The organism is Xanthomonas sp. 10-10, from assembly GCF_040182365.1.
GTDB lineage: Bacteria > Pseudomonadota > Gammaproteobacteria > Xanthomonadales > Xanthomonadaceae > Xanthomonas > Xanthomonas arboricola_F.
The window spans coordinates 4,258,487-4,316,157 of record NZ_CP144460.1 but is presented as its reverse complement, the minus strand read 5'-3'; the positions used below and the strand labels follow the sequence as shown (position 1 = coordinate 4,316,157).

Below are 57,671 nucleotides of genomic sequence, written 5' to 3'. Positions count from 1 at the left end.
GCGTGCGCGGACGCTGCATCCTGCCGGCCGTGCGATTTTTTCCGCGGCAATGGTTGGCGCTGCGGCCCGTGGCCGGCCACAATAGGGGTTTCCCCATCTGTTGCCGGAGTTCCCCGTATGGCCGAAATCAAGGAAGCACTTGTCCCCGATATCGGTGACTACAGCGATGTCCCGGTAATCGAGGTGCTGGTGTCGGTCGGCGATACGGTCAGCAAGGACCAGAGCCTGGTCACGCTGGAATCGGACAAGGCCACGATGGAAGTGCCCTCGTCGGTGTCCGGCGTGGTCAAGGAGATCAAGGTCAAGGTCGGCGACGCGCTGTCGCAGGGCGCGCTGGTGGCGCTGATCGAAGTGGCCGATGCCGGCGCCGACACTGCGTCCAAGCCGGCCGCTGCCGCGCCTGCTGCCCCGGCCAAGGCCGCTCCCGCTGCTGCCCCGGCACCTGCTGCCAAGGCAGCCCCGGCTGCATCCGCTGCCGCCGAAGGCGGTCTGGTCGAGGCGCGCGTGCCGGATATCGGCGATTACACCGACATCCCGGTGATCGAGGTGCTGGTCGCCGTCGGCGATACCGTCGCCAAGGACCAGAGCCTGGTCACGCTGGAATCGGACAAGGCCACGATGGAAGTGCCGTCCTCGGCCGCCGGCGTGGTCAAGGAACTCAAGGTCAAGGTGGGCGATACGCTCTCGCAGGGCAACGTGGTGGCGATCATCGCTGCCAGCGATGGCGGCGGCGGTGCGGCGCAGTCCCCGGCCAAGCCCAGCACCGACACCGCCGAAACCGCCGGCAAGGTCGAGCCGGTCGCGGTGTCGGCCGAGCCGGACAAGCTGGCCCAGCGCGAGATCGCGCAGGTGCAGGGCGCGCGCTCCAGCGAGGCCGCGCAGCCTGCGCAGGGCGGCCAGCCGTCGGCCGGGCAGCCATCCAGCCCGCCGGTGACCTTCGACGCCGACAGCGTGCTGCCGTCCAAGGTGGCCTACGCCAGCCCGGTGGTGCGCGTGTTCGCGCGCGAGCTGGGCGTGGACCTGAACCAGCTCAAGGGCAGCGAAAAGGGCGGCCGTATCACCCGTGAAGACGTGCAGCGCTTCGTCAAGGCCGCACTCAGCGGTGGCGCGCCTGCCGCAGCCGGTGCCGCACCGGCCGGTGGCGGCAACGGCCTGAACCTGCTGGCCTGGCCGAAGGTGGACTTCAGCAAGTTCGGCGAGACCGAAACCCAGCCGCTGTCGCGCATCAAGAAGATTTCCGGTGCCAACCTGGCGCGCAACTGGGCGATGATTCCGCACGTCACCCAGTTCGAATCGGCCGACATCACCGATCTGGAAGCCCTGCGCGTGGCGCTGAACAAGGAAAACGAGAAGGCCGGCATCAAGCTGACCATGCTCGCCTTCCTGGTCAAGGCCAGTGCCGCGGCGCTGAAGAAGTTCCCCGAGTTCAACGCCTCGCTCGATGCAGCCGGCGAAAACCTCACGCTGAAGAAGTACATCAACATCGGTTTTGCCGCCGATACGCCGAACGGCCTGGTGGTTCCGGTGATCCGCGACGTGGACAAGAAGGGCGTGCTGCAGATCGCGCAGGAAAGCGGCGAGCTGGCCAAGAAGGCGCGCGACGGCAAGCTCGGCCCGGGCGACATGAGCGGGGGCTGCTTCTCGATCAGCTCGCTCGGCGGCATCGGCGGCACCGCGTTCACGCCGATCATCAATGCACCGGAAGTGGCGATCCTGGGCGTGTCCAAGTCGGCGATGCAGCCGGTCTGGAACGGCAAGGAGTTCGCGCCGAAGTTGATGCTGCCGTTGTCGCTGAGCTACGACCACCGCGTCATCGACGGCGCGCTGGCGGCCCGCTTCACCACCTACCTCAGCCAGGTGCTGGCCGACATGCGTCGCGTCCTGCTGTGAGGACTGCGCTGCTGACGATCGCCTTGCTCGGCGTGTTGCCGTGCAGCGGTGCGGTGGCACGCGAGTGCGACAGCACGCTGGGGCGCGGCTGGCCGCCGGCGGTGGGCAACTACGGCACCGCAGTGAGCACGCTGCTCGACGGCGCCAGCAAGCCGGCCTTGTCGTTGCTGACCCTGCCCGCGCGTGGCGTGGAAAGCGGCGTGTCGCTGGTGCCGGGCAAGGACGGCGCCGACTGGACCTTGCGCCATAGTCGCGCCGACGAGCGCGTCTACAGCTGGGTCAGTCAGGCCGATCGCGGCAGTGTGCAGTTCCGCACCGAGCAGACCCCGGAAACGGTCGAGATCCCGATTCCGGCGGCGCTGGCCAAGCGTCTGGTCAGCAACTGGACCGCGGCCCTGACCCAGCTGGCACCGAGCGGCCGCACCGCGCCGGTGACCGAGGGCGAAGTGCTGTCGTTCCAGGTCGACGGAGTGCGCTACAGCGGTACGCGCCCGAGCTGCGGCGCCGGCGAGCTGCTGCTGCAGCAGGCCGCGTTGCTGATCGAGGCCAGCGACGGCAAGGAAAAGAAGCGCGACAAGCGCTGGACCCAAATCGAATCGTCGCTGGATGAACTCCAGCAGACGCTTGCCGGCACGGCCGGTTGAGCCACAGGAGAAGCAAATGGCGGTCATTGAAATCAAGGTTCCCGACATCGGCGATTACAGCGATGTCCCCGTCATCGAAGTGCTGGTCGCCGTGGGCGACAGCGTGGCCAAGGACCAGGGCCTGGTGACGCTGGAGTCGGACAAGGCCACGCTGGAAGTGCCGTCCTCGGCCGCCGGTGTGGTCAAGGAACTCAAGGTCAAGGTCGGCGACAGCCTGTCCGAAGGCGCAGTGGTGCTGCTGCTGGAAACCGCAGGCGAGGCCGCTGCGCCTGCGCCCGCCAAGGCCGACACCAAGGCCGCTGCGCCTGCTGCGGCCCCTGCGGCCGCCGCACCCGGCAGCAAGCCGCCGGTGACGCCGTCGCATCGCGCCCCGGCCGAACCGGCGCCGTCCAAGCCGGCGCTGGCCAGTGGCAAGCCGGCCGATATCGAATGCAAGATGGTGGTGCTCGGCGCCGGCCCCGGCGGCTACACCGCCGCGTTCCGCGCCGCCGACCTGGGCCTGGACACGGTGCTGATCGAGCGCTATGCCAGCCTGGGCGGGGTCTGCCTCAATGTCGGCTGCATCCCGTCCAAGGCGCTGCTGCATGCCGCCGCGGTGATCGACGAAGTGGCGCATGCCGGCGATTTCGGCGTGGACTTCGGCCAGCCCAAGATCACCCTGGACAAGCTGCGCGAGTACAAGGAAAAAGTGGTTGGCAAGCTCACCGGCGGCCTGGCCAGCATGGCCAAGCAGCGCAAGGTGCGTACCGTCACCGGCGTGGCGTCGTTCGTGTCGCCCAACGAGCTGGAGATCGTCGGCGACGACGGCAAGACCCAGCTGCTGCGCTTCGAGCATTGCATCATCGCCGCTGGTTCGCAGGCGGTGAAGCTGCCCAACTTCCCGTGGGACGACAAGCGCGTGATGGACTCCACCGACGCGCTGGAGCTGCACGACATCCCCAAGACCCTGCTGGTGGTCGGCGGCGGCATCATCGGCCTGGAAATGGCCACGGTGTACAGCGCGCTCGGCAGCAAGGTCACCGTGGTCGAGTTCATGGACCAGCTGATGCCGGGCGCCGACAAGGACCTGGTCAAGCCGCTGGCCGACCGCCTGAAGAAGCAGGGCGTCGAGGTCCATCTCAAGACCAAGGCCACCGACGTCACCGCCGACAAGGTCGGCATCAACGTGTCCTTCGAGGCGGCTGTGGAGGGCGAGAAGCCCGGCCTGCAGGCGACCGCCTATGACCGCGTGCTGGTGGCGGTGGGCCGTTCGCCCAACGGCAAGAAGATCGGCGCAGAGAAGGCGGGCGTCACCGTTACCGAGCGCGGCTTCATTCCGGTGGACCGGCAGATGCGCACCAACGTGCCGCACATCTTCGCCATCGGCGACATCGTCGGTAACCCGATGCTGGCGCACAAGGCCACCCACGAAGGCAAGCTGGCCGCCGAAGTGGCTGCCGGCGAGAAAAAGGAATGGGTGGCGCGGGTGATCCCGTCGGTGGCGTACACCAATCCGGAAATCGCCTGGGTCGGCGTCACCGAGACCGAAGCCAAGGCCAAGGGCCTGAAGGTCGGCGTGGCCAAGTTCCCGTGGGCCGCCAGCGGCCGTGCGATCGGCATCGGCCGCACCGAGGGCTTCACCAAGCTGATCTTCGACGAAGAGACCCACCGCGTCATCGGTGGCGCCATCGTCGGCGTGCATGCCGGTGACCTGCTGGCCGAGATCGGGCTGGCGATCGAGATGGGCGCCGAGGCCGAAGACATCGGCCACACCATCCACGCCCATCCGACCCTGAGCGAATCGGTCGGCATGGCGGCCGAGGTCTACGACGGCACCATCACCGACCTGTACATCCCCAAGAAGAAGTAACCGCGCGCGTCCGCAGCGGTCAACAACGCCCCGCCTTGTGCGGGGCGTTGTCGTCAGGGGCACGGGTAAGCGCGATCGCCGTTGGCACGATCGCTGCGGCGCGGCGCTGCGCTGCGCCGTATCGTGTAGGACGCGTTAGTGCATGCGATGCGACTGCGCACGCGCAGAGTTTTGCGGCATTTTCGATGTGCGACGCAGCCGCATGTGGCGACCGGACTTGGCCGTTGCGCTTGATCACCGGGTTCGACAGGGCCGGGCCTTCAAGCCGATTGCGCAGGTCCCCGGGGCATGGCGCGCGGCGACGGCGCATCGCCCGCGCGCCAGACACGGCTGACGAGGCCACGCATTGCAGGTGCGACATCCATGCGCAGGCGCTTGCGCAGCCCGCAGTACGCTTGCACCATCGGGGCGCGGACACGCCGTTCGCAGCTCAGGGACGACCCCGATGTCGAAGATGCATTTGCCGGTGCTGCTCGCCGCTGCCGGCTGCCTGTGTGCCTCGCTGGGTGCGCACGCACAGACCACCGTGATCACCGCCGCGCGCCTGCTGGACGTGCAGGCCGGCCACTATGTGGACAAGCCGCAGATCGAAGTGGTTGCCGGCCGTATCACCCGCGTCGGTCGGCAGGGCGATCCGCTGCCGGCCGAGGTGCAGCGCATCGATCTGGGCGAGCGCACGCTGTTGCCGGGGCTGATCGACATGCATGTGCATCTCACCGTGGACCCCACCCTGGGCGGCTACAAGGCCCTGGAGTACACCGACAATTTCTGGACCGTGGTCGGTGTGGCCAATGCCGCAAAAACGCTGCGCGCAGGCTTCACCACGGTGCGCAATGTCGGCTCGCTCAACTACGACGATGTCGCGCTCAAGCAGGCGATCGAGCGCGGCACCGTGCCCGGCCCGCGTATCGTGCCGGCCACCTATGGCATCGGCGCGACCGGCGGCCATTGCGATGCCACCGAATTTCCGCCCTCGGTCAAGGTCAGCGGCCCCGGTGTCGCCGATGGCCCGGACGCGATCCGCGCGGCAGTGCGCACGCTGCGCAAATATGGCGCAGAAGTGATCAAGTTCTGCGGCACCGGCGGCGTGCTGTCCAAGACCGACAGCGTCGGCGGGCAGCAATACAGCCTGGAGGAAATGCGCGCGCTGGTGGACGAGGCGCACCGGTTGGGCCTGAAGGTCGCCGTGCATGCGCATGGCACCGCCGGCATCAACGATGCGATCCGTGCAGGCGCCGACACCATCGAGCACGCCAGCCTGGCCGATGCGGAATCCTTCAAGCTGGCCAAGGCGCATGGCACCTGGTTTTCGATGGACATCTACAACGACGACTACATCCTGGCCGAAGGCGAAAGGAATGGCCTGTTCGCCGAATCGCTGGAAAAGGAGCGCCAGATCGGGCGCAAGCAGCGCGAGACCTTTCGTGCCGCGCACGCGGCCGGGGTCAAGTTGGTGTTCGGCAGCGACGGCGGTGTGTATCCCAACGGCGACAACGCGCGCCAGTTCGCCAAGATGGTGGAGTGGGGCATGACGCCGCTGGAAGCGATCCGTGCCGCCACCGTGGACGCAGCCCTGGCCCTGGGGCGCAGCAACGACGTCGGCGCCATCGCCCCGGGCCGCTACGCCGATCTGATCGCGGTCAGCGGCGATCCGCTGCAGGACGTCACCGTGTTGCGGCAGGTAGAAGGCGTGATCAAGGGCGGCGAACGCGTCGCCGAGTGAGCACGCCGGCGCCTGGCTGCAGCGTGCGGACGTTTGACGATGCTGGCGGTTGCCGCCGAGCATCTGCCGCAGATTCGCCACGGCGTCGCCCGGCACCAGGGCTTGCCGAGCGCGATCCAGGCCGGACGCGACGGCGTCGCCGCCGGCTGCCGGCTGCCGGCTGCCGGTGCAGCATGCCCGCGCCGATCCTGCCTTGCAGGAGCGCGTGCTGGACACCTTGACCAGGAAGGGCGCTCGCAGTGGCGAGGTCGGCGCATCAGCAGGTCCTGCTGACCGATCGCGTGTTCATGGCAGACGACAGACCGCAGCGTTACGGCAGCCAGCTGATCGCTGGGCGGGGCCGTTGGATAACCAGGCCGATCGCCGATGCGGCGCAGGTGGGCGTGTTGTGCGCCGGTATGGACGCGATGCCGCTGGCCGGCCCGTGTGCGTGGCTACGCAGCCGTTCCTGGCGCCGTCGACGCCGCCGGGCAGCTGAAACGCGAACGGCCCGCACAGGGCGGGCCGTTCGCTTGCAACGGTGGTGCAGATCAGAACGCGAACGTCACGCCTGCCACCGGGCCCTTGAACTCCTGCTTCAGGCCGATCAGGCCATCGCTGCCGCGCTGGTCGACGTCGAGCTTGAACCAGTCGTAGCCGGCGAAGATGCCGAAGTTCTTGGTGAAGCGGTATTCGGCCATCGCGTTGGCGCGGCTCAGGTCGCCTTCGTAATCGCCGAAATCGCCCCAGCTGGTGTTGAGGTACTGGCCCTGCACGTTGAACAGCCAGTGCTCGCTCGGACGGGCGGTGAAACGGATGCCCACGACCGGCGCAGCGCCGTCTTCGCTTTCATCCACGACATCGCCGCTGAACACGCTGCCCAAATCCGCATAGGCATTGGCCTCCACCTTGGCGTATTCGGCGCCGATCTGCAGGCCCAGGCTGAATTCCGGCGAATCGATCACCGAGTAGTCGTACACCAGGGTCGCGACCTGATACTTCAGCTCGCCCTTGATGAAGCTGCCGGTGGGCACGGTCACGCCGCCGGCGCTCAGATCCTGGCTCAGGGTCTCGCGGCGATCCTTGTCGTACTTGAAGTAATCGAAGATCAGGCGCTGGCGGGTGCTGATGCGGAACACGCCATCCACGCGCGGCTCCCATTCCTTGCCGCCCAGCTTGAAATCTTCATTGACCGACACGTTGTTGCCCGCCAGCAGCGTGTTGCCGCGGATGGTGTTGTCGTTGTCCACATTCATCGCACCGAGGCGAATCTGGAAGCGGTCATCGGTATCTTCAGCGTGTGCGGGCGCGACATAGGCGACGGCCAGAACGCACGGGATCGCCAGTGCGAGGAGGTGTTTCATGGGAGCTCCGAATTCTTGGAATGGTCAGGCCGGTGGGCCAGTGGCGCGCACTATCGATAAGATGACGTCTTCCAAAAGTGAAGGACCTGTCGCACACCCGTGAAGACGGAGATAGCAATCGGACAAAACGGTCCGCATGTCCAATAGGCATGGGGGCCGCGCGGCGGACACGGCAAATTCGGCGCTGAAAACGACGCGCAAAAAGTGTGGTGTAGTGCATACCTTCAGGTACGGTCGCCGCTGCCAACTGCGCAACCGGTGCCGCACCAGGCGGCAAGGTGGCGGCCATTGCGGCGCTGCATGGATCGAAACGCGCGTGCGATGCAGCGGATTGGACCGCCGATGGGAAGGTGGCTGCGGCGCGCGACATTGCGTAATAAGCAGGAGCCCCGGTCTCCCAGGGCTCCCATAGGCGGCCTGCGGCGGTACCTTTCGACGAGGATGTGCAGGCCTCGCAAGTTCCGACCGCCAGTTTGTGGCAAAGTTCCCACCCGCCGCCGCGGCGCGCGCTTGGTGCGTTGCAGCAGCGAATGACCTTTGCCGGTTGTCTCGCAATTTGTCCCATTGCTATACTTTCGCGGCTCGACGAGGCGCAACTGCGCTTCCCCCTCATTCACACGTAAGGTAACCGTAGTGCTGAACTCCGTTGACGCGGGTCGGCGGTTGATGCTGCGCGCTGCGGTATATCCGCTTGCCGCTGTAGCTATAACCAGTCTGGGGTTGCTGTTGGTCGGTCCCCGTTACTCTGCCGGTCTGGCGTTGACCGGGTTTGCGACGGTACTGGGCGGTTGGGTTGCGGCACGTACCGCGCTTGGTGGCGGCATCCAGGCAGCAGGCATCGCGATGGTGCGGTTGGTGCTGGCGATGGTGCTGAAGTGGGTGCTGGTATTTGCGGCGTTGTCGCTGGGCTTTGCCCTGTGGCGGCTGCCTCCTCTGGCTCTGTTGGCGGGTATCGCCATCGGGTTGATTTTTCAGGTTCTGGCTCTGGCCAGACGTTGATTCGAACTTAAAGGGCTCCAGACACATGGCGGGCGAGGCAGCAACACCTACCTCCTATATCCAGCATCACCTGCAGAACCTGATCTATCCGGTTCGCGAGGGTGGCGGCACGTTTTGGACCATCCACGTCGACACCCTGGTCATGGCGGTGTTGATGGGCCTGGTCATGGTGCTGGCGTTCTGGACGGCGACCCGCAATGCCACGGCCGGCGTGCCGGGCAAGTGGCAGGCATTCGTGGAAATCTGCCTGGAATTCGTCGATCGGCAGGCCAAGGACACCTACCACGGCAGCAGCAAGCTGGTGACGCCGATCGCGATCACCATCTTCTTCTGGATCCTGTTGATGAACCTCATCAAGATGATCCCGGCCGATTTCATCGCCATTCCGCTGGGCTGGGCCGGCATCCACGCCTGGAAGCCGGTGCCCACCGCCGACGTCAATGCCACCTTGGGCATGTCGATCAGCGTGTTCTTCCTGATGATCGTGTTCTCGCTGCGCTCCAAGGGCGTGGGCGGCATGACCAAGGAATTCCTCACGGCGCCGTTCGGCAAGTGGATGATGCCGTTCAACCTGCTCTTGAACATCGTCGAGTGGCTGAGTAAGCCGATTTCGCTGGCGATGCGACTGTTCGGCAACATGTTCGGCGGCGAGATCGTCTTCCTGCTGATCTGGGTGCTGGGCGGTGCGGGCATCGCCGGCATGGTCGCTGGCGGCGTATTCGGCCTCGGCTGGATGCTGTTCCACCTGTTGGTGATTCCGCTGCAGGCCTTCATCTTCATGATGCTGTCGATCGTGTATCTGAGCCTGGCCGAAGACAGTCACTGAGTTTGCTGCACCCTTCATCCGCTTCATCCCGATTCATCCATCACCCTTAGAAACTTTCGTTCGGAGATCACCATGTACCTCGCCGTCCTGACCAACCTTGCTCAAGTCCAGAGCTCCACCGTCCTCGCCGTCGGCATCATGATCGGCCTGGCCGCGCTGGGTGCCGGCCTCGGTCTGGCCATCATGGCTGGCAAGTTCCTGGAATCTGCCGCACGCCAGCCGGAACTGATCCCGGTGCTGCAGGTCCGCATGTTCATCACCGCCGGCCTGATCGACGCCGCGTTCATCATCAGCGTCGCTGTCGGCCTGCTGTTCGCCTTCGCCAACCCGCTGGCCCAGGTGTTCATCGAGCGTCTGTCGCAGGCTGCCGGCTGATCCAGCGGTAGCAGGATGTGGAGGCAGCCAGTGCGGCTGCCCCCGCGGATGAAGGTCGGAAAGCGTCGCCCTGCGGCGGCGCTTTCACCCCTAAACAGCGATTGAGCGACCCATGGATATCACCCTTACCATCTTTGCCCAGGCGCTGGCCTTCGCCGGTCTGATCTGGATCGTCGCGACCAAAATCTGGCCGCCGCTGCTGCAGGCGATCGAAGAGCGTCAGCAAAAGATCGCTGAAGGTCTGGCCGCGGCCGATCGCAGTCAGAAGGATCTGGCGCAGGCGCAGGAAAAGGTCAACGAAGCACTGAAGGACGCACGCACCAAGGCCAACGAGATCATCGATCAGGCCCATGCGCGCGCCAACCAGATCATCGAGGCGGCCAAGCTCGAGGCGATTGCCGAAGCCAACCGTCAGAAGGATCTGGCCCAGACCGAAATCGACGCATCTGCAACCCGTGCCCGTGAGGAGCTGCGCAAGCAGGTCTCTGTGCTGGCGGTCAGTGGCGCCGAGAAGCTGCTCAAGCGCGAAATCGACGCCAACGCCCACAAGGCGCTGCTCGACGAGCTGGCGGCGGAGATTTAATCGATGAGTCAGGCCCTCACACTTGCCCGTCCGTACGGCCGCGCCGCGTTTGCGATCGCGCGTGAGGGCGGCAACTTCGCGCCCTGGTCCGATGCGCTGGCGTTTTCGGCGCAGGTGGCCGGCGACCCGCGTGTGGCCGCGCTGCTGCTCAACCCGGCCCTGCGCCAGGATCAGGCAGTGACGTTGCTGGCACCGCCGCAGGCGAGCGAAGACTATCTGCGTTTCCTCGGCCTGCTGGCCGACGCGCAGCGGCTGTCGCTGCTGCCGGAAGTGGCAGGACTGTACGAACAACTGCGAGCTGAAGCCGAACACGTCGTCAAGGCGACGGTGACCTCGGCGGCTGCAATGAGCCAGGCGGAACTGGACACGATCGCTGCTGCGCTGAAGAAGCGTTTCGGCCGCGAGGTGGACATCACCACCGCGGTGGACGCCTCGTTGATCGGCGGCGCGGTGATCGACACCGGCGACGTGGTCATCGACGGCTCGCTGAAGGGCAAGCTTGCGCGTCTGCAAAGCTCGCTCGCCCACTGAATTCACATAAACGCATGGCCCTCGCGGCCGGCACCTAGGACTGAACGATGGCAACCACGCTCAACCCCTCCGAAATCAGCGACCTGATCAAGACCCGCATCGAGGCGGTCAAGCTGTCCGCAGAGTCGCGCAACGAAGGCTCCGTGACCAGCGTGTCCGACGGCATCGTGCGCATCTTCGGCCTGGCCGACGTGATGCAGGGCGAAATGATCGAACTGCCGAACAACACCTTCGCGCTCGCACTGAACCTGGAGCGCGATTCGGTCGGCGCCGTGGTGCTGGGCGATTACGAGAACCTGCGCGAAGGCGACGTGGCCAAGACCACCGGCCGCATCCTGGAAGTGCCGGTCGGTCCGGAGCTGCTCGGTCGCGTGGTCAACGCGCTGGGCGAGCCGATCGACGGCAAGGGCCCGCTGGGCGCCACCCAGACCGCACCGGTGGAGCGCGTCGCGCCCGGCGTGATCTGGCGCAAGTCGGTCGACCAGCCGGTGCAGACCGGTTACAAGTCGGTCGATGCGATGATTCCGATCGGCCGCGGCCAGCGCGAGCTGGTCATCGGTGACCGTCAGACCGGCAAGACCGCGCTGGCGATCGATGCGGTGATCAACCAGAAGGGCACCGGCATCAAGTGCGTGTACGTGGCGATCGGCCAGAAGGCCTCGACCGTTGCCAACATCGTGCGCAAGCTCGAAGAGAACGGCGCGCTGGCGCACACCGTGGTGGTGGCTGCGACCGCGTCCGAATCGGCCGCGATGCAGTACATCAGCCCGTATGCCGGCTGCACCATGGGCGAGTACTTCATGGACCGCGGCGAAGACGCGCTGATCGTCTACGACGACCTGTCCAAGCAGGCCGTGGCCTACCGCCAGATCTCGCTGCTGCTCAAGCGCCCGCCGGGCCGCGAAGCCTATCCGGGCGACGTGTTCTATCTGCATAGCCGCCTGCTCGAGCGCGCCGCGCGCGTGTCCGAGGAATACGTGGAGAAGTTCACCAACGGTGCGGTGACCGGCAAGACCGGTTCGCTGACCGCGCTGCCGATCATCGAAACGCAGGCCGGCGACGTGTCCGCGTTCGTGCCGACCAACGTGATCTCGATCACCGATGGCCAGATCTTCCTGGAAACCGACCTGTTCAACGCCGGCATCCGCCCGGCCGTGAACGCCGGTATTTCGGTGTCGCGCGTCGGTGGTGCGGCCCAGACCAAGATCATCAAGAAGCTGTCCGGCGGCATCCGTATCTCGCTGGCGCAGTACCGCGAGCTGGCGGCGTTCGCGCAGTTCGCCTCGGACCTGGACGAAGCCACCCGCAAGCAGCTCGAGCGCGGTCAGCGCGTCACCGAGCTGATGAAGCAGAAGCAGTACGCGCCGATGTCCATCGCCAACCAGGCGCTGTCGATCTACGCCGTCAACGAGGGTTACCTCGATGAAGTGCCGGTCAACAAGCTGCTGGCGTTCGAAGAAGGCCTGCACGCGCACTTCGCCAACACCCAGGGTGAGCTGATCTCCAAGATCAACACCACCGGCGGCTGGGACAACGACATCGAAGCCGCGTTCAAGAAGGGCATCGAAGAGTTCAAGACCACGGGCAGCTGGTAAATCCGGCTGCGGGAATCGGGAATCGAGAATAGGGAATCGTCAAAGCGGGTTGGCTGTGCCAATTCCCGATTCACGATTCCCCATTCCCACTAAGCGAGCGAAGCGAGCGAGTATGGCAGGCGGACGCGAAATCAAAACCAAGATCAAGAGCGTGCAGAACACCCGCAAGGTGACGCGCGCGCTCGAAATGGTCTCGGCCTCCAAGATCCGCAAGGCGCAGGAGCGCATGAAGACCTCGCGTCCGTATGCGCAGGCGATGAAGCAGGTGATCGGGCATCTGGCGCAGGCCAGCACCGACTACCAGCATCCGTTCCTGGTCGAGCGCGAGCAGGTCAAGCGGGTCGGTTACATCGTGATCTCCTCCGACCGTGGGCTGGCCGGCGGCCTGAACAACAACCTGTTCCGCAAGATGCTGGGCGAAGTGCGTCCATGGCAGGACAAAGGCGCCGAGATCGACGTGGTGACCATTGGCCAGAAGGCGTCCGCCTTCTTCCGCCGCATCAAGGTCAACATGGTCGGCAGCGTGACCCACCTGGGCGACAGCCCGCAGGTGGAGCAGCTGATCGGCGTGATCAAGGTGATGATCGATGCCTACATCGAGGGCAAGGTGGACCGCGTCTATCTGGTCTACAACCGCTTTGTGAACACCATGACGCAGAAGGCCAGCTTCGATCAGCTGCTGCCGCTGCCCGCCGCCGAGCACAAGGTGGCGCATCACGATTGGGACTACCTGTACGAACCCGATGCCGCGACCGTGCTGGAGCACGTGATGACGCGTTACATCGAGTCGCTGGTGTACCAGGCCGTGCTGGAAAACGTGGCCTCCGAACATGCCGCGCGCATGGTGGCGATGAAGGCCGCCAGCGATAACGCGAACAAGATGATCGGCACCTTGCAACTGGTCTACAACAAGGCGCGTCAGGCGGCGATCACCCAGGAAATTTCGGAAATCGTCAGCGGCGCGGCCGCCGTATAGCCGGGAATAGGGAATGGAGAATCGGGAATGGTCGAGGCAGCGGCACTTGATCTTCCCAATCCCGAATCCCGTTTCCCTAATCCCGACACAAGAATCGAACAGACATTAGTGGAGTTATCCAAATGAGTCAGGGCAAGATCGTTCAGATCATCGGCGCGGTCGTCGACGTCGAATTCCAGCGCAATGAAGTGCCGAAGGTCTATCACGCGTTGAAGGTCGAAGGCACCGAAATCACCCTGGAAGTGCAGCAGCAGCTCGGCGATGGCGTGGTGCGCACGATTGCGCTCGGCTCCACCGACGGCCTGAAGCGCAACCTGCTGGCCACCAACACCGAGCGCGCGATCTCGGTGCCGGTCGGTGCCGGCACGCTGGGCCGCATCATGGACGTGCTGGGTCGCCCCATCGACGAAGCCGGCGACGTGCAGGCGTCGGACCATTGGGAAATCCATCGCGCTGCGCCGTCGTACGAAGACCAGTCCTCCAGCACCGAGCTGCTGGAGACCGGCATCAAGGTCATCGACCTGATGTGCCCGTTCGCCAAGGGCGGCAAGGTCGGCCTGTTCGGCGGCGCCGGCGTCGGCAAGACCGTCAACATGATGGAGCTGATCAACAACATCGCCAAGGCGCACTCGGGTCTGTCCGTGTTTGCCGGCGTGGGCGAGCGTACCCGCGAGGGCAACGACTTCTACCACGAGATGAAAGACTCCAACGTGCTGGACAAGGTCGCGATGGTGTACGGCCAGATGAACGAGCCGCCGGGCAACCGTCTGCGCGTTGCGCTGACCGGCCTGACCATGGCCGAGTACTTCCGTGACGAGAAGGACGCCAGCGGCAAGGGCAAGGACGTGCTGCTGTTCGTGGACAACATCTACCGCTACACGCTGGCCGGTACCGAAGTGTCCGCGCTGCTCGGCCGTATGCCGTCGGCAGTGGGTTACCAGCCGACTTTGGCTGAAGAAATGGGCGTGCTGCAGGAACGCATCACCTCGACCAAGAGCGGTTCGATCACCTCGATCCAGGCCGTGTACGTGCCCGCGGACGACCTGACCGACCCGTCGCCGGCGACCACCTTCGCTCACTTGGACTCGACGGTGACGCTGAGCCGTAACATCGCCTCGCTGGGTATCTACCCGGCCGTGGATCCGCTGGATTCCACCAGCCGCCAGATGGACCCGCTGGTGATCGGCCACGAGCACTATGACACCGCCCAGCGCGTCCAGCAGACCTTGCAGAAGTACAAGGAACTGAAGGACATCATCGCGATCCTGGGCATGGACGAGCTGAGTGAAGAAGACAAGCAGTCGGTGTCGCGCGCACGCAAGATCGAGCGCTTCTTCAGCCAGCCCTTCCACGTGGCCGAAGTGTTCACCGGCTCGCCGGGCAAGTACGTGTCGCTGAAGGACACCATCCGCGGCTTCAAGGCGATCTGCGATGGCGAGTACGACCACCTGCCGGAGCAGGCGTTCTACATGGTCGGCAGCATCGAAGAAGCCGTCGAGAAAGCCAACAAGATGAGCGCCAAGGCCTGATGGATCCCAGCCGCCATGCGGCTGGAATCGGGAATCGGGAATCGGGAATCGTAAAGGCGGGTCATCGGTAGGTCGGAATCGACAGGAAGAGGAAAAGCGTGCAGCCAGCTGCTCTTCCCATTCCCGATTCCCGCCTCCCGATTCCCCGCCTCACTACAGTGAGGCACCATGAGCACTATCCGTTGCGACATCGTCAGCGCCGAGAAGGAAATCTTCCACGGTGAGGCGACGCTGGTCGTGGCCACCGGCGAGCTGGGTGAGCTGGGCATCGCGCCCAAGCACGCGCCGCTGATCACGCGCCTGAAGCCGGGCAAGGTGGTGGTCACCACCGCCAGTGGCGAACAGCTGGACTTCGCCATTTCCGGCGGCATCCTGGAAGTGCAGCCGCAGGTGGTGACCGTGCTGGTCGACACCGCGGTGCGTGCACAGGACATCGACGAAGCCGCCGTGCGCAAGGTCAAGGAAGAAGCCGAGCGTCTGCTGGCCAACCGTGGCGACACGGTGGATGTGGCCCAGGCGCAGCGTCAGCTGGCCGAGGCGACGGTGCAGCTGCAGGCACTGGAGCGTCTGCGTCGCAACCTCAAGCACTGATCGATCGCCTGGCCCACGGTCTGTGGGCCAGCGATACGCCTCAGCTGCAATGCCGCCTGCAGATGTGGACCGGAACGCCGACCTTCGTGTCGGCGTTTTCGTTTTTGGAGATGCGCGTGCGCGGCGGAAACCCGCGTGTGGCGGCCAGCGCGCACACTGCGTGGCTGGTTGCCATGCAGCGCTTCACTGCGCCATGGCATGGTTACATCCGACGTTGAGGACACTCCCATGACCCGCTCGATCGATGGCTTCCGCGGTTATGCACTGACGTGCACGCTTGCTGTCGCACTGCTGGGCTGCGCGTTGCCGGCGCGCAGCCAGCCGCCGCTGGATCCGCTGCTGGATCGCCTCGTGCAGCGCAATGCGATCGGCGATGCGGTGGCGCTGAGCAAGTGGGATAGCGGAAAGCCGGTGCTGGACCAGGCGCGCGAAGCGGCGGTGCTGCAGAGCGTACGTGACCAGGCACCGGCGCATGGACTGGACGCCGAGGATGCGGCCCGTTTTTTTGCCGCGCAGATCGAGGCCAACAAATCGGTGCAGTACGCGCTGTTGAACCACTGGCACGAACGTGGACGCGCGCCGGATACCGCTCGCCCGGATCTGGCCGCACTGCGCGCACGTCTGGATCAGCTGCAGGGCGAGTTGCTCGATGCGCTGGCCGATGCTGCTGCGGCGCGTTCGGCGGCGCAATGCACGACCAACACGGCACGGGCTGCGGCGCACTACGCGGCGCAATGGCAGCTGGATGCCTTGCACCGCGCGGCACTGGTGCGTGGCCTGGGCGACTTCTGTCAGCAGGCACCCGGCAAGACCTAGTCCGGCGTTGCCGGCATAGGGCCGGTGGCGCGACGCGACTGCAGTGATGAGGGGGCTGCGCAGGCCAGCGGAGCGCCGTGCAGCGCTTGCAAGGCCGCCGGTGTGCCGGACCAGTGCCGGTGCGCGGTTGCCGTCGCAGGCAAGGGCGGTGCGTCGGCAGATGCCGCGCTTGCGCCTGGATCACGCCGGACTGGTGGTTGCGCTAGCGGCGTGGTGAGCGCTTGCAGTGCGCGCGCTGCTGGCGATGAGACGGGCAGCGGCCAGCTGGTTTGGTTGAAACGCTGCATGCTAGCGCGCGCTCCAGCCTCGCTAACCGCATCGCGTTCAGCGATACACCACGTGCCGGCCAAGAAAGAACGACACGATCGCCAGCCCGCCTTCGACCAGCGGCTTGGCCAGCCAGGCCTGGCGCAGGCCGACCAGATCCACCGTCGCCGACAGCAGCCAGGTGCTGATCAGCGTCAACGCCAGCCACATCACCGCAAAGCGGCGGAAGCGCTGCCAGCCCAGCCGCGCGCCGCCCTGCTGGGCGAAGGTGTAACGGCCATTGAGCCAGAAACCCAGCACCGCGCCGCTGATGCGCCCGAGCAGATTGGCCGGCACCGTCGGCATGCCGGCGGCGGTGGCGGCGATGAAGATGCCGCAGTCCACAGCCAATTGCAGGCCGCCAATCAGGGTGAACTGGCTGCCTTGGCGGAACAGGCTCATGCATACCGGGGACGAAGAAAGGGCGCCCATCCTAGCGGCCGCAGTGCTTAAAAAGTTGTCATCGCGTGTTGAGGGCATCGAGCGAGTACGCGGTTTTGCATGGCTGCGACTAGAATTTGGCGTATCTCCCGCCTTTGGAATTCTTGATGACCCTGCCCCTGCACGTCGTGATCCTGGCTGCGGGCGAGGGCAAGCGCATGCGCTCGTCCCTGCCCAAGGTGCTGCAGCCGTTGGCGGGCCAGCCGATGTTGGCGCATGTCATCGCCACCGCGCGGCAGCTGCAGCCGGCCGCGGTCCATATCGTCTACGGGCACGGCGGCGACCAGGTGCGCGCGGCATTTGCCGGACAGGCCGATCTGCAGTGGGCCGAGCAACGGCAGCAACTGGGCACCGGCCACGCCGTGCAGCAGGCGATGGATGCGATTCCGGATGCGGCCACCGTGCTGGTGCTGTACGGCGATGTGCCGCTGATCCGCAGCGAAACCCTGTTGCAGTTGCTGCATGCGCCCGGCCGGATGGCGGTGCTGGTCGCCGAACTCGCCAACCCCACCGGCTACGGACGCATCCTGCGTGATGCCGAAGGCAAGGTGGCGGCGATCATCGAGCAGAAGGACGCCAACGACGAGCAGCGGCGCATCCGCACCATCAACACCGGCATCCTCACCGCCGAATCCACCGCACTGCGGCGTTGGCTGGGCGGGTTGTCCAACAACAATGCACAGGGCGAGTTCTATCTCACCGACGTGTTTGCCAGCGCCGCCGCCGACTTCACGCCGGCCGACATGGTGCATGTGGCCGATCCGCAGGATGTGGAAGGTGCCAACGACCCCTGGCAGCTGGCCCAGCTGGAACGCGCCTGGCAGGCGCGCGCAGCGCGTGCGCTGTGCCTGCAGGGCGTGCGCATGGCCGACCCGGCGCGCGTGGAGCAGCGCGGCACGGTGCAGGTGGGACGCGATGTGCAGCTGGATATCGATGTGATTCTGGAAGGCGATGTCACGCTTGGCGACGGCGTGGTGATCGGCCCGTTCGTACGGCTGCGCGATGTGACCCTGGGTGCCGGCACGCAGGTGCGCGCGCACTGCGATCTGGAAGGCGTGGTGACCGAGGGTGCGGTGCAGATCGGCCCGTTCGCGCGTCTGCGCCCTGGCACCGTGCTCGCCGATGGCGTGCATATCGGCAATTTCGTCGAGACCAAGAAGGTCACGATGGGTGTGGGCAGCAAGGCCAATCACCTCACCTACCTGGGCGATGCGGTGATCGGCAGCAAGGTGAACATCGGCGCCGGCACCATCACCTGCAACTACGACGGCGTGAACAAGTCGCAGACCACCATTGGCGACGGCGCGTTCGTCGGCTCCAACAGCGCACTGGTGGCGCCGATCGCCGTCGGTGCCAATGCCACCATCGGTGCGGGCTCGGTGATTACGCGCGATGCGCCGGCCGGCCAGCTCAGCGTCACGCGCGCACGTCAGACCGTGGTCGAAGGCTGGGAGCGGCCGACCAAGAAGTAGCATGGAGCGGTGTCGCGATGCGGGTGAGTGACGCAGCGCAGCCGTGCTGCACGGCGATGCTTGGCCGTGCTGCGGGTGACGAAGGAAGGTGCACGATGCTGCGACGTCCACATACGGTGTTGATCCTCCTCCTTGGCGTGCCGCTGCTGCAGTCAGGCGTTGCAGCCGCGGCAAGTTATCGGCTGTATCTGGCGCCCGATGGCGATGATGCGGCGGCGGGCACCGCGCCTTCGACGGCATTGCGCAGTCTCGACGCCGCGCAGCAACGCCTGGTCGAACGACGGCCAGCAGGGGACGTGGAGGTGGTGATCGCCCCGGGCACCTATCTTCAACAGTCGGTGCAATGGACCTTTGCCAACGGCGCGCCGATCCGCTTCATCGCCGCTGCTGGCGCTGCCAGCCCGCCGCTCTTCGATGGACGCGGTGGCGCGACCTGGTTCGCCTTGAAAAGTGGTCGAAATGCGCCGACGCGGCTGACCTTCGAAGGGCTGAAGGTCAGCAACTACTGGATGGCGCTGGATCTGGGCAGCAGCAAGGCCGCCGAGGACGGCAATGGCGGCAACACGATCCGCAACATGCAGTTCGAGCGGATCGGTGGGCGCTATGGTCGGAGCACCGAGGCCGCGTACTCGTTTGCGGCGATCCGGTTGCAGCAGTCGCGCGATAACCGCATCGAACACAATCGCTTTGTGTCGATCGAAAACGACACCGACACCTCGGGCTTCATCCATGCGCTGTATCTGGCGCGGCACTCGTCCGGTAACCGGATCGAAGGCAATACGTTTGTGGATGTCAACGGCGATGCAGTGCGTACGCGCGATGCGTCCGATCGGACCTATGTCGGCGGCAACCACTTCCTCAGGGCCGGCAAGTACGCCGCGTTTTCGGACTGGTTCAAGGCCGATGGAGAGTGCCCCTCGCAGGGTGGCGAGTTCGTTGGCAATACCGTCGGCATCGGGTATTACCGCGCCATCGACGCGACCAGGACCACCGGCGCAGACGATGCGTGTGGTGCGCTGAAACAGCCGCGCATTGCAGAGCGCGGCACGCTGAAATCCGATTGACGGCGCCGTGGTGGCAGGGCGGGTGTGCGCGTGTCAGGGTGGTCTTGCCGGGTCTGGCGACCGATCAGTGAGCTGCGCTGGACGAGGCGTTGGACGGGTTGAAAATGTCTGGCTATGCAGCCGATGCCGACGGCAGCAACAAGGTCACGCACAGGCCGCCTTGCTCGCGGTTATGCAGCGAAATACGCCCGCCATGCGCTTCGGCGATCTCGCGGGTGAGCGCGAGCCCCAGCCCGGTTCCATTGCGTTTGGTCGAATAGAACGGCATCAGTGCATTGTGCAGCACCGCTTCGTTCATGCCATTGCCACGGTCGAGCACTTCGATCCGCAGCCACTGCGGTAAGCGTGTCACGCGCACTGCAACCTCGCTATTGGGCGGTTGCGCTTCGCTGCAGGCCTCGTGTGCATTCTTGAGCAGATTGAGCATGGCCTGTTCGACCTGCGCTGCATCGATGCGGCTGCTGACACTGCTGATCTCGCCCTGCAACTGGAACGGGATCTGTTGTCGCAGCCGTTCGAGAAACGGCGCCCATTCGATGGTCTGCAATTGCGGCTGCGGCAGCTTGGCAAAGCGCGCGTAGCCGCGAATGAAGCCTTCCAGATGACGCGCGCGCTCTTCGATGGTTTCGAAGACCGTGCCCAGACGGTCGGTGCGCTCGCGGCGCAGCAGCTCGGCGCCGGAATGCGCCAGCGAGGCGATCGGTGCGAGCGAGTTATTCAATTCATGGCTGATCACGCGGATGACCTTTTTCCAGGTCTGCACTTCCTGCCGTCGCAACTCGGTGGTCAGGGTGCGGATCAGCAGCAACTCGTGGCCGCGGCCATTGAGGTGGAAGCTGCGCCGCGACAGGTGATAGATCTGCTCGTCGTCCTCGTCATCACCGTCCTCGCGTACCGCGAACAGGCAGTCGCCGCCACGCGCCAGCGCATCGCGCAGTTCGCCTGGCATACGTTCGAGCACGTCGTCCAGATGCTGGCCTTCGAGCTTGCGTCCGTCATGCAATAGCTTGCGCGCGGCGTTGTTGGAAAACCCGATGCGGCGCAGGCCATCGCCGCCAGCGACCACCAGCAGCATTGCCACGGGGGTGTTCTGCAGCATGGTGTCGAGCATCAACTCGCGTTGCACCAGGTCGCGTCGCTGCGCGCGCAGCACATCGCCCAGTTCGGAATGCGCCTGCACCAGTTGCGCCAGTTCGTCGTTGCCGCGCCAGTACACGCCGAAGTTGTATTCGCCATCGCGGTAGCTGCTGGTGGTGCCGGCCAGGGCGCGGAACAGCGAGCGCATCGGCGCGGTGGCGCGGATGAGGCTGAACCACATCGCGGCCAGCACAACGACGACCGAAATCGCAGCGACCTGCCAGCCGCGATCCAGCCAGTACGCCATGAACCACGGCAGGGCGGCGGCCAGTGCAAGCACCGGCAACAGCCTTAGAAACAGGGTGAACGTGAAGGAGCGATGCCACATGCGCGCAGTCATTCCGATCTGATGCCGTAACGGTCCATACGCCGGTACAGCGCCTGTCGGCTCAGTCCCAGTTCGGCAGCGGCCTGTGCGATCACGCCTTGCGCGCGCGCCAGGGCCTGTTCGATGCGTGCGCGATCCGGCTCGCCGGCGACTGCCGCCACCGGCCGCGCTGCGGTGGCGCGCGGCATGTTCAAATCGCTGACTTCGATCCGCGCGCCTTGCGCAAGCAGCGACGCACGTTGCAGCACGTTGCGCAGCTCGCGCACATTGCCCGGCCAGGCGTGTCGCTGCAGCGCATCGCGTGCTTGCGCAGACAACGGTTTGCCGCCTGCCAGGAAGTGCTCGGCCAGTGGCGCGATGTCGCCCGGGCGCTCGGCCAGGGCGGGCAGCGCGATTTCCACCGTGTTGAGACGGTAATACAGATCCTCGCGGAAGCTGCCGTCGCGGATCATCGACGGCAGATCGGCATTGGTGGCGCTGATCACCCGCACCTTGGCGTGGCGCTCGCGGTTGGAGCCCAGCCGCTCATAGCGACCGGTTTCCAGCACGCGCAGCAATTTCATCTGGCCGGCCAGCGGCAGATTGCCGATTTCGTCCAGGAATAGCGTGCCGCCGTCGGCCGCTTCGAACTTGCCTTCGCGCGCCTTGTTGGCACCGGTGTAGGCGCCGGCTTCGGCACCGAACAATTCCGCCTCGATCAATTCGCCCGGCAGGGCGCCGCAGTTGAGCGCGATGAAGGGGCCGCGCTTGTTGACCGAATTGGCCTGGATGATCTCGGCGATCTTCTCCTTGCCGCTGCCGTTGGGGCCGGTGATCAGGACCGGCAACTCCGAACGTGCGACCTGACAGGCGAGCGCGATGGCGCGTTCGCTGGCGGGGTCGGCGAACACCGCGCCGCGCAGATCGTAGCGCTGTGTCAGTTGCTCGCGACCACGGTGCTCGCGTTCGCGGCGGCGCGCGAGCTCGCGGCGCGCTTCGGATAGCTCCAGCAGGTTGTTGACCGTGGTGAGCAGCTTGGTGTCGTCCCACGGTTTGGCGATGTAATCGGCGGCGCCCGCCTTGACCAGCCCGACCGCGCTACCCAGGTGAGTCCAGGCCGTGAGCAGGATCACCGGCAGGTCCGGGTGGCGCTGACGGATCTGGGCGAACAACGCTTCGCCTTCCTCGCCGGAGGTGGTGTCGGCGGTGAAATTCATGTCCTGGATCACCAGGTCGAACGCCTGCTCGTCCAGCAGCGCCAATCCGGCCTGCGGCGAATGCGCGTGCCGCGCCTCGATGTCGTGCAAGGAAAACAGCACCTCCAGCGCGGTGGCTACCGCGGTGTTGTCGTCGATGATCAGGATCTGCGGCATTGCGCGCTCGTAAGGCGAAAGGTGTCGGAGGAGAAAATACTCGCCACAGCATAAGGCGCAAGCCGGTGTCGATGGCAACGGACGTTGCGGCTGCAGAGTGCCCCGCCGTAGTTGGTGGTCATGCGACAGGTCAGCATGTGCCCCGGCCGCAAGCGAGAGCTACCGCACCCGTTATGGCGGCGCCGGTGGCGCAGGCGCCAGCGGCGTATACGTCGGTGCGGTCCAGGTCAGGCTCATCCGTGCCTGACCTGGACCTGCACTGGTCGGCCGGCCGCAGCGCGCAATATGTGCAGCGGATCTTCCAGACTGGCGATGCTGCGGCCATCGGCTGCGCGCAGCTGGCCGCCCTGGCGCAGCTGCAGTGCCAGCGTGTCGCTGGCCTGCATGACCAGCAGGCCGGCGGCTGTGGCGATCAGTGTCAGCGTCTGTGCGTTGTGGCGCCAGCGCAGTTGATGATCGTCGATGCGCAGCACGGTGCGCTCGGTCACCTCGCTACCGGTCTGCGTGACGGCGCGCGCGCAGGCGCTACTGCCGGCATGCAGCGCGCCGATCATCGCAGCGATGGTGAATACACCGGCGTCTCTGCAGGGTTGGACGATCGATCGCATGGGGAGACGGTCCTTGGGAGAGATGCACCGCGGTTTGTCGGCGGGTGCAGCAGACCAGCGGCCGGCAGCGCCGGACGCCAGGGCGTGGCGATGGGCTTGAGGCAGCGTCCCATGCCCTGCTCAGGCGCTGCGCGTGGCCACTGCCGGCGGCACCAACGCCGCGCGACGTGCGGGCCAGAACACCGCGATCTGGCCCAGTACCCACAGCGTGAGCGCGCCGATCGGCAGGTAGATCACCGGCAGGCGCGGCAATTCGTAGCGGGCCATCAGCCAGATATTGATCGAGTAAGCCAGCAGCATGCCCAACACGATACCGACCGAGGCGAGCAGAAAGTTCTCGATCTGGAAATAGTGCAGGATCTGGCCGCGTGTGGCGCCCAGTGCGCGGCGAATGCCGATCTGCTTGGTACGCTGCTGCACCCAGAAGCTGGCCAAGCCGACGATGCCCAGTGCGGTGACGATCAGTAGCGCGATGCACACTGCGCCAAGTAGCCAGATCATTGCGCGATCGTTCTGGAAATACTCGTTGCGAATTTCCTCGTAGGTCTGCTGCTTCAGCACCAGTCGGCTGTTGTCCAGCTTCATCAAGGCCGCAACTGCCGCCTGCAGCACTTCCTGCCGCCGCAACGGATCGGAGACGCGCAGGATGTACTGGCCCTCGTTATAAGGAGGACGGATCGGCAGCATCATCGAATAATCCTTTTGATCCAGCCCATTGACGTTGTTCGGGCGCGCCAGTGTCTGCACGATCCCAACGACCCGTAATGGGACGTCGCCGGAGTAGATGGTCTTGCCGAGCGCACTGTGGTCCGGGAACATCTTGTCTGCAGCAGCTTGCGTCAAAATGATAGCGGCGCCTTTCGTGCGGACGTTGTCGTCGTTGTCCGCCCTTTCCTGACTGATGTATTCCTCTGGGGTGAAGTCGCGCCCAGCGGTCAGTTGAAGGCCCAGCGTTTTGAGGCTGCCTTCGCTGACCAGATACTGCGCGGCGTTGAGCGTCGGGCGCTCCTGCTCTGCGGTCAAGGTCAGTCCGGTGTTGGACGAATAGTTGACGAACGGAACCTGATTGGTGATGGCCGCGCTGCGTACACCGGGAACAGCGCGCAGTGCCGCCAGGTCCTCCTGGGTACGGACGTCTGCATTTGTCTGCGTACCGATGCCGTCCAGCCTGATGCTGAGCAGTTCCTGTTCTGCGATGCCGCTGGCGCGGTGGAGGGTTTCCACACGGTTGCCGATCAGGAACAGCGAATTGCAGATGATGGCGCACGCCAGGGCGATCTCCAACACGATCAGTGCAGCTGCGGTCTTGTGGCGGCGGAGGGTGGAAACAATAGGACGGATGTCCATGGGGCTGACCTTCGATGTATGGGCGTGGCGCTCCGCATTGCGGAGGGCAAAAGGATCAGGAAGATTTGAGCTGTAACGCGGGGGCGACCTGGATGGCGCGCCACGACGGCAATATGCCGGCGATAAGGCTCGCGGCGAGCGCAATCGCGAACGTCAGCAGCAACATGCTGATGTCCAAGTGCGCCAGTGCCGCATAGTCCACCGGCTGCTGGCGTACGGCCCACAGCCCCAGCCACGCCAAAGCCAGTCCGCAGATGCCGCCGACCAGGCCGATGGTTCCCGCCTCCACCAGGCATTGCGCAAAGATCGCGCCTCGCGATGCTCCGAGTGCGCGTCGCACACCGATTTCTCCGCTGCGGCGCAGGAACTTCGCCAACAACAGCCCTACGGTGTTGAGCAGACACACCAGCAGAAAGCCCATCGCCAGCCAAAGCTGAAGGCGGACGTCGCTGGGAACGACTTTGTTGTGATCCAGCCATTCCATCACATTGCGCAGGCGCACATTGTTCGGCCGCGTAAAGCGTCCGGAGGCGCGTTGCTGATCGGAATAGTTCTCCAGGTAGGCCTTGTAGTCGCTTGCCTGCCTGGCGCTCTCAAGCTCCACCCAATATTGCACCCAGCTGCAGGGCGCGTTGAGCGCGGTGGAATCGCCGCCCTCGACCTTGCCGTAGCAGTTGGTTCCGCCGGCGTGGGTCATCTTCAAGTCCATCGCAACGCTGAAGGGGGCGTAGAGTTGTTCGTTGGAACCATAGGTGTCGGTGATGTCGTAAAAACGTGGATTGATCTTCCATGTATCCAAGACGCCGACGATCCGGAAGGTGTTCTTGTCGACGCGCAGGTCGCGCCCGACGCTGTTACCTCCGTCAAACAGCTTGTCGTTCAGCGACCTGCTGATTACCACAACGCGTTCATGTCGCTCGTCGCTGGCACTTGACCATCCCTGGCCGTAAAGAAACGGTGTGTCGAACATCGAAAAAAAATCTGCTGAAGTGAAACGCGATTCCAGCTTGAACGGGCTCAGTCCACTTCGCTGTGGTTCGATCGCCACGTTCCCGCCTGTCATCATCGCCTGGCGCACGGCGCGCTTTTCGCGCAGCAGTGTTTCAGCGTCGAAGCGAGTGGACTGGTAATCGGGTTCATCTCCAGGCTGATATCCGGATTTCGGTTCGGCGTCGACCTGCACATAGAACAACCGGTCACTCTTCTGTGGAATCGGATCGCCCGATAGCACATAGAACACCGTCAAGGTGGTCATGCTGGCGCCGATGCCGAGCGCGATCGCAAGCACCATCAGCGCGGTCAGCACCTTGTTGCGGCGGAAGCTGCGCACCGCCAGATTGAAGTAATAGCCGAACATAGAAGTGCGCCTTATTCGGCCAGGGTGGGTGCGCTGTCGCGCGAGCGCATCAGCGCGGGGTTGCGTTCCAGATCGGTGGCCTGACCGTCGACGATATGGACGTTGCGTTGCGCGCGTGCGGCCAGTTCCGGGTCGTGGGTGACCATCACGATGGTGGTGCCCTGGCTGTTGATCTCTTCCAGCAGTTCCATCACCCCGCGTGCCATCTGCGAGTCGAGGTTGCCGGTGGGTTCGTCGGCCAGCAGCAGGCGTGGGCTGCCGGCCAGTGCGCGGGCGATGGCGGCACGCTGCTGCTGGCCGCCGGACAACTCGGTGGGGTAGTGCTTCAGGCGCGAGCCCAGGCCGACCTTGGTCAGGGCCTCTTCGATGCGCTGCTTGCGCTCGGTCGCCGCCATGCCGCGGTAGCGCAGCGGTACATCGACGTTGTCGAACAGGTTGAGGTCGGGAATCAGGTTGAAGCCCTGGAAGATGAAACCGATCTTCTGGTTGCGCAGCCGCGAACGTGCGTCGTCTGACAGATGGCTGACGTCTTCGCCGTCAAGCAGGTACTGCCCACTGGTGAAGGTCTCCAGCAGCCCGGCCAGGTTGAGGAAGGTGGTCTTGCCCGAGCCGGAGGGGCCGGTGACGGCGACGAATTCGCCTTCGCGCACATGCAGGTCCAGCGAGCGCAGCGCGTGCGTTTCCACCTGTTCGGTGCGGAAGACCTTGGAGACCGATTGCATCTTGAGCATTGCCGAGTCCTTTGCGAGAGAGGTGTGCGAAAGAGATTGAGCGTGACGGCTGCGACGTGGCGCGTAGTCGCCGGGGTGTGGAGGCTGCAGGGTTAGCGTTTCTAGTGAACGGTGACGCGCGGTGCATCCCCGAAGTTGTCTGCGCCGGACACCACCACGCGGTCGCCGACCTGCAGGCCGGACAGCACCTGCACCTCGCCCAGGCTGCTGACACCCATGCGCACCGGTCGGCGCACCGCGGTGTTGCCGTCCATGACGTAGGCGTAGCTGCCGCCGGATTGTTCGACGAACGGGCCACGTTCGACCTTGAGCACGTTGCGGCGGGTATCCATCACCACCCGCGCGCTCATGCGCTGGCTCTGGCGCAGGCCCGGCGGCTGCTTGTCGGCAAAGCGGATGCGCGCGGTGACCTCGCCGTTGACCACTTCCGGCGACACCGCCGAGATGGCGCCGGGGAACGGCTCGCCGCTGCCGCTGGTGAGCTGGGCCGGCATGCCGATGGCGAGGTCGCGCGCGAAGCTTTCCGGCACCTTGATCTCGACTTCGAACTTGGACAGGTCCACCACGCCCAGGATCGGCGCGTTTGCCGCGACCTGGGTGTGCTGCACCGCCTGCACCTGGCCGACCTGGCCGTCGAACGGCGCCAGCAGGGTGAGCGCATCGACCTGGCGCTGCACTTCGGCCACCACCGCGCGCTGGCGGTCGGCCAGTAGGCGCTTGTTGCGCGAATCCAGGTCCGCACCCTGGCTCTTCAACGATGCGTCGCGCTCGGCATGCTGCAGATCGATGTCGGTCTTCTTCAGGGTGTCCTGCGCCTTGGCCAGTTCCACCTGCGGCACGGCGCCGCCATCAAAGCCGCGCTGGTAGCGCTCCAGGTCGCGTGCGGCGGCCTGCTTGTCGATCTTGGCCTGGTCGGTGAGCTTGCTGGCGGTGGCGCGGGCGAGCGTGGCATCCAGCCCGGCGCGGCTGGACTCGGCTTCCAGCCCGGCCAGCGTGGCCTGCTCCTGCGCCAGTTTGCTGCGCAGCTCCGGGCTGTCGATGCGCGCCAGTTCCTGGCCCTGCTTGACCACGTCGCCGGCCACCACGCTCAGCGTCACCGTACCGGCCGAGATTGCGTACAGCACCGGGCTGTTGGCGGCGATGACGCGGCCGTCGGCGGCGATGTCGCGCACCAGGTCGCCCTGGCTGACCGTGGCGATGCGTACCCGGCTGGCATCGAAGGAGCGGCTGCCGGCGCTCCAGGCAGTGATCGCCCAACCGATGCCGGCCAATACCGCCACGCTGGCGACGCCGGGCCACAGCCAGCGACGCCACGGCGCGTTGCCGGCGGGTGTACGAAGAACCTGGTCCTGGGCAGAGGTGTCACGAATCATGGTCGGCGTGCTCGGTGGCGTCATGCTGACAAAGCAGGCTACGTGCCAACTTCCAAGTGGCTGATATCAAAGGTGTTCTGGCCAATGCGGCGGGTGTCCGCAGTGTCCGCGGACACCTATGCGGACACGCTGTCCGGGCACGGTCATGCAGTGGACAAGAGCGGACACGCTAAAATGCCGGTCTTCTTTCCAAATGAGCTGTCCCTATGTGCGGCATTGTCGGAGCGATCGCCGGGCGCGATGTGGTCCCGGTCCTGATCGAAGGACTCAAGCGTCTGGAATATCGAGGCTATGACTCTTCCGGCATTGCGGTGCTCGACGGCGACCGGGTCCGCCGCGTGCGCCGCACCGGGCGCGTGGCCGAGATGGCGCAGGCGGCGCAGGCCGAACAGTTCGGCGCCACGCTGGGCATCGGCCACACCCGCTGGGCCACCCACGGCGGCGTCACCGAGGCCAACGCGCACCCGCATATCAGTGCGGGCGTGGCGCTGGTGCATAACGGCATCATCGAAAACCACGAGCAGCAGCGCGAGAAGCTGCGTGCACTCGGCTATACCTTCGAGTCGCAGACCGACACCGAAGTCATCGCCCATCTGATCCATCACCATCTGGCCGACGCCGGCGATCTGCTCAGTGCGCTGCAGCGCACGGTCAAGGAGCTGACCGGTGCCTACGCGCTGGCGGTGATGAGTCAGGCCGAGCCGGAACGCTTCGTCTGCGCACGCATGGGCTGCCCGTTGCTGATCGGGGTGGGGGAGGGCGAGAACTTCGTCGCCTCCGACGTGTCGGCCATCGTGCAGGCGACCCGCCAGGTGATCTTCCTGGAAGAGGGCGATACTGCCGAGCTGCGTCGCGATGGCGTGCGCATCTTCGATGCCCACGACGCCCCGGTCGAGCGCCCGCTGCATCTGTCCGATATCTCGCTGGCATCGCTGGAGCTTGGGCCGTTTCGCCATTTCATGCAGAAGGAAATCCACGAGCAGCCGCGTGCACTGGCCGACACCATCGAAGCGGCGATCGATGCGAAGGGTTTCCCGGCATCGCTGTTCGGTGCCAACGCAGAAGCGGTGTTGCGCGACATCGAAGGCGTGCAGATCCTGGCCTGCGGCACCAGCTATTACGCCGGCCTGACCGCGCGCTACTGGATCGAGGCGATCGCCGGGCTGCCGTGCAGCGTGGAGATCGCCAGCGAATACCGTTACCGCGCCGCGTATGCCAACCCGAAACATCTGATCGTCACCATCTCCCAGTCCGGCGAAACCCTGGACACGATGGAGGCGCTGAAATACGCCAAATCGCTTGGCCACCTGCATACGCTGTCGATCTGCAACGTGCCCGAAAGCGCGATCCCGCGCGCCAGCGAACTGGTCTGCTACACGCGCGCCGGTGCCGAAATCGGCGTGGCCTCGACCAAGGCATTCACCACCCAGCTGGCGGTGCTGTTCCAGCTCACCATGGTGCTGGGCAAGTTGCAGGGCCGCATCGGCGAGGCCGAAGAGGCCGACTATCTGGAGCAGCTGCGCTTCCTGCCCGGCAGCGTGCAGCACGCGCTGAATCTGGAGCCGCAGATCATGGCCTGGGCCGAGCGCTTCTCGGTCAAGGAAAACGCACTGTTCCTCGGTCGCGGCCTGCATTACCCGATCGCGCTGGAAGGTGCGCTCAAGCTCAAGGAAATCTCGTATATCCACGCCGAAGCGTATCCGGCCGGCGAGTTGAAGCACGGCCCGCTGGCACTGGTGGATGCAACGATGCCGGTGGTGGTGATCGCACCGAACGACCGGCTGCTGGAGAAGGTCAAATCCAATATGCAGGAAGTGCGCGCCCGCGGCGGCGAGCTGTTCGTGTTCGCCGACCAGGACAGCCATTTCAGCGAATCCGAGGGCGTGCACGTGATCCGCACCCCGCGTCATGCCGGCGTGCTGTCGCCGGTGATCCACACCATCCCGGTGCAGTTGCTGGCATATCACACCGCATTGGCGCGCGGCACCGACGTCGACAAGCCGCGCAACCTGGCCAAGTCGGTGACGGTGGAGTAAGCGCTGCCCACACACCCGCTGCGCCGTCGAGCGGTCGCGAACGGTGCCGGAATGCGCATGCACCACGCCTTGTACGCCGGCTGCCGTGTCCCGTGCGCACCCGCCCTGGAGCCGCTCGCCCACGTGATGTTGGCGGCTTCGTAGACCGGCGGTGGATGCCGGCGCGACACCGGACTCCCGCGCTTGCCGCGATCCTGGCGAGGCGGCCGATGTCTGTGGGCTTCAGGACGATCGGGGTGGAGACCCGTGCGACACTCCGGCCAGCCGACGCTGGCCGGTTAGCGCTCGACCATCGCCGCTGCCAACGCTTTGGCCCAGCTTATGCATAAGCTTCTTGCGAGGGTCAACACCACGCAGGAGGACGTATGCACGAGTCTTTCAAACAGGGCGCGCCGGCGGAATTGTGGCAGGCGTTGGTGCGCGAGGCGGGGCAGCGGATCGCACGTCCGCTGGACGAATCGCGCGAGCATTATCTGGTGTTCGTGTTGCTGCGCTTTCAGCGCGATGCGCATCTGTTGTCGCGCACCCAGGCGCTGGCGTGGCTGCATGCGCAGGATCAGATCGGCAGCGTGCGGGCCGATGCGTTACGCGATGTCGGCGATGGCTGCCTGCTGATTGCCGGGCTATTCCCCGGCGTGGCGCAGCGCCGTCGCCTCAGCGTTGATTACTTCATCGACCTGGGGCGCGGCGCGTATTCGGAGGTAGCCGACACGCGCTGCAGCGATGCGAGCTTGTTCGCACAGCTGGCCGACAGCTATCGCGAGTTGGTCCGCATCCTGGCTGCATTGCGCCCGCCCCGCGATTGGCAGCCTGGGGCGGGTGGGATCTTGCAGGCCTGAGAGCGGCTAAGGCGGCTGTGCAGCCGCCAGGCGCGTGCGGCCGGTGCCCGGTGCGGCATCGCCGCTCGTGTACTCAGACGATGAGCGCGCCGCGTCCGCGTCTACCTGACGGGGCGCGTGCGATGTGTTGCCAGCCGGCCTGAACAATGAGCCTTGGCAGGGGCCGTCCCGACACGCGTCGGGCCCGTCCCGACTGCCATCGCCTGCGTCTGCGCGCACACTAGCCCTGCAGGCAGATCCGCTGGGTGAGTGCCATTACCCGACGATCAGGACCTGCATTGTTGATCGTCGCAGCGTCGGTGCACTGCGACGCATCGCGCGCGCAGCATGGGGGACATGCTGCGCGTCGCAAACATCCAGAGGGACGTGGATTCATGAAGACGTGTATCGCGGCAGTGCTGTTGGCACTGCCTGGGCTTGCTGTTGCACAAGACCTGCCGCCGGGCTACGCCGGTCAGGGCGGAATGACGCTGCAGGAGATCGACCCTGCCATCTATGCGTATCACTACGACCACGGTTTCGTGGGCGAAGATGCGATGGGCTGGGATCCTGCATTGCAGTTCGCCTGGTCGCGCATCGCCGCTGCCGAGGTTTGCGCACAGCAACCGCCATCGGATGCACTGATCGCCAAGCTGGTGGAGCAGTACGGCAAGGATGCCGTGGTGCACCAGACAAACGGTATCGGATTCCATGCGGCGCAGATGCGTGCCGCCGGCACGTTCTGTACCCCGACGCGTCATGCAGAAGCAGTCGCGTTACTGCCTGCGTTTGCGGGTGGCGACTTTTCTACTGCAACCGCGTATGCCGCCGCTGCCGAGGCGGGGACGGTGGTGGTGGCAGTACAGGATCAGCCTACGGCCATCGGTGGTGGGGATGCAGAGACTGCGCCATCGCTCTCTGCGGACTGGGCGTTGATGCTGCCGCTACAGCCGCGCATGATCGTCGCAGCCAATGGTCAGCCTGCCGGCGATGAAATGTTGCACGTGATCCGGCGAGGTCATACCGGCGCGGTCATCGCGGGGCAGGTCGCTGGAAATGTAATTACCGGTGTCCTGCTGGGCAGGATGGGCGGATTCACCTTCGACAAACGCCAGTTGAAGGGCGAGGAGATCGAAAGCATCGGCAACCCGGGGTATGCGCTACAGCGCGATGCGATCAACATGCAGTTGAAGCGCTACTTCACCGCCAAGCCCGGCGCGATGCCGATCGATGCTTTTCCATTGCAGGTGCTCATGTCCGAATGGCGGCTGGTCTACCAGAGCCTGAGCGACGAAAACTCCCCGTACGAGCTGCGCTATCAGGTCAGCATAGGTGGTGAATCAAGCGGGTTCCTGAAGCGCAAGGCCAGTCCGTACAGCCTGTCGTGCCAGCCTGTCCTGCGCACCGCGTCGCTGGAAGAATGGCAAGCAAACGATTACGCGATGGTCAAAGAAGCTGCGCAGGCCTATAGCGACGAATGTGCCGCAAAGCTGGCCGAGCAGTTGCCGCAGTGGTTCCCGGACAGGGCAACGGTTACTGCCTCCAACTGATTGCCGGATCGGGCGCGGTCGGGCATCCGACCGCTTTGGCGATCTGTAAAAATCGTTATCAGCGCATCCTGAAACCAGAACGGGCACTGCTCCATCGAGCAGTGCCCGTTCCGTATTGCGGATTGGGAATGCATCAGCCGACTTGGCGTGCCTGGCTGCGTTGCAGTTCTTGCTGATCCTGGACCTGCGTTTGCGACTGCGCGTCCTGCCGTACGGCATTGCTGCTTTGCTCCAATGGGCGTTCTGCAGCGCCTGCCTTGTCCGTATAGATCCGCTGGTGCGCCGGGTCGTTTGGCTGACCCTGTACAGCGAACAATCCGGTGCCGTCCTTGCTCAGTATCACCGCGTCAATGCGCTGCAGACCGCTGACCTTTGCTTCGAACGCCAATGAAGCCGCTGCATTCTCCAACGCGCGACGGTCGGCGAACGAATTCGGGCCCAGCTGTTCCAGCTTGCTCACGGCCTGGTTGTACAGCGGATTATCGGGATTGGTTTTTTCCGACAGCAACGGCGTCTTCTCGGCTTGCTTCAGTGCCTTGAGCGTATCGCCGCCGACGACGCCATCATCCTGCAGTCCGTGCGCACGCTGAAAGGCCTTGACCGCCTCACCCGTCCGCTGGCCATAGGCGCCGTCGGAGTTGAGTTCGTTGCCCTTTGCGTCCCTGTAGCCCAACTGCTGCAAGGTCTGCTGCACCTTCAGAACTTCAGCGCCATGCGCCTTTTCGCGCAGCACGCCGGATGTTTGTACCGCATCCTGCGCATGCGCGGGTTTGTGCGCGTCGCTGTCGTGAGATTGTTGCTTGCTCTGGTTGCGGTCCTGCAGCAAGTCGCGCGCTTCGGAAAGCGGGTCGCTGGCATAGAGCTTGACGCCCTTGGCGTGCTTGCGTTCAAGGTAGGTATCCAGCGAGCTGAGCTCGACGCCCTCACCGCCCCGCGATTGGCTGATCTTGAGCTCGCCATCCTTGGGGTCGCGCACCACCATGGTGATGTGGTCGATGCCCTTGTAGCGCCCTTTGTCCCAACTCTGGGGGCCATTGTCCTCGCCGATGATCATGCCTTCTTTGAGGTTCTGGGCAGTGACGTCCTTGCCTTGGATCAGGACGCCGGAGCGCTCCTTCGCTTTTTCCACGATCATCGCCGCGCCGTCAATTGCCAGCTTGAATTCGTCATTCTTACCGAACACGGTATGCCCAGCTTTGTCGTTGATCTCCTTCATGGTTGCGTTCTGCATGGTGGCGACCCAGCCAGAACAATCAACATATCCCTGCTCCGGGTGCTTCCCATCCACACCTGCGTGCTTGCCGCTCATTGAGTATTTGACGTGATCGTACTTCTCTGTCAAATCATAGGCAGCGCTTAGCGCGATAGCACCCTTCTGCGGTACTGCCGGCTGCTGTGCTTGTGCAGGTGTGTCCCGGGGCTGCGTCGGTGCGCGTGAAGGTGCATCGTTAACCGGCTCGATTCCCTTTTCAGGGATGCGGATGCGGTCAAACTTGCTATCCCAGTACTGACTGAATGTTTGTGCCATTTCCTTGTCAGGAAGGCGTTTAAACGCGTCGTAGTCGACCCCTGTAACTTCCTTCAGGTCTTCTCTGGAGACATTGTTGATGATCTTCGCGCGAGTATCGGGACGGATGAATTCGCCGTGTGTGATCGCCGACTGGATCGAACGATAGCCGTCCGCACCCTGCTGGTGCGCCATGTACAGGTCCATTCCATCGGGTTGCTCTTTGCCCGACAGATATGGCATGCCGTTGTTGCCATGCCGGTTTACCAGGATGCGACGGTTGTCCTGATAAAGTTGTGCGGCGGCATCGGTGTTAGCGACCGCATCCAGTTCGCGGCCCCTGATGCCGTATTGCTCAGCCGTTCCGGGTACGAACTGGAATAAACCTTTGGCGCTATTGGGGCCGCGGGATGCCAGTTCATTAAACTGGCCGCCAGTTTCGATATACGCGAACCGCATGAAGTCGTCGCGCGGAATATTCCGCTGCTGTGCTTCGCGTTCGATGATGTCCAGTACTTCAGCGCGGTTGTAGTCACGTGCCATCGCGTTCTCCATGCGATCGAGGCGGCAGCATGTGCTGCCGCGTTAAGTCGACCTGAGCCAATCCTTTGGCCCTTACCGGGAGGTCGACCGGTAGGTTTTCTGAGACGCATCGTAAAGGTATTCGGTTACCGTGTCACCCTGGCTGGCTGCTCCAGGAACGCTCACCCGCAACAGCGGCATGTCGCTACCATCTTGCGGCACGATGGTAAGGGTGCCGGTGACGTCGATGCAGGGGATAGACCCTGGGGAGTCGGGTCCGCAGCTTGCGTCGTTATTGGAGCCGGCCTCGAGCGTTGCCAGATAGCGCCACACGTTTTCATCGGTTTTCGTCAGTTCGTGCGGATTGAACAGCAGTACCTCGATCGTCCGCATACGTACCCCCGAGACCAGATACCAGGTGGGTAACGCCAGTAGCATGTCGCCGGAAGGCGTGGTCCAGGTCTGGGGCTTGCGCTCGGTATCGACCTCGTTGCCTTTTTCGCTACCCCCGAATTCACCAATGTAGGGTTCTACGCCTAGTAGCTTCCACGGGGACTTGCTACCCGGCTCGCTGGTCACAAACGTTGCGTGAGCAAGTGTCACTTTGGTATCAGGGGCAGCGTAGTGGTTTTCGCGCTCTGCACCGTAGAGCTCGGGCGTTTCCCAGGCGAAGCCGGTGTAATAACGCGTGCCGCTGAGTTCGAATTGAAAGCCGTACCAGTAATTGATCCAGCTGCCATTGGCGACTTCATAGGACGTTGCGCCGTCGCCATCGATGTTGCTGATGAAGTACAGCACGCTGTCCGGGCGGGGCGGCTGGAGCTGTTGGGTTGAACCCTGGGTTGCGTCCTGCATGGGAGAAGCGTCCTTGTCTGAAGGTTTGGGGGTGGCGCTGGCCGCGGCGCTGGTTGTCTTCGGAGGTGTGGCGTCCGTTGCAGCCGGCTTGCAGGCGGCGAGCATCGCTAGCGCAAGGATCAGTGGAATCTTCCTGACGAGCATTGGGGTGCATCCGTTGCGGAGGGCGGCGAAAGTCTACTCCAGCGCGGCGATGTGTCCAGTCGTCGCGCCCAGCCTTGCGCGGCCGGGTTGCCTGCTGCGCGTGGGGCTTCCGACTCAGCGGACGGATGGGGGGGCAAAGTCTGCACCCCATCCGTTGCATCACCCCGTCCACTGAAACTTCAGGCGTGCCGGGTGGCCTGTGTGCTTACGCCAGCGGCGTATTGGAAATGATCTCCACCCAATAGCCATCCGGGTCCTTGATGAAGGCCAGGTGCTTCATGCGGCCGTCTTCCAGGCGTTTTTGGTACGCCACGCCGAGGCTGTCGAAGCGTGCGCAGGCGGCGTGGATATCCGGTACCGAGACGCAGATATGGCCGAAGCCGCGTGGGTCGCTGTTGCCGTCGTGGTAGACCGGGCCGTCCTGGGTTTCGGTGCCGTGGTTATGGGTGAGTTCCAGCACGCCGGGGATGCCGGCCATCCACAGACGGCGCGCTGCGTCGTCGTCTGGAATCGCGGTGTCTTGCGGCAGCAATGCGAGAAAGTACAGGCTGAACTCGGCCTCGGCGAAGTGACGCGCATCCAGCAGGCGGAAGCCGAGCACACGCGTGTAGAAATCCAGCGAGCGCTGCGCATCCTTGATGCGCAGCATGGTGTGGTTGAACACGAAACCGCTGGTTTCGGCAGGCGCGGTGCTGGCGCCGGGAACGTGATTGAGATCGGTCAAAGGCATGTCGGTTTCCTTGTAAAACGTCTTGGGGTGACAGGTCGGCGCTGTGGTGGATGCCGATGTTAGCCAGGCAATGGTGGTCGGCGTGTCTGCATCGCGAGCGTCGGTGCCCTGGGCGCCGCGCGCTGGGCGGTCATCGGTTCATGTCTGCGTTTGCGTGCATGTCTGCCGTGCGCATGGGGACGAGCTGCCGCACCCATGCGCAGTGCTGCGGCCAGTTCAAAACCAGATGCGCACGCCGACGACGAAGCGGCTGTCGCGCGCCGGTTCGTCGTCCATCGTGGCGCGCCGGGCACGGTCGCCGAAGCTGCGGTGATGCACCCAGCCGATATAGGGCGCAAACCGGCGCGTCATTTCGTAGCGGAGTCGCACGCCTGCTTCGAGCTGCTCCAGGCCGCTGTCGATGCCGCGTTGCCTATCCTCGCTCAGTGCGATGTCTGCTTCCACGCGTGGCTGCAGGATCAGGCGGTTGGTCAGCAGGACGTCGTATTCGCCCTCCAGTCGCAGGGCCGCGCGACCGCCGCTGCCAATGAAGAGGGTGGCCTCGGTTTCGAACTTGTACGGTGCCAGGCCTTGTACGCCGAACGCCGCCCAACTGCGATGGTCGGTGCCGATGTCCTGACGCACGCCCACCAATACATCCCACCAAGGCGAGATGGCATGGCCGTAGAACGCTTCGACCGACGCGTCTTGTGTGTGCCCCTGCTGTCGCTCGCCTTCGCTGCGTAGCCACACGCGGTCGATATCGCCACCGATCCACGCGCGCGCTTCCCATTGCCGGCCGCTGCCGCGATCGGTGTCGAAGGCTTCCAGGCGATCGAGCAGCACGTACCGGTTGACTCCCGTCCCATGCATCGCGTGACTGTGCAGCGGTGCGAAGGCTGCGGCGATGTCCTCGGCAGTCGGCTCTGGAATCGGCTCGCGTGGCAGTGCAGCGCTATGTGGGGAGGCATGCGTTTGCATCGGCATCTTGGCTGGTGCGTCGCCATGCATCCGGGAATGGTCCATGGGAGTGTGCTCCATCGGCGCCTGCTGCGCAGGACCTGCGGTCATGGATGCGTGATCCATCGCCGGGTGATCCATCGAGCCATGGTCCATGCCCGCGTGCGACATGTGGTCATGATCTGCAGACGGTCTGACTGCGGACTCCTGCGTCTGAGCACGCTGCAACACCGGTGCATCGCTGGGTGCCATAGATTCTGTGGCGTCATGATGAGAATGCTCGGTAAGCGGTGGCGTCTGGTCGGCGTGCTGCATGTGCGCGTTCGCCACCTCCATGGCAGCCATGGTGTCCTGTGCAGTGGCCGGCGCCGCATCCGACGCTGCCGCCTTTGGCAAATCGGCATCGCCAGCGTCGGACGTCATCTGCATCGCATGCGCATCGTGCGCTGCGGTGCTGCCCGCCGCATCCAGGTGCTCCTGCGCAGCTAACGACGCACTCAGCATCCACATGCTCACCAACAGTGGGCGTAGGCGTAACGCGCTCATGCCTCCACCCGCACTTCGCGCATCATGCCCGCTTCCATGTGGTACAGCAGGTGACAGTGGTAGGCCCAACGGCCGAGCGCATCCGCACGCACGCGATAGGTACGGCGCGTACCGGGCGGCATGTCGATGGTGTGCTTGCGCACCTGGAAATTGCCGTCGGCGTCTTCCAGATCGCTCCACATGCCGTGCAGATGGATGGGGTGCTGCATCATGGTGTCGTTGACCAGCACGATGCGTAGCCGCTCGCCGTAGCGCAGCCGCAGTGGGTCGGCCGAGGCGAAGGCGATGCCGTCGAAGGACCATGCAAATTTTTCCATGTGGCCGGTCAGGTGCAGCTCGATCTCGCGACCGGGCTCGCGGCCATCCGGGTCATCGAACAGGCTATGCAGATCGCCGTAGCACAGCACGCGGCGGCCGTTGTCGCGCAGGCCTACTCCGGGGTCGTCCAGACGCGGCGCGGTGGCATTGCTGCGCATGTCGATCAAGGGATTGCCATCCTCGCTGGCGGGGTGGTGCGGTGTCTTGTCCGATGCGCTGTCGTGCGCATGCTGGACTGGCATCGGCATCGGCATCGCATGCGCCGCATGCGGGTCGCTTTGCGTCGTGTCGTCACCGTGCATGGCGTGATCGGCATGCGCCATGCCATCGCCATGTCCCATGTCCTGCATGGTGAGGATTGCGCGCGGATCCAGCGCGGGAATCGGCGGCCGCAGGCCACAGCGTACGGCCAGCGTGCCGCAGGCGAATCCGGTGCGGCCCATGTCCTGCGCAAACAAGGTAAACGCATCCTGGCCGATGGGCTCGACGAGCACATCGAAGGTTTCTGCCGCGGCAATCCGTAGTTCGTCCACGCTGACCGGATGCACGTACTGGCCGTCGGCGGCGACAACGGTCATGCGCAGGCCGGGGATGCGGATGTCGAAGTAGGTCATCGACGAGCCGTTGATGAAACGCAGCAACACCTTTTCGCCGGGAGTGAACAAGCCGGTCCAGTTGCCGGCCGGCGCCACCCCGTTCAGCAGGTAGGTGTAGGTGTTGGCGTTGACGTCCGACAGGTCGGTGGGCGTCATGCGCATGCGGCCCCACATGCCACGGTCGGCCAGTGTCGCGCGCAGGCCGTCTTCGCGCGCATCGCGCAGGAAGTCGCCCACGGTGCGCTGTGCGTAGTTGTCGTGGCTGGGCATCTGTTTCAGGCGGCGGAACAGCGCCGCCGGGTCGAGATCGGTCCAGTCCGACAACAGCACCACATGTTCGCGATCGTGGCGGTACGGCGGCGGTGTCAGCGGGTCGATGACGATGGCGCCATACAGGCCGGCCTGCTCCTGTAACATCGAATGGCTGTGGTACCAGTAGGTGCCGGATTGGCGCAGCGCAAAGCGGTAGTGATACTCCTGGCCTGGCGCGATGCCATCGAAGCTCATGGCGGGCACGCCGTCCATGTTGGCCGGCAGCAGCAGGCCGTGCCAGTGCACCGAGGTGGGCTGGTCGGTCAGCGCGTTATGCACGCGCACGCTCACCGTATCGCCCTCGCGCCAGCGCAGCGTGGGCGCAGGCAGGCTCTGGTTGACGGTGATGGCAGGGCGCGTGCGCCCGGTGAAATTGACCGGCAGGCGGCCGATCTGCAGCGACTGGCTGCTGCCGCGCAGGACCGGCGTGCTCACCGCGCCGGCCGCACGCGCGTCGGCACGCCACAGCCCGGCACCGGCGGCAAGACCGCCCAGGGCCAGGCCCTGCACGAAACGGCGCCGGCTGACGGCAGGCGGGGAGGTTGGATCGAACACAGGGGAATCGGAAGACATGTCATCTCCGGCGCGTCTGCAACAGCAGGCAGACGCAGCGCATCGCTGGAAAATCCCGCGTCCAGGGACGCGGGGCGAAGCATGCATGGGAGGGGCCGATAGGCACGGCGCGTGAGCGTCAGGCCAGGCATGCGGTGCGCCTGCTGCCCGGGCGCGTGCAGTGACCGCCGATGCCGCGCATCGGCGACGCGCGTCTGGGCAAGCGCGTCGTGCCGTGTCGGCCGTTAGCCGATGGGAGGTCGAACTGGTTGCTCGTGTGTCGGGTTGCCGCGGCCTGCGTCCAGGGCGGCAGGCACCGCGGAATGACCGAGCATCCCCGCCGGAACCGCGGGCAGGGTCAGCAAGGCCAGGCTGCAGTGTTGCAGGCAGTCGCAGCTACCCAGCTTGCAGCAGTCGCTGGCATGCGCGTGTCTGGTCGTGTCGGGCAACGGCGCCGCATCGGCCGCTGGCATGGCGTCATGGCACGGCATCGCGGCCGCCACGTGCGCCTGCATGGCGTGCGTGACCGTCTGCGGCATGGCCACTTCCGGCATCGCCATGCCCACCGACGCCCACGCGCCGGTGGCCGTATTGGCGACCAGGCACAGGCACAGCAGCAGGCGGAGCAGGCAAGGCAGCACGGGCGGTCGGGGCTGATGGATGACGCTGCGAGCATACCACCGGCCCGCAACCGTCCGCCCGCTGACCGCCGGTCCCGGCTGTGCGCCTGGCAGCGGTAGAATTGACGCCTCTTTCGCTTCACGCCCGTGCCCATGTCGCAGCGCCAGTGGGTGGCCGCCGCCATCCAGAAGATCGAGGCCGATTTCAATCGTTCGGCCGACACCCATCTGATCCCGATGGATCTGCCGGGCTATCCAGGCATCGACCTGTACTTCAAGGACGAGTCCAGCCACCCCACCGGCAGCCTCAAGCACCGGCTGGCGCGCTCGCTGTTTCTCTATGCGCTGACCAACGGCTGGCTGCGTGCCGGGCGGCCGGTGATCGAGGCCTCCAGTGGCTCGACCGCCATTTCCGAGGCCTATTTCGCGCGCCTGCTGGGGGTGCCCTTCATCGCGGTGATGCCGGCTTCGACCTCGCCGGAGAAGATCGCCGCGATTCAATTCCAGGGCGGCCGCTGCCATCTGGTGGAACGTGCCTGCGACCTGGACAGCGCCTCGCACCAGCTCGCGCGCGAGACCGGCGGGCACTTCATGGACCAGTTCACCTACGCCGAGCGCGCCACCGACTGGCGCGCCAACAACAACATCGCCGAATCGATCTTCAAGCAGCTGGCCGAAGAGCCGCACCCCATCCCCGACTGGATCGTCTGCAGCCCCGGCACCGGCGGCACCAGCGCCACATTGGGGCGCTATGTGCGCTATCGCCGGCATCACACCCGCATCCTGTGCGTGGACCCGGAAGTGTCGGTGTTCTTCGACGGTTATTGCCGTGCGGTAGACGGGCAGTGCCCCAAGGAGCTGGCGATCACCGGCGGCTCGCGCATCGAAGGCATCGGCCGGCCGCGGGTGGAATCGAGCTTCATTGCCAGCTGCGTCGATGAAATGATCAAGGTGCCCGATGCCTTGAGCCTGGCGGCGATGCGCCACGTCAGCGCCACGCTGGGCCGTCGCGTGGGCGGCTCCACCGGCACCAACTTCATCGGCGTACTGCACGCCGCGCAGCGGATGCGCGAGGAGGGCCGGCAGGGCTCCATCGTCACCATCCTGTGCGATGCAGGCGAGCGCTACGCGCACAGTTACTACAACCCGGGCTGGTACGCGGAGCGGGCGATCGATGTCACCGACAGCGATGCGGCCATTGCCGAGGCGGTCAACGGCGGCGCGTTGCCGCAGCTGCCTTGTGCTGCGCTGCGTTGATCGCCATATCGGGAGCGTGCTGACGCGCTGGGCGTCGGCACCTGTCACCAGACATCTTCGTCATCCCTGATTCAGTCCACCGCCGGAGCGCTCCATGACCAACCCGCTGCTCGATCTGTCCGGACTGCCGTCCTTCGATGCCATCCGCCCTGCGCATGTAGGCCCGGCGATCGACCAACTGCTGGCCGAGGCAGAAGCGGCAGTGAAGGCGGCCGAACAGGTCAGCCCGGTGCGCTGGGACAGTTTCGTGGTGCCGCTGGACGATGCCACCGAGCGGTTGTGGCGTGCATGGGGCCAGGTCGGCCATCTGCAGGCGGTAATGAACACGCCCGAGCTGCGCGAGGCCTACAACAGCAATCTGCCCAAGGTGAGCCGCTTCGGCAGCGCGCTGGGCCAGAACCTGGCCTTGTACGCGCAGTACAAGGCGCTGGCGCAATCGCCTGAAGCGGCCGAGTACGATCAGGCGCGCCGCAAGGTGCTGGACAACGCGCTGCGCGATTTCCGTCTCGGCGGCGCCGAGCTGGACGAAGAGGCCAAGGCGCGCTTTACGCAGATCCAGGAAGAGCTGTCCGCGTTGGCAGCCAGGTTTTCGCAGAACGTGCTCGACGCTACCGACACATGGTCGTACGTGACCGAAGACCAGGCGCAGTTGTCCGGCCTGCCGGCCGAGGTGATCGCCGCCGCACGCGCTGCTGCTGAAAAAGACGGCGTAGCGGGCTGGAAGTTCACCTTGCAGATGCCGTGCTATCTGCCGGTGCAAAGCGATGCCGACAGCCGCGAACTGCGCGCGCTGCTGTATCGCGCCAACGCCGAGCGCGCTTCCGAGTTCGGCGATCCTGCGCTGGACAACAGCGCCAATATCGATCGTATTCTCGCCCTGCGCGCCGAGCTGGCGCAGCTGCTTGGATTTGCAAGTTACGCCGACTACTCGATCGCCACCAAGATGGCGCAAAGCCCCGCTGAAGTGATGGGGTTCCTGCGCGACCTGGCCGTGCGTGCCAGGCCGTATGCGCAACGCGACCGCGCCGAACTCGAAGCCTTCGCACGCGACGAACTTGGCCTGGATGAACTGCAGGCCTGGGACCTGGCCTACGTCAGCGAAAAGCTCAAGCAGGCGCGCTACAGCTTTTCCGAGCAGGAGGTGAAGCAGTATTTCACCGAGCACAAGGTGCTGGCTGGCCTGTTCGATGTCATCCACAGCCTGTACGGACTGAGCGTCAAGCCGGACAGCGCGCCGGTGTGGCATCCGGACGTGCGTTTCTTCCGGCTGGAAGATGCGCAGGGCGCGTTGGTCGGCCAGTTCTATCTTGATCTTTACGCGCGCGAAGGCAAGCGCGGTGGCGCGTGGATGGACGATTGCCGCAACCGCCGCGAGACCGCCAATGGGACGCAGACGCCGCTGGTGTATCTGGTGTGCAACTTCGGCCGCGGCAGTGGCGATGCACCGGCCACCTTCCGGCACGGCGAGGTCACCACGCTGTTCCATGAAATGGGCCACGGCCTGCATCAGTTGCTCACCCGCATCGGCGAGTTGGGTGTGGCCGGCATCAACGGCGTGGAATGGGACGCGGTGGAACTGCCGAGCCAGTTCATGGAGAACTTCTGCTGGGAATGGGAGCGCGTGCAGGCGATGACCGCGCACGTGCAGACCGGCGAGCCGCTGCCGCGCAACCTGTTCGATCGGCTGCTGGCTGCGCGTAATTTCCAGAGCGGCATGTTCACCGTGCGCCAGCTGGAGTTCGCCTTGTTCGACATGCAGCTGCACAGCAGCTTCGACCCGGTGCAGGGCAGCGTGCTGCAGCTGATCGAGCGCGTGCGCGACGAGGTCGCCGTCAATCGCCCGCCGGCGTGGAATCGCTTCCCGCATCAGTTCAGCCATATTTTCGCGGGCGGCTACGCAGCCGGCTATTACAGTTACAAATGGGCTGAAGTGCTTAGTGCCGATGCCTACGCCGCGTTCGAAGAGGCGCCGGAGCAGGTCGCTGACACGGGGGAACGTTTTCGCCATGAAGTGTTGTCGCGCGGTGGCAGCCGCAGTGCGGCCGACAACTTCCGTGCCTTCCGTGGGCGTGCGCCGAGCATCGACGCATTGCTGCGGCACAACGGCATGGCGGGCTGATGGTGCCGATTGGGCCGTCGTCACCGGCCACCGGTCGCTACGGAGTTCGCACTGAATTGAGGTGAGCTGTCTTATAACCGCGACGTGGCGCTCCTTCGCGAGGCGCCGCATGCAGTGGAACAGGGCACAGGGAGCGCGCAATGCAGCGACGTTTGTCATGGAGTGCGCTATGGCTGATGGCCGTGGCCATGCCGGTTTGGGCGCAGCATGCCGGCCACGCCAACGGCCTGGCTGGCCTGCGCGCCGGGCCTGCTGAAGAGTACCGGCGCGTGGGAGAAGTTCAGCCCGGCAATGCGCTTCAGGTCTATGGTTGTCTCGACCGCGGCACCTGGTGCGACGTGCGTTCTCCGGAGGCACGTGGTTGGCTTCCTGCGACCTCGATCGTGCTCAATCACGGCGCCCTGAATCGCGTGGTGCCGAAAGTGAAGTTCTCGCTGGACACCTACTGGGACACGCACTATCGCGGCCGCGAATGGACGGTCGAGAGCGAGCGTGCGTTCTGGCGCGATCACACGCCGGGAGACTCGCTGCCACTGGAGCTCCTGGCACCTGGCGAGGGCGTGCCGGCGGACGGAGTGCAGTCCATGGCAAGACGTGCCAAGCGGCAGACACGTGCAGAGAACGAGCGCACCGAACGCGAGCGTGCCGTGATCGATCGGGCTGCGCTGAATCGGCTGGACCGTGATGCACGGGACGAAAGGATCAACAGGTGCGAACGCTCAGGAGGCCAGGACAGTGCCGTGCAGAGTTGTATCTCTCAGGCACGCAGCGACTACGACGGAGCGGTTCGGCAACGGTGCGCAGGCGCACACAGTCAGGACGGCGGCTCACAGAGTTGTATCGACCAGGCAAGCATCGACTACGAGCAATCGGTTCGGGAACGGAAAATGCGCGACCAGCAAGATCGCTAGCCGGCCGTTCGTCGGACGAGGTCTGGCGCGCACCTGGCAGGGCATTGCGGTTGGCGCCTTGTGGCGGTACCAACGACGCAAACCCCGGCTTGCCGCGCCTGGCCAACCGTTTCGGCCGATGGCATGCAAGACACGGCAGTCACTGGGTGATCGGCGCGTTTCTGCCATCGCCGCAACCGGTGCCACCGCAGCGGGATCGCGGCGGTGGCAGCAGCCATCACACCCGCCCGAACACCAACGTGCCGTTGGTGCCGCCAAAGCCGAAGCTGTTGGACATCACCGTGTTCAAGCTCGCCTCCTGCGTCTGCCGCAGGATCGGGAAGCCCTCCGCTCGTGGGTCGAGTTCGTCGATATGTGCAGAGCCGGCCATGAACCCGTCGCGCAACATCAGCAGGCTGTAGATCGCCTCGTGCACGCTGGCTGCGCCCAGCGAATGGCCCGACAGCGCCTTGGTCGAGGACAACGGCGGCACGTTGTCGCCGAACACCTCGCGCACCGCGCCCAGTTCGGTGACATCGCCCAGTGGGGTGGAGGTGCCGTGGGTGTTGAGATAATCGATCGGCTGGCTGAGGCCTTGCATGGCCATGTGCATGCAGCGCACCGCACCTTCGCCGCTGGGCGCCACCATGTCGGCACCATCGGAGGTCACGCCATAGCCGAGCAATTCGGCATGGATGCGTGCGCCGCGCGCGATGGCGTGGTCGTAGTCTTCCAACACCAGCATGCCGCCGCCGCTGCCGATGACAAAGCCGTCGCGCTGCGCATCGTAGGGGCGTGAGGCCACCGCCGGGCGATCGTTGAAGCCGGTGGACAGCGCGCCCATCGCATCGAACATCACGCTCATGGTCCAGTGCAGTTCTTCGCCGCCGCCGGCGAACATCACATCCTGCGCGCCGTGCCGGATCAGATCCGCAGCCGCGCCGATGCAATGCGCCGACGTCGCGCAGGCGGCCGACAGCGAATAGCTCAAGCCGCGGATCTTGAACGCAGTAGCCAGCGACGCGGAGACCGCCGAACACATCGTGCGCGGCACCATGTACGGGCCCACCTTGCGCACGCCACGGTTGCGCAGCAGGTCGGCGGTTTCCACCTGCCATTGGCTGGACCCGCCACCGGAGCCGGCGATCACGCCGGTCCGCAGGCTACTGACCTGCTCGGCATCCAGCCCGGCATCGGCAATCGCATCGCGCATGGCCAGATACGCGTACGCGGAGGCGTCGCCCATGAAGCGTTTGAGCTTGCGGTCGATCAACGCCTCCAGATCCAGAGTCACCGCCCCGCCCACCTGGCTGCGCAGACCGGCCTCGGCGTGATCGGGCAATGCAGTGATGCCGGAGCGGCTCTCACGCAATGCGGTGGAGACGGTGTCCAGATCGTTGCCCAGACACGAATTGATGCCCATTCCGGTGACGACGACACGACGCATCAGAAGTTCTCCGTCGAAGTGAACATGCCCACGCGCAGATCCTTGGCGGTGTAGATCTCGCGCCCGTCCACCAGCATGCGTGCATCGCTCTGCGCCATCACCAGCTTGCGGTTGATCACGCGGCTGACATCGATCTCGTAGCTCACCAGGCTGGCGCTCGGCAATACCTGGCCGGTGAATTTGACCTCGCCGCAGCCCAGCGCGCGTCCGCGACCGGGTGCGCCGATCCAGGTCAGGAAAAAGCCGGTCAGCTGCCACATCGCATCCAGCCCCAGGCAGCCGGGCATCACCGGGTCGCCGATGAAGTGGCAACCGAAGAACCACAGGTCCGGGCGGACATCGAGTTCTGCGCGGATCACGCCCTTGCCATGCGCGCCGCCGCTGTCGTTGATCTCGGTGATGCGGTCGAACATCAGCATCGGGTCGTTCGGCAGCCGGCCGCTGTCGGGTCCGAACAATTCCCCGCGCGCGCTGGCCAGCAATTGGTCGCGCGAATACGCATTTTGACGAGTCATCACAAACGTGTCCTGCAAGGAGCGAATGGCGAAGCCGGCAAGGGTGCATGAGCCGGCGCGGTTCAATCAAACGTTTTATCCGTACGCATGCGTGCTGTTTTCAGACGCTGCAAGGGTGCGGTGCACAATGTGGAGGCTCGGTAGCTCGCGCCTTCGCACGCCATCCGGTCATGGCCAACGGCCGGATGATGTGCAAAGGGGTGGTGGTCCGGAGCTGAAGGCAATGTCCATCGCTGGCGGCGGTCGCGCCCGTTTCGCGCCGCCTTGCCGTTGTTGCTGGATCATGGCGTGAGACGCGGCTGCCTTATCATGGCCGCATCCTGAGTGGAGAGATGCCAGCTTGATGCGCAAGATCGTGCACGTGGACATGGATGCGTTCTACGCGTCCGTGGAGCAACGTGACGATCCCGGCCTGCGCGGCAAGCCGGTGGTGGTGGCCTGGCGCGGTGCGCGTTCGGTGGTCTGCGCCGCCTCCTACGAGGCACGTACTTTCGGCATTCGCTCGGCGATGCCGGCGCTGCGCGCCGAGCGGCTCTGCCCGGATGCGGTCTTCGTGCCGCCGGATTTTGCGCGCTACAAGGCGGTGTCGCGACAGGTGCGCGAGATCTTCCATCGCCACACTGATCTGGTCGAGCCGTTGTCGCTGGACGAAGCCTATCTGGATGTCACCCAAGCCAAGACCGGCATGCAGCTGGCCACCGAGATCGCGCAGCTGATCCGCACCCAGATCCGCGACGAAACCCGGCTCACTGCATCGGCCGGCATCGCGCCGAACAAGTTCCTGGCCAAGATCGCCTCCGACTGGCGCAAGCCAGATGGCCAGTTCGTCATCGCACCAAGTCGCGTGGATGCATTCCTGCTGCCGCTCAAGGTCAATCGCATTCCCGGCGTGGGCAAGGTGATGGACGGCAAGCTGGCGGCTTTGGGCATCGTCACCGTGGCCGATCTGCGACTGCGTCCGCTGGAAGAATTGCAGGCGCATTTCGGCAGCTTCGGACATAGCCTGTATCGCCGCGCGCGCGGCATCGACGAACGCCCGGTGGAGCCGGATCAGGAAGTGCAGTCGGTCTCCTCGGAGGACACCTTCAGCGAGGATCTGGCGCTCGATGCACTGGATCCGCACATCCTGCGCCTGGCCGAAAAGACCTGGCTTGCCACGCGGCGTACCGAACGGATCGGGCGCACGGTGGTGCTGAAGTTGAAGACCTCGCACTTTCGCATCCTGACCCGCTCCTACACGCCGGAGCAGCCGCCCGCTTCTTTGGACGCATTGGCGCAGATTGCATTGGCGCTGACCCGGCGCGTGGAACTGCCCGAGGAGACGCGCTATCGCCTGGTCGGCGTGGGGCTGAGCGGTTTCAGCGATGCCGACGAGGGCGCGGTGCAGGGAGAATTGTTCGGTGAGACGCCGCCGGCGCAATGAGCGCGGCCTCATGCCCGCGGTGCCGCCACTGCGGTTCTGAGCGCGCCGTCCACACCCACCAGATGGCTGCTCGCTACGTTGGGTGGGCCGCTCCTGGCCTGCTGCATGCAGCGATCGCTGCATCAGGCATCTCCACCGCGCACGCTGACGCGCTCTGAATCCGGACGCTCGTACACTGCACGCCGCTCCCCCGACGAGGCGTTGTGCATGTTTCCGTATCCGCTGGTGATCTTCGACCTGGATGGCACGCTGGTGGACAGCGCACCCAATATCGCCGAAGCGCTCAACGCCACCCTGCACGAACTCGGGTTGCAGCAGTTCAGCGAGGCGACGATCCGCGGCTGGATCGGCGAAGGCGTGCACGTGCTGCTCGCCACCGCCTTGCGCGAAGCCGGCGGTACCCATGACGCCGATACCGAGATGCCGGTGATGATGCGTCATTACGAAGCCTGCCTGCTGCATGACCCGCAGCTCTATTCCGGTGTCGGCGAGGCATTGACCGGGTTGCGCGAGGCCGGCGCTACGCTCGCGTTGTGCACCAACAAGCCATCGCGGTTTATCGCGCCGCTGCTGGAGCATCTGGGTATCGCATCGCAGTTCAGCAGCGTGCTCGGAGGCGATTCGCTGGCGCAGCGCAAACCCGATCCGGCACCGCTGCTGCACCTGGCCAGGCAATTCCGGCACACACCGCAGCAGTGCCTGATGGTCGGCGATTCGGCCACGGATGCGGCTGCCGCACACGCAGCGGCAATGCCCTTGGCGATGGTGCGCTACGGCTATCTGCGCGGCTTCGATGTGCAGAGCGCCGGCGCGGTGGCGGTCATGGACGACATGCGCGAGCTGCTTGCGTTGAAGTAAAACGCGCAAGCCAATCAGCACCCGTTGCATGCGCCTCCATCATCGCTTGCACCACCAACGCCGCCGTCGGTTCGCCGCGCTGGATGAACATCGCACGCACGTGCACTGCACCGGCAGACAGCTGGAACGCGCACCGACCTGCAGATAGTGCACAACATGTTGCGGCAAAAGTGCGCTGATCTGTTCCGCAAGAGCCGCATGCGGCTTCGCCGGCGCAGTCATTCTGTTTGAGAATGAATCGCATCTGTGTAGAATGCGCGGGTAATCCTGACTGCGTCAGCGCTTGGCAGGCGCATCGTGCGCCTGCTGCACGCAGCACTCCCCACGTATCACCTCAAGCCGTCGCCAGAGGTCCATCTCCTGTCGAGAGGTTTGAGAATGTCCGCATCACGCCGGTCATGGATGTCTGCGCCTGCGCGTCGTCCCATGTTGTCCCACCGCCAGCTGGTGTTGGCCATTGCGCTCGGCTGTGGCAGCTGCATTTGCAGCGCATCGGCCGAAGACGCCGCGGCCGATCCGCAATCGCTGGACACCGTGCACGTCACCGCCGCGCAAATCGCACGGCAAGCATTGGGTTCGTCGGTCATTACCGCCGAAGACATCGAACGGCGCCCGCCGGTCAACGATCTGTCGCAGCTGCTGCGCACCATGCCGGGCGTCAACCTCACCGGCAACAGTGCCTCCGGCCAGTACGGCAACAATCGCCAGATCGATCTGCGCGGCATGGGCCCGGAAAACACGCTGATTCTGGTCGATGGCAAACCGGTGGGATCGCGCGATGCGGTGCGCATGGGCCGCAGCGGCGAGCGCAATACGCGCGGCGACACCAACTGGGTGCCGGCCGAAGCGGTGGAGCGGATCGAAGTGCTGCGCGGCCCGGCCGCGGCGCGTTATGGCTCCGGTGCCTCCGGTGGCGTGGTCAACATCATCACCAAGAAGCCGACCGGCGATTTAACCGGCTCGATGAGCCTGTTCGGCCTGGTGCCGCAGCACAGTGCCGAAGGCGGCGGCCAGCGTGCCGGCTTCCAGCTCAGCGGGCCGCTGAGCGACACGTTCTCGTTCCGCCTCTACGGCAATCTCAACAAGACCGATCCGGATTCACTGGAGCTCAATCGCCGCTTTGCCAGCAGCGCCGCCGCGGTGCCGCCGGCCGGACGCGAGGGTGTGCGCAACAAGGACATCAACGGCCTGCTGCGCTGGGATCCGATGGAAGGCCAGGTGATCGAACTCGATACCGGTTTCAGCCGCCAGGGCAATCTGTACGCGGGCGATCGCGCGGTCAGCGCCGATGGCCTGGCCGGTGCCGATCTGGGTGCGTTGTTTGGCAGCGAAACCAACACGATGATCCGCCGCACCGCCTCGCTGACCCATCGCGGCACCTGGGCGCTCGGCACATCGCGCCTCACCGCCGCCTACGAAGGCACCGACAATACCCGCCTCAACGAAGGCCTGGCCGGCGGGCCGGAAGGCTCCATTGCCGCCAGCCTGCTCGATTCCACCGCCACGCTCGACAACCTCAACATCGACGGCGAGTTCAACATGCCGCTGCAGGCCTGGACCGAGCAGGTGCTGACGCTGGGCTTCGAACGCCGCCAGAGCCGCCTCAGCGATGCGTATTCGATGTCGCAGACGGTGAGCGCAGGCGGTGGTTTCCCCGGTCTTGCCAATGGCACGCGCAGCCCGCGAAGCGAGGCCACGCTCAGCGCGGTGTATCTGGAAGACAACATCTACGCCAGCGAGCGGCTGACGCTGACGCCAGGTGTGCGGCTGGATCACCACAGCCAGTTCGGCAACAACCTCAGCCCCAGCCTCAACGTGCAGTACAAACTCAGCGAAGACTGGTTGCTCAAGGGCGGCATCGCGCGCGCCTTCAAGGCACCCAACTTGTACCAGTCCAACGCCAATTATCTGTATTACACACGCGGCAATGGCTGCCCGGTGCTGTTCCCCAATCTTGGTTCGGGCTGCTATATCCAGGGCAACGACAACCTCGATCCGGAGACCAGCATCAACAAGGAGATCGGCATCGAGTGGGCACCGCAAACCGGTCACCACGCTTCGCTGACGTACTTCCACAACGCCTACGACGACAAGATCGTCGCCGGGATGGTGCCGGTCGGTGTCACTGTCGACCGGCGCGGGCAGGTATTCCAGTGGACCAACGCATCGGAAGCGATCGTGCAGGGCGTGGAAGGCAACCTCACCCTGCCGCTGCTGGGTGAGCAGGGCCGCGAGCTGAAGTGGAACACCAATGTCACCTACATGATCGAGAACAAGAACACCGCGACCGATCAGCCGCTGTCGGTGATTCCGGAATACACGGTCAACACCACGCTGGATTGGCAACCGACCCAGGCCTTGTCGCTGCTGCTCACCGGTACGTTCTATGGCAAACAGGAATCGGCCACGCAATCAAGCACCAGCGGCGGCGCCATCGCCCCCGACTCGCGCGACCCCTACGACCTGTGGGGCGTCAGTGCGCGTTACCGCATCACCCGCAAGGTCAGTGTGGGCCTCGGTGTGGACAATCTGTTCGACACCCGCCTGTTTCGCGAAGGCACCAACAACACCGGCGGTGCGGCAGGTGCGGCGACCTACAACGAGCCCGGTCGTGCGTATTGGGCAAGCCTGAGTTTCGGTTTCTGACAGCGATGCGGCGCTGCGTGCGAACGTGCGCGCCGCAACAGGAGAGTGCAATGACCCGACAGCACCGTTGGCCGCTGGCCTGCGCCGGTGTACTGCTGTGGAGCCTGGGTGCGTTGCCGGCGTTCGCGCAGCCGGACCTGAGCCGCACGATCGGCAGCACCGTCGCCGATCGCCCCAGTGCCTCCTATGTCTTCAGCGCATTGCGGCTGGACTCGGCCGATGCTCAACGCCATTACCGCGTGCGCATTGCCACACCCAAGGCTGCGCCGCCCGTTGCCGGTTATCCGGTGGTGTACCTGCTCGATGGCAACGCGGCATTGATGGAACTGGATGAGCGTTTGCTCGACAGCCTCTCGACTGACGGCGATGCGCCGGTGCTGGTGTTCATCGCCGACGACAGCGCGTTGCGCATCGATGCGGTGGGGCGCAGCCTGGACTACACGCCTGCGCGTTTTACCGATGGCCGTGTCGAAACCGACCCGCTGAACCCTGAGCGCAGGACTGGCGGCGCTGCCGCATTCGCGCAACTGATCGCCGCACGCATTCGCCCGCAGGTGCAGGCTCATGTGTCGGTGGATCCTCAGCGGCAGACGCTATGGGGCCATTCGTATGGCGGGCTGTTCGTGCTGCAGGTGTTGCTGACGCAGCCACAGCTGTTTCAGCACTACGTGGCAGTCGATCCATCGCTGTGGTGGGGCGATGGATTCATCGTCCAGCAGGCGCAGCGCGTGGTCGATAACGCACACGCAGCTTCTGCGAGCACGCAGCCAGACAAGCATCGCCTGACGCTGATGGCGGGCGAGGGCGGCACGCCGGCCAACGCTACAAAACCAGCGCGTCCCGGGCGGCCACAGTCAGATCCACATGCGGCACAGAATCTGGTCGCGCTGTTGTCGTCGTTACCCGGCCTCAGCGCCGCGTATCAACCGCTACCAGGCCTCAGCCATGGTCAGACGCTGGGCGCATCGCTCGCGCCGACGTTACGAGACGCAGCGGCGCGTTGACGAAGCCAGATCAGGCAAGCGATCGAAATACATCGCTCTAGAACGCAACAAGCACGCTAGCGCTGGTCGCCGCGCCAGCGTCATGCGCGCACGGCTGCGGCAACCCGGCGCAAACATTCAATCCTCGCGCGTTTGGCTCAGGTCCACGGCGTCATCGTCTGCTTCGCCCATGTCGCCATGCGTATCGTCGTTGTCTGCCCGTGCGTAGTGCACGGTTTCCACCGGCCCGGCGACCGCGCGGCCGCGTACCGGCAACAGCGCACTGGCCGCCTCGTATTCGGCCAGCAAGGCATGCCGGCGCGCTTCGGGCACGTCCTGCCAGTGGCAGTCGGTCAAGGCGCCTTCCAGCGAGTACAGCAGGTTGAGGCTGGGCTTGAAACCGGCCCGGCGCACCTTGACGAATGCGCCCACCGCGCCCACCGCCTGCAGATCCTGCTGCGTGCGCAGGCCGACCTGGCGCAGCCACGCCGCACTTTTCGGGCCGATGTTGCGCAGCCGTTCGGTGGTCACGTCAGCGCGCCGACAAAAACCTGCGCGATGGCTTCCAGGCCGCGCTGGTCGTCCGCATCGAAGCGATCCAGCTCCGGGCTGTCCAGATCCAACACGCCGATCAACGTATCGCCGTTGACCAGCGGGATCACCAGTTCCGAGCGCGACGCCGAATCGCAGGCGATATGCCCGGGAAACGCGTCGACGTCGGCAATACGCTGGCTTTGCCGGGTGCTGGCGGCCGCACCGCACACGCCCTTGTCCAGCGGAATGCGCACGCAGGCCGGCAAGCCCTGGAACGGCCCCACCACCAGCTCGCGGCCGTCGTAGAAATAGAAGCCGGCCCAGTTGAGCGACGGTAGCGAGTTGAAGATCAGTGCGGCCAGGTTGGCGGCATTGGCGATCCGGTCCGGCTCGCCGTGCACCAGGGCCTGGGCCTGGGCGGTGAGCTGGGCGTATTGTTCCGGCTTGCTGCCGGTCAGCGATGAGGTGGCGAACATGGCCGAAGTTTAGCAGCGGCCATCCGCAGCGGCATTGCGACTCAGCCGCGCGTCCGGATCCGCGCGTTATGCTGCGCCCCCTCTCGGCAATGGCGGCGCGGCCGCAGGATCGAACGCATGCAGCATCCGGCGTTGTATGTCACCGGCACCGACACCGGCATCGGCAAGACCATGGGCAGCACCGCGCTGCTGCACGCGCTACGCGCGCGCGGGCGCACCGCCGTGGGGATGAAGCCGGTCGCCAGTGGCTGCGAACAGACGCCCGATGGCTGGCGCAATGAAGACGCGCTGGCGCTGCAGGCGGCCAGCGACCCGCAGCCGGACTACGCCACCCTCAACCCCTACGCCTTGCCCGCACCGCTGGCACCGGAGCTGGCTGCGGCCGATGTCGGCGTCACCCTGTCGCTGGACCCGATCGCCCGCGCCTTCGCGCAATTGCGTCGTCAGGCCGATGTGGTGGTGGTCGAAGGTGTCGGTGGCTGGGCCGCGCCGCTCAGTGCCGATCTGGACCAGGCCGATCTGGTCCGCGCGCTGCAATTGCCGGTGGTGCTGGTAGTCGGCGTGCGGCTGGGCTGCATCAGCCACGCGCGCCTGACCGCCGCCGCCATCGCCGCCGACGGGCTGGAGTGCATCGGCTGGATCGCCAACGAGGTGGACCCGCAGATGGAGCGCGTTGAAGCGAACATCCAGATGCTGCATCAGCGGCTGGGGATGCCGTGCTGGGGGCGGATCCGTTGGCGCCCGGGCGCCGATGCCGCCAGCCAGGCGCAGGAGCTGCGGCTACCGATCTAGCCGCGCCGGCTGCAACCGCGCCAGTGCCCATCGCCGCGCGCAAGCCGCGGCGATGGGCCGCCCGGCAAACGCACAATAAAAAAGCCCGACAGAGGGAGGGATCTGTCGGGCCGGATTGCACGGGGGGAGGGACCCATGCAAAGACGCTGAATTTTGGTGGCCGTTACTTGCGCCGTGTCCTGCCTGTTGCGCCGGCCTGCTCGCTGCCGTTATCGAACTGCTGCTTGGCGAACTGCCCAAGCTCGCTGGACATCTTCAATCCCATCCCGACCACTTCCTGATTGGCCGAAGCCAGGCGTTCCAGGTTGTCGCGGGCCAGTTGCAGGCCTTTCGGCCAGAGCGTCTGGTAGGCACCCAGGTCGCGTGCCTGCGCAAACTCACCGAAGAACGTGGTGGTTGCGTTGACGTTCTGCTCCAGCGTGTCCAATGCCAACTGGTTGGCACGTGCTGCGGCAGAGGCGAACTGACTGGTGAAGCTGTTATCGAACTGCGCCGACATTGCGAACCCCTTGGGGAAAGCCGTGACCGTTTGTTGCGATGCAGCATACGCGGATATTGGTGCGATGCAACAAGTTTCCTGAAGCTTCCCCAAACTTTGTTCAAATCCATTTGAATTCAAGCGGTTGACGATGCGTCAGAAACGACGAAGCCGCCCGGCAGGCGGCTTCGGGTGGATCATTGCGCACGCGATCAGCCGCGATAGCGGCAGCCGGAAGTGCAGGTTTCGTGCACCACGATCTCGCTCAACTGCGGCAGCGCCGGTTTGAGCTGCTGCCAGATCCAGATCGCCAGCCGCTCGCTGGTCGGGTTCTCCAGCCCCTCGATGTCATTGAGGTAGTGGTGGTCCAGGCGGTCGTAGATCGGTTGGAAGGCGGCCTTGATGTCGCCGAAATCCATGATCCAGCCGGTCTGGTCACCGGGTTCGCCGCTGACATGCAGCTCGACCCGGAACGAGTGCCCGTGCAGCCGGGCGCACTTGTGGCCGGGCGGCACATTGGGAAGCCGATGCGCGGCTTCGAGCGTAAAGACTTTGAAGATATCCATGGGCGCCATTGTAAGTGCGCTGGTGCCTACCGGGCTGCCCCGAGCGCGGCGACACAACGGACTGGCGCGCCCGCGTGGCATCCACAACATGGGTTGGCCGCACCGCGCTGGAGCGCCACCCGGTTGGCCGCACAAGTCCGACGCGCGCTCTGCCGCGTCCGGCCAGCGGCGTGTGTCACCGCGCGTCATATCTCTATGCAGATCTGTAATTTTTGTTAATCGATTGCGCGTGGCCCACTGCAACACCCCCATTCATGGAGGCCGTGCGTGAAGCGCCCGATGCCTTATCTGCTATCCGCTGCCGTTCTGTCCGCGCTGATTCCCCTCGCCCATGCCGATGACGCGACACCCGGCGCGGGCAAGACCCTGGCCACCGTCAGCGTCACCGGCTCCAACATCAAGCGCACCGATAGCGAAGGCCCGAACCCGGTGCAGGTGATCGACCGCCAGCAGCTGGAGCAGTCCGGCAAGGTCACCGTCGCCGACGCGCTGCGCTCGATCTCGGCCAACACCGGAAACGCCACCAACGAAACCACCAACAACGGCTGGGCCTCCGGCTCGGCGGGCATCGGCCTGCGCGGGCTGTCGCAGAAAAACACGCTGGTGCTGCTCAACGGACGCCGCCTGGCCAACTACGGCTTTCCTGCCAATGGCCTGGGCGACACCTTCGTCAACCTCAATGCGCTGCCGCTGGTGGCCGTGGAACGCATCGAGGTGCTCAAGGACGGCGCCTCCGCCGTATACGGCTCCGATGCGGTGGCCGGCGTGGTCAACATCATCACCCGGCAGGATTTCCAGGGTGCCGAGCTGGGCGTGAGCGGCGGCAGCTCCGATCAGGGCGGCATGGACACCCAGCGTGCCAAGTTCATCGGCGGCATCGGCGACCTGGATAGCGACGGCTACAACATCCTTTTCAGTTTCGACGCCTACAACCGCGATCGGCTGGATCAGGACCAGCGCGCGCTGACCCGCTCGGGCATCTACACCGACCTGCCCGGCGGGCGCTGGAACGGCTGGTCGGCCAAGGGCGCGCGTTACCTGGTCGGTGGCCGCTCGGTGCCGATGCTGGATGCGCAAGGCAACTGCCCCGCCGGGACGGTATTGACCGCCAGCGCACCGATCGACGGCCTGGCCGGCGACACCTGCGGCTTCAACCAGGCCCCGTTCACCACGCTGATCCCCTCGACCAAGCGCTATCAGGCCTACACCAACGCCACCTTCCGGCTCAGCGACACCGTCGAAGCCTTCGGCGAGGCGCTCTACAGCGAGGTCAAGGGCGTGTCGATCTTCGGCTCCAGCCCGTACTTCACCCTGGAGGGCGGCCGCTTTGCGTTGAACGCCAGCAGCGGGCTGGCCGAGCCGGTGTCCAACCTGCTGCCGGCCTCCAGCCCGTACAACCCGTACGGCAGCGCGGTGCCGATCGAATACACCTTCTTCGACCTGGGCCAGACGGTCAAAACCAATCGCTCGCAGTCCTACCGCTTTCTCGGCGGCTTGCGCGGCAAGACCGAGCGCTGGGACTGGGAAGCGGCGGCGTTCGCCGCGCGCAGCACCGAGCATGAGACCGTCTCCGGCGGTTTCGCCAATCGCTTCACCCTGGCGCAGGCGCTGGCCGACGGCAGCTACAACCTGTTCGATCCATCGGCCACGCCGCAGTCGGTGATCGACGGCATCAACCTCAGCACCTTGCGCCCGGCGCAATCGACGCTGCGCGGCGTCGATGCCAAGGTGTCCGGCAACCTGTTCGAGCTGCCGGCCGGCAGCGTCGGGTTCGCCGCCGGCGCCGAGTGGCGGCAGGAGGAGCTGGTCTCGCGCAATCCCTGGCAGATCGACCAGGGTCTGCAGATCCGCCCTGCCATTGCCGCGGTGGATGGCGAGCGCAGGGTGTCGGCGCTGTATGCCGAGGTCAACCTGCCGCTGCTGCAGTCGCTGGAACTGCAGCTTGCCGGGCGCGGCGATCATTACAGCGATTTTGGCGAGGCGTTTTCGCCCAAGGCCAGCCTGCGCTGGCAACCGCTGGACGCCGTGCTGGTGCGCGCGGCCGCCTCGCGCGGCTTTCGCGCACCTTCGCTGTCGGAGAATGCGGCCAGCACCAATATCTCCTACGGTTCGGTGGTCGACCCGTTCGATCCGGACGTGCCGGGCTCGCGCCAGAACCCGACCTTCTTCACCGTCGGCAACACCGCGCTCGAGCCCGAGCGCACGCGCAGCTACAACCTCGGCGTGGTGCTGTCGCCGTGGGCGGACACCAGCCTGAGCGTGGACTGGTACAAGATCGAGCTGGAGAATCTGGTCGGCACCGGCAACAACGCCACCATCGTGCAGAACAACGACCCGGCCGACGTCATCCGCGACGCGCGCGGCACGCTGGTGGCGGTGTACAACCGCTACCAGAACCTCAGCGAACTGACGACCTCGGGGATCGATGTGGAACTGCGCCAGCGCTGGCGCACCGAAGCAGCTGGCAACTTTGGCCTCAACACCGCCTATACCCACGTGCGCGATTACCGTCGCCCCACCGTGGTCGGTGGCCCGTTGCAGGATTACGCCGGCAGCAATCTCGGCCCGTCGCTGCCACGCAACAAGGCCACCACCACGCTGGACTGGAACCTGGGCACCGTCAGCGCCGCACTGACCTGGTACTACACCGGCGGCTACGACCAGAAGGCCAGCGCCGCGGCCAGTGCGGTGCAGTCGCGCGTGGGCGACTACAACCAGTTCGACCTGTATCTGGGCTACACCGGGATCGACAAGCTCACCCTGTACGCCAAGATCGAGAACCTGGCCGACAAGCAGCCGCCGGTCGATGCCTCGTTCCCGGGCATTCGCGCGCCATACGACTTCACCCAATACGAC

At 65.1% G+C, this 57,671-nt stretch carries 49 protein-coding genes and 1 other RNA gene (1 of these 50 cut by a window edge); 29 read left to right on the top strand and 21 right to left on the bottom strand.

What is annotated here, in order from left to right; genetic code table 11:
* The first annotated feature begins 117 nt into the window (after positions 1–117).
* The 4 genes from VZ068_RS18080 to VZ068_RS18065 all read left to right on the top strand — a co-directional run bounded on the left by VZ068_RS18080 (position 118) and on the right by VZ068_RS18065 (position 6,106).
* Positions 118–1,890, top strand: a complete 1,773-nt coding sequence (locus VZ068_RS18080; RefSeq protein WP_349656071.1) for a dihydrolipoyllysine-residue acetyltransferase — start codon at positions 118–120, stop codon at positions 1,888–1,890.
* On the top strand, positions 1,887–2,534 hold the full coding sequence (locus tag VZ068_RS18075; RefSeq protein WP_259163126.1) for a hypothetical protein: 648 nt from the start codon (positions 1,887–1,889) through the stop codon (positions 2,532–2,534). Before VZ068_RS18080 ends, VZ068_RS18075 begins: the two co-directional genes overlap by 4 nt.
* Before the next feature lie 16 nt (positions 2,535–2,550).
* Positions 2,551–4,383, top strand: coding sequence for a dihydrolipoyl dehydrogenase (gene lpdA / locus VZ068_RS18070; RefSeq protein ID WP_349656070.1), 1,833 nt, complete (start codon positions 2,551–2,553; stop codon positions 4,381–4,383).
* 445 nt (positions 4,384–4,828) lie between these two features.
* Positions 4,829–6,106 carry an amidohydrolase family protein gene (locus VZ068_RS18065; protein ID WP_349656069.1) on the top strand — a complete coding sequence of 426 codons (1,278 nt, stop codon included), beginning with the start codon at positions 4,829–4,831 and terminating at the stop codon, positions 6,104–6,106.
* A gap of 530 nt (positions 6,107–6,636) precedes the next feature.
* Here VZ068_RS18065 and VZ068_RS18060 read toward each other — a convergent pair.
* The gene (locus tag VZ068_RS18060) at positions 6,637–7,449 is read right to left on the bottom strand and encodes a hypothetical protein (RefSeq protein ID WP_259156657.1); all 813 of its coding nucleotides are present in this window, start codon (positions 7,447–7,449) and stop codon (positions 6,637–6,639) included.
* A 633-nt stretch (positions 7,450–8,082) separates the two neighbouring features.
* Here VZ068_RS18060 and VZ068_RS18055 point away from each other — a divergent pair.
* The 10 genes from VZ068_RS18055 to VZ068_RS18010 all read left to right on the top strand — a co-directional run bounded on the left by VZ068_RS18055 (position 8,083) and on the right by VZ068_RS18010 (position 16,270).
* Complete coding sequence (locus tag VZ068_RS18055) at positions 8,083–8,448, top strand: hypothetical protein (protein ID WP_074059361.1); 366 nt, start codon at positions 8,083–8,085, stop codon at positions 8,446–8,448.
* Between the two features lie 25 nt (positions 8,449–8,473).
* The gene (gene atpB, locus VZ068_RS18050) at positions 8,474–9,274 is read left to right on the top strand and encodes a F0F1 ATP synthase subunit A (RefSeq protein ID WP_039421795.1); all 801 of its coding nucleotides are present in this window, start codon (positions 8,474–8,476) and stop codon (positions 9,272–9,274) included.
* A 72-nt stretch (positions 9,275–9,346) separates the two neighbouring features.
* Positions 9,347–9,649, top strand: coding sequence for a F0F1 ATP synthase subunit C (gene atpE / locus VZ068_RS18045; RefSeq protein WP_002814105.1), 303 nt, complete (start codon positions 9,347–9,349; stop codon positions 9,647–9,649).
* Positions 9,650–9,761: 112 nt separating this feature from the next.
* Positions 9,762–10,232: a F0F1 ATP synthase subunit B gene (locus VZ068_RS18040; RefSeq protein ID WP_003483999.1), complete on the top strand. Its 471-nt coding sequence runs from the start codon at positions 9,762–9,764 to the stop codon at positions 10,230–10,232.
* Positions 10,233–10,235: 3 nt separating this feature from the next.
* Positions 10,236–10,763, top strand: a complete 528-nt coding sequence (locus VZ068_RS18035) for a F0F1 ATP synthase subunit delta (protein ID WP_115050627.1) — start codon at positions 10,236–10,238, stop codon at positions 10,761–10,763.
* A 47-nt stretch (positions 10,764–10,810) separates the two neighbouring features.
* Positions 10,811–12,358, top strand: coding sequence for a F0F1 ATP synthase subunit alpha (atpA, locus tag VZ068_RS18030; RefSeq protein ID WP_115003856.1), 1,548 nt, complete (start codon positions 10,811–10,813; stop codon positions 12,356–12,358).
* Between the two features lie 112 nt (positions 12,359–12,470).
* Complete coding sequence (gene atpG / locus VZ068_RS18025) at positions 12,471–13,334, top strand: F0F1 ATP synthase subunit gamma (protein ID WP_349656068.1); 864 nt, start codon at positions 12,471–12,473, stop codon at positions 13,332–13,334.
* A gap of 122 nt (positions 13,335–13,456) precedes the next feature.
* Positions 13,457–14,863 carry a F0F1 ATP synthase subunit beta gene (gene atpD / locus VZ068_RS18020; protein ID WP_349656067.1) on the top strand — a complete coding sequence of 469 codons (1,407 nt, stop codon included), beginning with the start codon at positions 13,457–13,459 and terminating at the stop codon, positions 14,861–14,863.
* 168 nt (positions 14,864–15,031) lie between these two features.
* Positions 15,032–15,454, top strand: coding sequence for a F0F1 ATP synthase subunit epsilon (locus tag VZ068_RS18015; protein ID WP_005992065.1), 423 nt, complete (start codon positions 15,032–15,034; stop codon positions 15,452–15,454).
* Positions 15,455–15,682: 228 nt separating this feature from the next.
* The gene (locus tag VZ068_RS18010; protein ID WP_349656066.1) at positions 15,683–16,270 is read left to right on the top strand and encodes a chorismate mutase; all 588 of its coding nucleotides are present in this window, start codon (positions 15,683–15,685) and stop codon (positions 16,268–16,270) included.
* Between the two features lie 324 nt (positions 16,271–16,594).
* Here the strand turns inward: VZ068_RS18010 and VZ068_RS18005 are convergent, their stop codons facing one another.
* Positions 16,595–16,978: a GtrA family protein gene (locus tag VZ068_RS18005; RefSeq protein ID WP_046963367.1), complete on the bottom strand. Its 384-nt coding sequence runs from the start codon at positions 16,976–16,978 to the stop codon at positions 16,595–16,597.
* Between the two features lie 146 nt (positions 16,979–17,124).
* Between VZ068_RS18005 and glmU the strand changes: the two genes are divergently transcribed.
* A complete protein-coding gene (glmU, locus tag VZ068_RS18000) occupies positions 17,125–18,489 on the top strand; it encodes a bifunctional UDP-N-acetylglucosamine diphosphorylase/glucosamine-1-phosphate N-acetyltransferase GlmU (RefSeq protein WP_349656065.1) in 1,365 nt (454 codons plus the stop codon).
* A gap of 95 nt (positions 18,490–18,584) precedes the next feature.
* On the top strand, positions 18,585–19,553 hold the full coding sequence (locus VZ068_RS17995) for a right-handed parallel beta-helix repeat-containing protein (RefSeq protein WP_349656064.1): 969 nt from the start codon (positions 18,585–18,587) through the stop codon (positions 19,551–19,553).
* A 112-nt stretch (positions 19,554–19,665) separates the two neighbouring features.
* Here the strand turns inward: VZ068_RS17995 and VZ068_RS17990 are convergent, their stop codons facing one another.
* The 7 genes from VZ068_RS17990 to VZ068_RS17960 all read right to left on the bottom strand — a co-directional run bounded on the left by VZ068_RS17990 (position 19,666) and on the right by VZ068_RS17960 (position 27,786).
* Positions 19,666–21,018: a HAMP domain-containing sensor histidine kinase gene (locus VZ068_RS17990; RefSeq protein ID WP_349656063.1), complete on the bottom strand. Its 1,353-nt coding sequence runs from the start codon at positions 21,016–21,018 to the stop codon at positions 19,666–19,668.
* Positions 21,019–21,026: 8 nt separating this feature from the next.
* Entirely contained in the window at positions 21,027–22,370 is a 1,344-nt protein-coding gene (locus tag VZ068_RS17985; RefSeq protein WP_349656062.1) for a sigma-54 dependent transcriptional regulator, read from the bottom strand.
* A gap of 233 nt (positions 22,371–22,603) precedes the next feature.
* Positions 22,604–22,978: a hypothetical protein gene (locus VZ068_RS17980; protein WP_349656061.1), complete on the bottom strand. Its 375-nt coding sequence runs from the start codon at positions 22,976–22,978 to the stop codon at positions 22,604–22,606.
* Between the two features lie 120 nt (positions 22,979–23,098).
* Positions 23,099–24,325: an FtsX-like permease family protein gene (locus tag VZ068_RS17975; RefSeq protein WP_349656060.1), complete on the bottom strand. Its 1,227-nt coding sequence runs from the start codon at positions 24,323–24,325 to the stop codon at positions 23,099–23,101.
* 55 nt (positions 24,326–24,380) lie between these two features.
* Positions 24,381–25,682, bottom strand: a complete 1,302-nt coding sequence (locus VZ068_RS17970) for an ABC transporter permease (RefSeq protein WP_349656059.1) — start codon at positions 25,680–25,682, stop codon at positions 24,381–24,383.
* Positions 25,683–25,693: 11 nt separating this feature from the next.
* Complete coding sequence (locus VZ068_RS17965; protein WP_349656058.1) at positions 25,694–26,413, bottom strand: ABC transporter ATP-binding protein; 720 nt, start codon at positions 26,411–26,413, stop codon at positions 25,694–25,696.
* A gap of 101 nt (positions 26,414–26,514) precedes the next feature.
* Positions 26,515–27,786 (bottom strand): efflux RND transporter periplasmic adaptor subunit, encoded by a 1,272-nt coding sequence (locus tag VZ068_RS17960; protein WP_259156614.1) that lies wholly within the window; start codon positions 27,784–27,786, stop codon positions 26,515–26,517.
* 206 nt (positions 27,787–27,992) lie between these two features.
* On the opposite strand from VZ068_RS17960, the gene glmS reads away from it, so the two are divergent.
* The 3 genes from glmS to VZ068_RS17945 all read left to right on the top strand — a co-directional run bounded on the left by glmS (position 27,993) and on the right by VZ068_RS17945 (position 32,190).
* The gene (gene glmS / locus VZ068_RS17955; protein WP_349656057.1) at positions 27,993–29,822 is read left to right on the top strand and encodes a glutamine--fructose-6-phosphate transaminase (isomerizing); all 1,830 of its coding nucleotides are present in this window, start codon (positions 27,993–27,995) and stop codon (positions 29,820–29,822) included.
* A 365-nt stretch (positions 29,823–30,187) separates the two neighbouring features.
* Positions 30,188–30,661 carry a hypothetical protein gene (locus VZ068_RS17950; RefSeq protein WP_349656056.1) on the top strand — a complete coding sequence of 158 codons (474 nt, stop codon included), beginning with the start codon at positions 30,188–30,190 and terminating at the stop codon, positions 30,659–30,661.
* A gap of 374 nt (positions 30,662–31,035) precedes the next feature.
* Positions 31,036–32,190, top strand: a complete 1,155-nt coding sequence (locus VZ068_RS17945; RefSeq protein WP_349656055.1) for a hypothetical protein — start codon at positions 31,036–31,038, stop codon at positions 32,188–32,190.
* A 133-nt stretch (positions 32,191–32,323) separates the two neighbouring features.
* On the opposite strand, the gene VZ068_RS17940 is transcribed toward VZ068_RS17945, so the two are convergent.
* From VZ068_RS17940 to VZ068_RS17915, 6 genes are all read right to left on the bottom strand, one after another.
* Complete coding sequence (locus tag VZ068_RS17940; protein WP_349656054.1) at positions 32,324–34,240, bottom strand: peptidoglycan-binding protein; 1,917 nt, start codon at positions 34,238–34,240, stop codon at positions 32,324–32,326.
* A 72-nt stretch (positions 34,241–34,312) separates the two neighbouring features.
* Positions 34,313–35,074, bottom strand: a complete 762-nt coding sequence (locus VZ068_RS17935; RefSeq protein WP_349657750.1) for a hypothetical protein — start codon at positions 35,072–35,074, stop codon at positions 34,313–34,315.
* 349 nt (positions 35,075–35,423) lie between these two features.
* Entirely contained in the window at positions 35,424–35,948 is a 525-nt protein-coding gene (gloA, locus tag VZ068_RS17930) for a lactoylglutathione lyase (protein ID WP_259156606.1), read from the bottom strand.
* Between the two features lie 216 nt (positions 35,949–36,164).
* Positions 36,165–37,433, bottom strand: coding sequence for a copper resistance protein B (locus tag VZ068_RS17925; RefSeq protein WP_349656053.1), 1,269 nt, complete (start codon positions 37,431–37,433; stop codon positions 36,165–36,167).
* Positions 37,430–39,232 (bottom strand): copper resistance system multicopper oxidase, encoded by a 1,803-nt coding sequence (locus tag VZ068_RS17920; RefSeq protein ID WP_349656052.1) that lies wholly within the window; start codon positions 39,230–39,232, stop codon positions 37,430–37,432. The genes VZ068_RS17925 and VZ068_RS17920 overlap by 4 nt, the downstream gene beginning before the upstream one ends.
* Positions 39,233–39,456: 224 nt before the next feature.
* Entirely contained in the window at positions 39,457–39,852 is a 396-nt protein-coding gene (locus VZ068_RS17915; RefSeq protein ID WP_349656051.1) for a CopL family metal-binding regulatory protein, read from the bottom strand.
* 132 nt (positions 39,853–39,984) lie between these two features.
* Here VZ068_RS17915 and VZ068_RS17910 point away from each other — a divergent pair, with 132 nt between their 5' ends.
* From VZ068_RS17910 to VZ068_RS17900, 3 genes are all read left to right on the top strand, one after another.
* Positions 39,985–41,088, top strand: a complete 1,104-nt coding sequence (locus tag VZ068_RS17910) for a PLP-dependent cysteine synthase family protein (protein ID WP_259163108.1) — start codon at positions 39,985–39,987, stop codon at positions 41,086–41,088.
* Between the two features lie 94 nt (positions 41,089–41,182).
* A complete protein-coding gene (locus VZ068_RS17905; protein ID WP_349656050.1) occupies positions 41,183–43,207 on the top strand; it encodes a M3 family metallopeptidase in 2,025 nt (674 codons plus the stop codon).
* A 140-nt stretch (positions 43,208–43,347) separates the two neighbouring features.
* Entirely contained in the window at positions 43,348–44,118 is a 771-nt protein-coding gene (locus VZ068_RS17900; protein WP_349656049.1) for an SH3 domain-containing protein, read from the top strand.
* A gap of 217 nt (positions 44,119–44,335) precedes the next feature.
* Here the strand turns inward: VZ068_RS17900 and fabB are convergent, their stop codons facing one another.
* Together fabB and fabA are read right to left on the bottom strand one after the other, a co-directional pair.
* The gene (fabB, locus tag VZ068_RS17895; protein WP_349656048.1) at positions 44,336–45,544 is read right to left on the bottom strand and encodes a beta-ketoacyl-ACP synthase I; all 1,209 of its coding nucleotides are present in this window, start codon (positions 45,542–45,544) and stop codon (positions 44,336–44,338) included.
* Entirely contained in the window at positions 45,544–46,059 is a 516-nt protein-coding gene (fabA, locus tag VZ068_RS17890) for a 3-hydroxyacyl-[acyl-carrier-protein] dehydratase FabA (protein ID WP_259156593.1), read from the bottom strand. Before fabA ends, fabB begins: the two co-directional genes overlap by 1 nt.
* A 343-nt stretch (positions 46,060–46,402) precedes the next feature.
* Between fabA and dinB the strand changes: the two genes are divergently transcribed.
* The 5 genes from dinB to VZ068_RS17865 all read left to right on the top strand — a co-directional run bounded on the left by dinB (position 46,403) and on the right by VZ068_RS17865 (position 51,990).
* On the top strand, positions 46,403–47,482 hold the full coding sequence (gene dinB, locus VZ068_RS17885; protein ID WP_349656047.1) for a DNA polymerase IV: 1,080 nt from the start codon (positions 46,403–46,405) through the stop codon (positions 47,480–47,482).
* A gap of 10 nt (positions 47,483–47,492) precedes the next feature.
* A non-coding RNA gene (locus VZ068_RS17880) (sX9 sRNA) lies at positions 47,493–47,571 on the top strand.
* A gap of 118 nt (positions 47,572–47,689) precedes the next feature.
* Positions 47,690–48,340 (top strand): phosphoglycolate phosphatase, encoded by a 651-nt coding sequence (gph, locus tag VZ068_RS17875; protein WP_349656046.1) that lies wholly within the window; start codon positions 47,690–47,692, stop codon positions 48,338–48,340.
* A gap of 402 nt (positions 48,341–48,742) precedes the next feature.
* Complete coding sequence (locus VZ068_RS17870) at positions 48,743–50,986, top strand: TonB-dependent siderophore receptor (RefSeq protein WP_259156589.1); 2,244 nt, start codon at positions 48,743–48,745, stop codon at positions 50,984–50,986.
* 50 nt (positions 50,987–51,036) lie between these two features.
* Positions 51,037–51,990 carry an alpha/beta hydrolase-fold protein gene (locus tag VZ068_RS17865; protein WP_349656045.1) on the top strand — a complete coding sequence of 318 codons (954 nt, stop codon included), beginning with the start codon at positions 51,037–51,039 and terminating at the stop codon, positions 51,988–51,990.
* 117 nt (positions 51,991–52,107) lie between these two features.
* On the opposite strand, the gene VZ068_RS17860 is transcribed toward VZ068_RS17865, so the two are convergent.
* A complete protein-coding gene (locus VZ068_RS17860; RefSeq protein ID WP_349656044.1) occupies positions 52,108–52,500 on the bottom strand; it encodes a TfoX/Sxy family protein in 393 nt (130 codons plus the stop codon).
* Positions 52,497–52,979 carry a GAF domain-containing protein gene (locus VZ068_RS17855; RefSeq protein WP_349656043.1) on the bottom strand — a complete coding sequence of 161 codons (483 nt, stop codon included), beginning with the start codon at positions 52,977–52,979 and terminating at the stop codon, positions 52,497–52,499. Before VZ068_RS17855 ends, VZ068_RS17860 begins: the two co-directional genes overlap by 4 nt.
* A 117-nt stretch (positions 52,980–53,096) precedes the next feature.
* Here VZ068_RS17855 and bioD point away from each other — a divergent pair, with 117 nt between their 5' ends.
* Complete coding sequence (bioD, locus tag VZ068_RS17850) at positions 53,097–53,771, top strand: dethiobiotin synthase (RefSeq protein ID WP_349656042.1); 675 nt, start codon at positions 53,097–53,099, stop codon at positions 53,769–53,771.
* Between the two features lie 163 nt (positions 53,772–53,934).
* On the opposite strand, the gene VZ068_RS17845 is transcribed toward bioD, so the two are convergent.
* Positions 53,935–54,270: a phasin family protein gene (locus VZ068_RS17845; RefSeq protein WP_349656041.1), complete on the bottom strand. Its 336-nt coding sequence runs from the start codon at positions 54,268–54,270 to the stop codon at positions 53,935–53,937.
* Positions 54,271–54,461: 191 nt separating this feature from the next.
* Positions 54,462–54,815 (bottom strand): 6-carboxytetrahydropterin synthase QueD, encoded by a 354-nt coding sequence (queD, locus tag VZ068_RS17840; RefSeq protein ID WP_259156577.1) that lies wholly within the window; start codon positions 54,813–54,815, stop codon positions 54,462–54,464.
* Between the two features lie 279 nt (positions 54,816–55,094).
* Between queD and VZ068_RS17835 the strand changes: the two genes are divergently transcribed.
* Positions 55,095–57,671, top strand: partial view of a TonB-dependent receptor gene (locus tag VZ068_RS17835; protein WP_349656040.1) — the 5' portion only. Its footprint extends 45 nt past the window's final position; 2,577 of the gene's 2,622 nt are visible here — the first part of the coding sequence; the start codon lies at positions 55,095–55,097; its stop codon lies beyond the right edge, outside the window.

Bases quoted from the DNA above. Each gene is read 5' to 3' on its own strand.
- VZ068_RS18040 (WP_003483999.1), top strand. From the start codon at position 9,762: ATGGATATCACCCTTACCATCTTTGCCCAGGCGCTGGCCTTCGCCGGT.
- atpD (WP_349656067.1), top strand. From the start codon at position 13,457: ATGAGTCAGGGCAAGATCGTTCAGATCATCGGCGCGGTCGTCGACGTC.
- VZ068_RS17935 (WP_349657750.1), bottom strand. From the start codon at position 35,074: ATGCAGGACGCAACCCAGGGTTCAACCCAACAGCTCCAGCCGCCCCGC.
- VZ068_RS17975 (WP_349656060.1), bottom strand. From the start codon at position 24,325: ATGGACATCCGTCCTATTGTTTCCACCCTCCGCCGCCACAAGACCGCA.
- VZ068_RS18015 (WP_005992065.1), top strand. From the start codon at position 15,032: ATGAGCACTATCCGTTGCGACATCGTCAGCGCCGAGAAGGAAATCTTC.
- VZ068_RS17925 (WP_349656053.1), bottom strand. From the start codon at position 37,433: ATGAGCGCGTTACGCCTACGCCCACTGTTGGTGAGCATGTGGATGCTG.
- VZ068_RS17845 (WP_349656041.1), bottom strand. From the start codon at position 54,270: ATGTCGGCGCAGTTCGATAACAGCTTCACCAGTCAGTTCGCCTCTGCC.
- VZ068_RS17970 (WP_349656059.1), bottom strand. From the start codon at position 25,682: ATGTTCGGCTATTACTTCAATCTGGCGGTGCGCAGCTTCCGCCGCAAC.
- VZ068_RS17950 (WP_349656056.1), top strand. From the start codon at position 30,188: ATGCACGAGTCTTTCAAACAGGGCGCGCCGGCGGAATTGTGGCAGGCG.
- glmS (WP_349656057.1), top strand. From the start codon at position 27,993: ATGTGCGGCATTGTCGGAGCGATCGCCGGGCGCGATGTGGTCCCGGTC.
- VZ068_RS17905 (WP_349656050.1), top strand. From the start codon at position 41,183: ATGACCAACCCGCTGCTCGATCTGTCCGGACTGCCGTCCTTCGATGCC.
- fabB (WP_349656048.1), bottom strand. From the start codon at position 45,544: ATGCGTCGTGTCGTCGTCACCGGAATGGGCATCAATTCGTGTCTGGGC.
- VZ068_RS17900 (WP_349656049.1), top strand. From the start codon at position 43,348: ATGCAGCGACGTTTGTCATGGAGTGCGCTATGGCTGATGGCCGTGGCC.
- gloA (WP_259156606.1), bottom strand. From the start codon at position 35,948: ATGCCTTTGACCGATCTCAATCACGTTCCCGGCGCCAGCACCGCGCCT.
- VZ068_RS18060 (WP_259156657.1), bottom strand. From the start codon at position 7,449: ATGAAACACCTCCTCGCACTGGCGATCCCGTGCGTTCTGGCCGTCGCC.
- VZ068_RS17870 (WP_259156589.1), top strand. From the start codon at position 48,743: ATGTCTGCGCCTGCGCGTCGTCCCATGTTGTCCCACCGCCAGCTGGTG.
- VZ068_RS18080 (WP_349656071.1), top strand. From the start codon at position 118: ATGGCCGAAATCAAGGAAGCACTTGTCCCCGATATCGGTGACTACAGC.
- bioD (WP_349656042.1), top strand. From the start codon at position 53,097: ATGCAGCATCCGGCGTTGTATGTCACCGGCACCGACACCGGCATCGGC.
- gph (WP_349656046.1), top strand. From the start codon at position 47,690: ATGTTTCCGTATCCGCTGGTGATCTTCGACCTGGATGGCACGCTGGTG.
- VZ068_RS17995 (WP_349656064.1), top strand. From the start codon at position 18,585: ATGCTGCGACGTCCACATACGGTGTTGATCCTCCTCCTTGGCGTGCCG.
- lpdA (WP_349656070.1), top strand. From the start codon at position 2,551: ATGGCGGTCATTGAAATCAAGGTTCCCGACATCGGCGATTACAGCGAT.
- fabA (WP_259156593.1), bottom strand. From the start codon at position 46,059: ATGACTCGTCAAAATGCGTATTCGCGCGACCAATTGCTGGCCAGCGCG.
- atpA (WP_115003856.1), top strand. From the start codon at position 10,811: ATGGCAACCACGCTCAACCCCTCCGAAATCAGCGACCTGATCAAGACC.
- VZ068_RS17910 (WP_259163108.1), top strand. From the start codon at position 39,985: ATGTCGCAGCGCCAGTGGGTGGCCGCCGCCATCCAGAAGATCGAGGCC.
- VZ068_RS18065 (WP_349656069.1), top strand. From the start codon at position 4,829: ATGTCGAAGATGCATTTGCCGGTGCTGCTCGCCGCTGCCGGCTGCCTG.
- atpG (WP_349656068.1), top strand. From the start codon at position 12,471: ATGGCAGGCGGACGCGAAATCAAAACCAAGATCAAGAGCGTGCAGAAC.
- VZ068_RS17990 (WP_349656063.1), bottom strand. From the start codon at position 21,018: ATGTGGCATCGCTCCTTCACGTTCACCCTGTTTCTAAGGCTGTTGCCG.
- VZ068_RS18010 (WP_349656066.1), top strand. From the start codon at position 15,683: ATGACCCGCTCGATCGATGGCTTCCGCGGTTATGCACTGACGTGCACG.
- VZ068_RS17985 (WP_349656062.1), bottom strand. From the start codon at position 22,370: ATGCCGCAGATCCTGATCATCGACGACAACACCGCGGTAGCCACCGCG.
- VZ068_RS18035 (WP_115050627.1), top strand. From the start codon at position 10,236: ATGAGTCAGGCCCTCACACTTGCCCGTCCGTACGGCCGCGCCGCGTTT.
- VZ068_RS17980 (WP_349656061.1), bottom strand. From the start codon at position 22,978: ATGCGATCGATCGTCCAACCCTGCAGAGACGCCGGTGTATTCACCATC.
- VZ068_RS17940 (WP_349656054.1), bottom strand. From the start codon at position 34,240: ATGGCACGTGACTACAACCGCGCTGAAGTACTGGACATCATCGAACGC.
- glmU (WP_349656065.1), top strand. From the start codon at position 17,125: ATGACCCTGCCCCTGCACGTCGTGATCCTGGCTGCGGGCGAGGGCAAG.
- queD (WP_259156577.1), bottom strand. From the start codon at position 54,815: ATGGATATCTTCAAAGTCTTTACGCTCGAAGCCGCGCATCGGCTTCCC.
- VZ068_RS17945 (WP_349656055.1), top strand. From the start codon at position 31,036: ATGAAGACGTGTATCGCGGCAGTGCTGTTGGCACTGCCTGGGCTTGCT.
- VZ068_RS17865 (WP_349656045.1), top strand. From the start codon at position 51,037: ATGACCCGACAGCACCGTTGGCCGCTGGCCTGCGCCGGTGTACTGCTG.
- VZ068_RS17960 (WP_259156614.1), bottom strand. From the start codon at position 27,786: ATGATTCGTGACACCTCTGCCCAGGACCAGGTTCTTCGTACACCCGCC.
- dinB (WP_349656047.1), top strand. From the start codon at position 46,403: ATGCGCAAGATCGTGCACGTGGACATGGATGCGTTCTACGCGTCCGTG.
- VZ068_RS18005 (WP_046963367.1), bottom strand. From the start codon at position 16,978: ATGAGCCTGTTCCGCCAAGGCAGCCAGTTCACCCTGATTGGCGGCCTG.
- VZ068_RS17965 (WP_349656058.1), bottom strand. From the start codon at position 26,413: ATGCTCAAGATGCAATCGGTCTCCAAGGTCTTCCGCACCGAACAGGTG.
- atpE (WP_002814105.1), top strand. From the start codon at position 9,347: ATGTACCTCGCCGTCCTGACCAACCTTGCTCAAGTCCAGAGCTCCACC.
- VZ068_RS17920 (WP_349656052.1), bottom strand. From the start codon at position 39,232: ATGTCTTCCGATTCCCCTGTGTTCGATCCAACCTCCCCGCCTGCCGTC.
- atpB (WP_039421795.1), top strand. From the start codon at position 8,474: ATGGCGGGCGAGGCAGCAACACCTACCTCCTATATCCAGCATCACCTG.
- VZ068_RS17855 (WP_349656043.1), bottom strand. From the start codon at position 52,979: ATGTTCGCCACCTCATCGCTGACCGGCAGCAAGCCGGAACAATACGCC.